This is a genomic window from Paraburkholderia sp. RL17-380-BIE-A, from assembly GCF_046028085.1.
GTDB lineage: Bacteria > Pseudomonadota > Gammaproteobacteria > Burkholderiales > Burkholderiaceae > Paraburkholderia.
This window is the reverse complement of the sequence record NZ_JARESQ010000021.1, coordinates 1-57,671: the sequence shown is the minus strand read 5'-3', so window position 1 is coordinate 57,671 and position 57,671 is coordinate 1. Positions and strand designations below refer to the sequence as shown.

Sequence of the window (57,671 nt, the reverse complement as noted above, 5' to 3'; positions counted from 1 at the left end):
TCGGGAATGTCGCGCAACTGATTGCGCGTCACGTCGCCCGAACCCGGCCGTTCCACCTTGATGACGTCCGCGCCGAACCAGGCGAGCAACTGGGTGCAGGCGGGACCGGCTTGAACATGGGTGAAGTCGATGATCCTGATGCCTTCGAGAGGTTTGGTCATGTTGAAATCTCCGTGGTTGCCCAGATTACTTTTTCATTGCCGCGCTTTGCGGATTCAGATTGGTCAGTCGACCGCTTTCGGTGCCGGCCGCTTCGTCGATGACGGCGTTGATCAGGCTCGGTTTGCCTGAGGCGATCGATTCGAGCAGTGCCTTCGTCAGTTCTTCCGGTGTGGTGGCGTGATAGCCGATGCCGCCGAATGCCTCGATCATCTTGTCGTAGCGCGCGTTCTTCACGAACACGGTCGGCGCGACATCCTTGCCGCCGGTCGGGTTCACGTCCGTGCCGCGATACACGCCGTTGTTGTTGAATACGATCGTGCAGACCGGCAACTCGTAACGGCAGATGGTTTCGAGCTCCATGCCGCTGAAGCCGAATGCGCTGTCGCCTTCGATCGCGACGACGGGTTTACCGCTCGTGACCGCCGCGCCGATCGCGAAGCCCATGCCGATACCCATGATTCCCCACGTGCCCGAATCGAAGCGTTTGCGCGGTTCATACATGTCGATGATGCTGCGCGCGTAGTCGAGCGTGTTCGCGCCTTCATTCACGACGTTGATGTCAGGGCGTGTTTTCAGCACATCGCGGATCGCGCGCAACGCGCTGTGGAAATTCATCGGCGACGGGTTCTTGTCGAGCGTCGCGGCCATCTTGGCGAGATTCTTGTTCTTGCGCTCCGCGATTGCACCGGTCCACTCCGTGGCCGGCTTCGTGAAACCCGCAGCGATACCGGCGCGCAGCGCCGCCACGCACGAACCGATATCGCCGATCACCGGCGCGGCAATCGCCACGTTGCTGTCGATTTCGGTCGGCGAGATATCCACCTGAACGAACTTCTTCGGTGCCGCGCCCCACGTTTTTCCCTTGCCATGCGACAGCAGCCAGTTCAGACGCGCGCCGATCAACACGACGACGTCGGCTTCCTGCAGCACGAACGATCGCGCCGCCGAGGCGGACTGCTCGTGCGTGTCCGGCAACAGGCCTTTGGCCATCGACATCGGCAGATACGGAATGCCGCTTTCTTCCACGAACGCGCGAATCTCCGCGTCAGCCTGGGCGTATGCGGCGCCCTTGCCGAGCAGAATCAGCGGCCGTTTGGCGCTCTTGAGGACATCGATTGCGCGCTTGACCGACTCCGGTGCCGGCAACTGGCGCGGCGCCGCGTCGACCACTCGTACCAGCGACTGCTGCGCCTTCACGGCATCCAGTGTTTGTGCGAGCAACTTGGCGGGCAAGTCCAGATACACACCGCCGGGTCGTCCTGACACGGCGGCTCGAATCGCCCGCGCTACGCCGATGCCGATATCCTCCGCGTGCAGCACGCGATAAGCGGCCTTCGCATAAGGCTTGGCCGCGTTCAACTGATCCATTTCTTCGTAATCGCCTTGCTGCAAGTCGACAATTTCGCGTTCACTGGAGCCGCTGATCAGGATCATCGGGAAGCAGTTGGTGGTCGCGTTGGCAAGCGCGGTCAGGCCGTTCAGAAAGCCCGGCGCCGAGACCGTCAGGCAAATCCCCGGCTTCTGCGTCATATAGCCGGAAATAGCCGCCGCGTTGCCCGCGTGCTGTTCATGGCGAAAGCCGATGAAACGCATTCCTTCCGCTTGTGCTAGCCGCGCCAGGTCGGTGATCGGAATGCCGACCAGGCCGAAGATCGTGTCGATGTCGTTCAGTTTCAGCGCATCGATGACGAGATGGAATCCGTCGGTCGTTTCGGTCGCCTGTTGTTTCAACGTTTCGTCTGTTGTGGGCTGGTCGGCTTCTGCCATGACATCTCTCCTTGTTGGCGGGGCGTTGTGGGGTGTGTCGCGAGCTGGATGCTCACGGTGTCGGTTATTCGGGGGAGCCGCCGGACGACGGCTGCAGCCGCGCTTCGGCGATGACCACGCCGGCTCGCGCACCCGAGTTTTCGATCCAGCGCTTTCTCATGGGGGCGAGGACGAACTTGGCGGACACGGCTGCCGCGATCGACACCACGGCAGCTGAGATGAACACCGTGCTCCACCCGCCGTTCGCCGACAACACCGAGGCAATCGGCACCAGCATCGAAGCGGTGCCTTTCGCGGTATAAAGCGTCCCGGCGTTGGCGGCGGCGTATTTGCTGCCGAACGTGTCGGCGCAGGTGGCGGGGAAGATCGAGAAGATCTCGCCCCAGCACAGGAACACGGCGGCTGCGAAGAACATGAATGCGTAGGGGTTATGGCCGAACTGCATCAATCCCAGCAACGCGACCCCTTCGCCGAGAAAGATCATGAACATCGTGTTCTCGCGGCCTATGCGGTCAGACAGAAAGCCGCACAGGGGACGGGTGAAGCCGTTGCAGAGGTTGTCGATCGAGAGCGTCATGGTGAGCAGCGGCAGCGTGATGCCCATGAGACTCACCGGCAGCTTGGCAAAGCCGAATTCTTTCGCAATCGGCCCGAGCTGCGCGGTCGCGATGATGCCGCCAGCGGCGACGAACACGAACATCAGATACAGCACCCAGAAGAGCGGCGAGCGGATCATTTCGCCAGGTGTGTAGTCGATCTTGCTTGCCACCACGCGCCTGGCGACGACCGCGGTCGCGGGCGGCTTCGGCCGAATCAGCATGGTGGCGAGCAACAGGATGCAAACACCCTGGAAAATGCCGAAGAACATGAACGTGTGCTCGTAGCCCGAACGCTGGATCATGTCGGCGATTGGAATCACGGTGACTGCCGCGCCTGCGCCGAAACCCGCCGCGGTCAAGCCTGCCGCGAGACCGCGTTTGTCCGGAAACCATTTGAGCGCCGTGCCGACGCACGTGCCGTACACGCAGCCCGCGCCGATGCCGGCAATGACCGCTGCAACGTACAGCGCGGTCAGACTGCTGGCATGTGCGTCGATGATCCAGCCGAGCGCCGCGCATACCGAACCGCCGATCACAACCGGGCGCGGCCCGAACTTGTCGACGAGCCAGCCTTCGACTGGCACGAGCCAGGTTTCGGTAACGATGAAGATCGTGAACGCGCTCTGGATCGCCGCTTGTCCCCAATGGTGGGCGTTGTCCATCGGCACGACGAACAGCGTCCACGCATACTGCAGATTCGCGACGAGCCCCATGCAGACAATGCCGATGGCGAGTTGCACCCAGCGGTGATGTGTGAACGCGGTACGGCCTCTGTCCGATACGTCGGAATGTCCCATGTCTCCGTCTCCTGTCTCTTCCGTCGCGCTCGAGCGGCACGCTGGACTTACATGATCGAATCGCTTCGCCGCCGGTTGGTTGTCAGGCAGTGAAGCGCCAATGGTCGGCCAGAAGGAACTGCACCAATGAAAACCCTAACCGTAGGTGCAGCACGTCTGAGAAGATGCTGCGCGAGAACAGGAATAAGGGAAAGTTAAAACATTTTATGGTTTGCATTAGGTATTCGTAATGGATGGGGCGCAGCCCTTATCCATAGGGCGATCTGGGGTGGGAATCCCTCTGCGGACGGACGGATTTCGATCGCTTTTTGCGGGTTGGGGTAAACCAAAATATAAACAATAGGTTATTGTTTTTCGAAATAACTTTAACTGTTGTTTATTCGTGCGTGCTTCTACTCTTCGTCCTGCTACCTGCCTGAAGGAGAAGACCGTGAATCCCGCCCAATCTAACGCTGGCGACAGCGCGCATGAAGCTGAAATCCAGGCGCAACTATGCGCTTACAACGCCGCCTTCGACGAACTCGGCCTGCGCTTCCGCTGGGATGCGCATACGCTCGCGTCGCTGGCTATGATCGACGGCGAACAGGCGCAGATCGCCGCGTATATCGAAGCGCACCATGGGCACTTGCTGAACGCCTATAGCGCCGAGTTTCTGAGTCAGGCCATTCTCGGAAAAAAACGCGCGCGCTATCCAGCGCCTTTGCCACGACGTATGGAGGACGCGCCGCGTTCGACGCAGGTGACACGTCCGCATGAGGTAAGCGGCCGACGCGACAGCGTTTCGTTCGAGATAGATCTGCCTGCGCTGGCGGGGGTATAGGCGCGGAGTGCGGCATGCACGCGTTCGTTGCCGGGACGCGGGCAGCGAGGGACGGTCGGACGTGCTGTCCGGACGCCTATTGCGTGCGGATTCCCGACCCTGTCGCGCGTTAGTCGTGCGCGTGCCGTGCGGCGTCTTCGATGACTGCCGCCACTTCCTTCGGACGCGACTCATACACTGAATGGCTCGCGCCGGGAATGACCGTCGTGTGGCTATGCGCTCGCGCGTAGTACCAGCGCTCGAGATCGGGATTGATGATCTTGTCGTCGGCGGCCACGATGCCCCAACTCGGCTTGGTCGTCCAGGCGGCGGCCGTCAGCGGGGTCGAGAACACCTTCGCCGCAGTCAGGATCTGAGCATTCGATTCGAATGTTGCTGTCTTGAGCGGCAGGTCGGCGGCGAAGTCCTTCGGAAAATCCGCGGGGTTCAAGTACGTGTAGCCATCGTCGGTTTTCCTGATCGCGCCGGCCTGTTGCGACGTGTAACTGGGCATGCCTTTGCCGAGCGCCGCTTCGTCTTCGCCAATGTTCGGCGCATGCGCGGCGACATAGACCAGTCCGACGACATTCGGATGAACGCCCGCCTCCGTAATGACAGAGCCGCCATAGCTGTGAGCCACGAGGATGGTCGGGCCGTTCTGCAAATCGAGAACGCGCTTCGTCGCGGCTACGTCGTCTTCAAGTGACGTCAGCGGTTCCTGCACCAGGCTGACGTGGTAGCCGTCTTTGGTCAGAATGTCGTACACCGGTTTCCAGCCGGATCCGTCCACCCACGCTCCGTGCACCAGAACGATATTCTTGATTGCAGCGGTTTTGGGCGGGGCGCTTTGTGCCATTGCGCCGCTCGACGCGAGAAGACCGGCTGACAATGACAAGGTTGAGGCTAAGAGAGGCATCAATCTCACGAGAGACTCCGTTTTCGACTAAAGCGAGTGAGTGGTGGTGAAAATCAAATGGCGAAGATCACATCAGGATCAAGTCAGGCCCCGTGCGCGCAGTGACGGCACGAGACCCGAAAGAGACCTGAGACTGCACCATTCAGCTGCCGAAGTACGGCGTACAGAAGCTGGCCGGACCGACGCAGTTGGTATGCGTCGCGGCGTACGAGCGCGAACCCGAGGACGAACTGCCGCTGTGCGCCAAACCGCCATAACCCTGCGTCGCCTGTTGCTGGCTGGTTTGCGCCACGACCTTCGCTTCTGCGGCCTGGATATCGGCCGGATAGGTAGCGTCATCACGTTCGGCCGGGTTGTAGCCTGCCTTTTCAATCTTCACGAGATCGCTGCGAACTTCGGCGCGTGTCACCGGCGCGTTTGATTGCGCGAGGGCGAGCATCGGTGCGGACAGGGCGCTTGCGGCGAGGGCGAGACAAACAAGAGCTTTCTTCATGATTTGATACTCCTAAATAAATGCGATGTTTAATTGGCGAGAATTTTGCGAGAATACTTGGGGCTGCATGTCGAACTATCATCGGAGAGAGGCGCTCCGGGCTCGCTTTCCGTGAACGTCTGGACACCATATTGCGACTTTGAAGGTGACGTGACGCCCACCGCTTGATTACAAGATTGACAGAAAGCGCCGAGGCCTTGTCCGGCTGGGGTTTTTGATCTCTGCGGCAGTCGAAGGAAACGCCGTTATGATGGTGGCTGCACCATCAAGCGCCTTCCATTGTTCGTCCCGTCCGCATTCCATTTATGCCAGCCACTGTGGTCGCGTCTGAAGAATCCAACCCGAACGGGCTGCATGACCTTGGCGTCAGAAAATATGGATTTCTGCTGCTAGACAATTTCTCCCTGATCGCGCTCGGCGCCGCAGTCGATCCTTTGCGAATCGCGAACATGATCGTTGGGCGCAGAGTCTACGACTATCAGTTGATCGGAACGGGCGGGGACTATGCGCAGTCCAGCGACGGCATCAAGGTCCTGCCCGATGCAACGATCGCCGACTCGGGGTCGTTCGACGCCGTGTTCGTGGTCGGCCCCAATCCGATTCCACGCAAAGGCATTGGCGCGGTGCTCGACTGGCTCCGTCTGCACGCACGCAGCGGCACGGCGTTAGGCGGTCTCGACACGGGCAGCTACTTTCTCGCCCGTGCGGGTTTGCTGAATGGCTACCGCTGCACGATTCACTGGGAAGATCAGGATGTATTGCTAGGGCAATTCCCGAAACTGATCGTCTCCAACCGTCTCTACGAGGTGGATCGTGACCGCTATACCTGCAGCGGCGGCGTCGCGCCACTGGACCTGATGGTGCATCTGCTCGGCATGCCGCCCGGCAGCCGGTCACTTGCTGCGCGTGTGCTCGAATTGCTGGTTGCCGAACGGCGCAGTCACGAGCAGCGGCAACGTACGTCGTTGCGGCAATACATGGGCGCCGAACATGTCAAGCTCGACGAGGCGCTGCAAATCATGGAGAGCAACGTGGAAGAGCCACTCTCCGTGGCGGAAGTCGCTTCTTATCTGGGCGTCTCGCAACGCCAGCTCGAACGCTGGTTCAGTGAGCGGCTCGGCAAGACACCGGCTCAGGCGTATCTGGAGATTCGGCTGCTGCGTGCCCGGCAGTTGCTCTATCGCACCGGCAAGCCGCTCGAAGAAGTGTGCGCGCGCACTGGCTTCGCTTCCATGACGCACTTCGCGACGCGCTACAAGGCGCAGTTCCAGATTTCGCCGATGGCGGACCGCCGGCGCTACCAGAGCGCACTCTAAAGCTGTAAAGCCCCCCGCCGTGGTAAACCCTCGATGTCGAAATCAATAAATGTAGTGTCGCTTTAGAAAACTTTCGAAACCACCGAACTCCTACCATTCGCTCACACCTACTGGCGTTTTCACCAAGGAGCGAGCGCATGAAACTGGAAAATCTGATTCGAATCGAGAATGGCGAAAAGGTAAAGCACACCTTCTCGGATGCGGAATATGCGAACCGCCAAGGCAAGCTGCGCGCGTTGATGGCCAACGAGAATATCGACGCCGTGCTATTCACGTCGTATCACAACATCAACTACTACGCGGACTTCCTGTATTGCTCGTTCGGCCGTAAGTACGGGCTCGTCGTGACGCCGGGGAAAGTGGTCTCCATCTCGGCGAATATCGACGGTGGCCAGCCATGGCGTCGAACGGTCGGCGACTACAACGTGGTCTATACAGACTGGCAGCGCGACAACTTCTTTCGCGGCGTGCAGCAGGAAATCGCTAACAGGGGGCGCGTGGGCATCGAGTTCGATCACGTGCCGGTGGAGGTGCTGGAAAAACTCAAAGCGGCGCTTCCGTCCGTGGAGTTCGTGGATATCAGCGCGCAGACCATGCGCATGCGCATGATCAAGTCGGCCGAAGAAATCGAAATCATCAAGCACGGTGCCAACGTTTGCGACGTGGGCGGCGCGGCCCTCGCGGCGGCCGTACACGAAGGCGTGCCCGAACATGAAGTCGCGTTGGCCTCGACTCAGGCGATGGTGCGTGAAATCGCCAAACGTTTCCCCGATTCCGAACTGATGGATACGTGGACATGGTTCCAGTCCGGAATCAACACGGACGGTGCCCACAATCCGGTCACTACGCGCAAAGTGCAGAAGGGCGACATTCTCAGCCTGAACTGCTTCTCGATGATTGCCGGGTACTACACGGCGCTCGAGCGCACCATGTTCTTCGATCACTGTTCCGATGCGCATTTGCGGTTGTGGAAGGTCAACGTCGAAGTGCATGAAGCGGGTCTGAAGCTGCTCAAACCCGGTGCCCGTTGCAGCGATATCGCTCACGAACTGAACAAGATTTACGCGGAGTACAACCTGCTGCAATACCGCACCTTTGGCTACGGCCATTCGTTCGGTGTGCTTTCGCACTACTACGGCCGCGAAGCGGGGCTCGAACTGCGTGAAGACATCGACACCGTACTCGAACCGAACATGGTCGTTTCAATGGAGCCGATGATCATGGTGCCGCAAGGCTTGCCCGGTGCGGGCGGTTACCGCGAGCACGACATCCTGGTGGTGGGCGAAAAAGAAGCGACCAACATCACCGGTTTCAAGTACGGCCCAGACCACAACATCATCAAAGCTCGCTAGGGGCTGAACCGGATCAGTCGCGACCTGGTCCTGCGGCTGGGGCCGCAGGCGTAAACATGATGTTGCAGGAGACGTTTCGATGTTTTCAAAAGAACAGACCATCGCCGGATTCGATCCGGAGTTGTCCGACGCAATGCGCCTCGAGCGCAAGCGTCAGGAAGCGCATATCGAGCTGATTGCGTCGGAAAACTACGCGAGCCCGCGTGTGCTGGAAGCGCAGGGTTCGGTGCTGACGAACAAGTATGCGGAGGGCTATCCGGGCAAGCGGTATTACGGCGGCTGCGAACACGTGGATGTAGTTGAGTCGCTGGCTATCGAGCGTGCCAAGCTTCTCTTCGGCGCGGATTATGCAAACGTACAGCCACATAGCGGCTCACAGGCGAACGCGGCGGTGTATCTGGCACTCCTCGCACCCGGCGACACGGTTCTCGGCATGAGTCTCGCGCATGGCGGCCACCTCACACACGGCGCGAAGGTGTCCTTCTCGGGCAAGCTCTACAACGCCGTGCAATACGGCGTGAATCCGCAAACCGGTCTGATCGACTACGACGAGATTGAACGTCTGGCCGTCGCACATCAGCCGAAAATGATCGTGGCCGGCTTCTCTGCTTACTCGCGTGTACTGGACTTTGCGCGTTTCCGGCAGATTGCGGGTCGCGTGGGCGCTTATCTTTTTGTCGATATGGCGCATGTGGCGGGACTGGTTGCCGCAGGCCTTTATCCGAACCCGCTGCCGTTTGCGGACGTGGTCACGACGACCACGCACAAGACACTGCGCGGGCCACGTGGCGGCCTGATTCTCACGAAGGCGAACGAGGCGATCGAGAAAAAGCTGAACTCGATGGTGTTTCCCGGCACGCAGGGTGGCCCATTGATGCACGTAATTGCGGCCAAGGCGGTGGCGTTCAAGGAAGCGTCGGGCCCAGAATTCAGGGTCTATCAACAGGCAACGCTGGCGAATGCACGTGCGATGGTGACCGTATTCAACGAGCGCGGCTACGACGTCGTGTCCGGCGGGACCGACGATCATCTGTTCCTGGTGAGCCTGATCGCAAACGGCATCACCGGCAAAGACGCGGACGCCGCGCTTGGGCGCGCGCATATCACGGTCAACAAGAATGCGGTGCCGAACGATCCGCAGTCGCCCTTCGTGACAAGCGGCATCCGCATCGGCACACCCGCGATCACGACGCGCGGATTCGGAGAGGCGGAAGCGGCACTGACCGCGACGCTGATCTGCGACCTGCTCGACAACCTTAATGACGCAGAAACCGAAAACCGTGTGCGCGAACAGGTGTCGCAATTGTGCGCACGCTTTCCCGTGTATGCGGGTTTCTGAGCTTAAGCCGTGAACGGCAGCACTTTTGAATTTGCTCCTGCCCGGATTCAATGACGCCAACCCTACCAACCGATGCGGGCGCTCGGCGTCAAGCTGACCGGCGCCACAGCGCACTTCGCTGCCGATGATTGGCGCAAGCGGCCTACGCGTGTGTCGAGCAAACGAGACCCGCAGAGACCGTCGCAAGAGTCGTCAACATAACCAGGCAGTTTCATGCTTTCACGTTTGGAGATCGTAGATGAGTACCAGAAAGGCGGTTTCAGGTCATTCAGCAGGTGCCGGCGTGATGGCGCCGGGTGGCGTCGCTCCATTGCAAGGATCGGGCGCCGCGCAGGGGCGTAACCATGCCGACGGACGTCTGCTTAAACGCGCGGCGACGGCGAGCTTTATCGGCAACTTTGTCGAGTGGTTCGATTACGCGTCGTACGGCTATCTTGCGACGATCATTGCGGTCGTCTTTTTCCCGAAGACGGATTCGGCGACAGGACTGCTTGCCGCGTACGGCGTGTTCGCGATTTCATTTATCGTCAGGCCGATTGGCGGCATAGTCTGGGGCCATTTCGGCGACAAGATCGGGCGTAGAACGGCACTTTCGCTTTCTATCCTGATCATGTCCTGCTCGACATTCGTCATCGCGTTTCTGCCTACGTATGCGCAAGTCGGCGTGCTCGCGCCGGTCCTGCTTTTGCTGGTTCGCGTGGTGCAGGGCTTTTCGGCTTCCGGAGAATATGCCGGCGCGTCCGCCTTCCTCGCCGAGTACGCGCCCGAGGGCAAACGCGGCGTCTATACGAGCATCGTGCCGGCGAGCACCGCGGCGGGACTGCTGTTCGGTTCGGTGTTCGTGGCGGTGTTGCACGGCGTGCTGACGACAGAACAACTGCACTCATTCGGCTGGCGTTTGCCGTTCCTCCTTGCCGCGCCATTCGGACTGATTGGGCGATATATTCGCGTGCGTCTCGAAGACACGCCAAAGTTCAAGGCCATGGAAGCGTCGCATCACGTTCCGCGCGCACCGGTAAAAGAGTTGATGAGCGTACATCGCGGCAAGATGCTGGTCGCTTTCGGCGTGACCTGCCTGAATGCGGTGGCGTTTTATCTGGTGCTCAGCTATATGCCGACGTATCTGTCGACGGAAATGGGCGTGGGCGAAACGGAGTCGTTCATCGCCGCAACGATTTCGCTTGCCGCATACATCGGGCTCATCTTCCTGATGGGGGCGCTATCCGATCGCGTCGGCCGCAAGACTATGTTGATTGGCGCGTCGATTCTGTTCGCGGTGCTGACCGTGCCGCTTTTCAAGAGCCTGGTTGGCGCGAACTTCGTGACGATTGTGATGATTCAGATTGCCTTCGGCGCGTTGCTAACGATGAACGACGGTACGCTGCCGTGCTTTCTGTCCGAGATCTTTCCGACGCGCGTGCGCTACAGCGGCTTTGCGTTCTGCTTCAATGCGGCGAATGCGCTATTCGGCGGCACGGCGCCGCTGGTCGCCACGTGGTTGATCGGCGTGACGGGCAACAAGCTCGCGCCGGCGTGGTATCTGGTTGGCGCGGCAGGCGTTGCACTGGTGGCCATGCTCGCGAGTAAGGAGACGTCGCGCAGTCCGCTGGCAGATGATTGAGTAGCGGTAGCGTGGGGGCAACCTTACTGGCATCTCGTCGCCGATGAGCAGGAGAAGAACAGTCGACTCGCTCAGGTTGAGCGTCCTGGCCGGGTCGATAGCGGTTCATTAGCCTTTGACATACGATTCGTTCGAGACGTGTTTGCAACACATCACGGACAAAGCTGTGACGTTCTAAACCATAAGTACCCAGTTCCAGGCACTCACAGGTGAAATCCGCTCTCTGCAAGAAACAAACCGGAAGGTCCAGACAGTTACAAAATAGCGTTCGACATGCGCAGTCAACGGAACATGATGAAAGGGCAATCTCGCTCCCTTTCCATGAGAGTTTCCATGATCAAGGTGGCAATATCTGATGCGCACGGCGTCGTGCGGGAGGGTTTACGCGCGATTCTCCGTTGCGCGGGGGACTTCAGCATCGTTGGCGAGGCCTTTGATGGCGCAAGCACGCTCTTGCTTGCGGGAACAACTGATGCGGCCGTTTTGACGCTCGGCTTGCTCATGCCTGGCGTCCACGGACTCGATCTCATTTCCCTGATCAAGAGCGAAAATCCCGCGCTGCGCATTCTCGTTGTCACCATGCGCGCCGAGGAATCGTTTGCGGCCCGTGCATTCAAAGCGGGAGCATCCGGGTACATCACCAAAAATTGCTCGGCCGCGGAATTCCTCGACGCCGCGAGAAAGGTTGGGACAGGCGGTATATATGTGAGTGTTGCAATGGCCGATCAATTCGCCCACGGCCTCGCCGATACGGGTTCCGCATTGCCTCACCAGCGTTTGTCGGCGAGGGAATTCGAAGTATTTCTTCTGATCGCGGCAGGCGAATCCGTGACTGCTATCGCCGAGAAACTAGGGTTGAGCGCGAAAACGGTCAGCACCCACAGGACGAAGATTCTGGAAAAATCGAGCCTTCCTAACGACGCGGCCCTTGTGCGATACGCGGTGCACCACAACCTCTTTGAGGATGGCGGTCTCGAAGCAATCTGAGCCATCCAGACAATTCAGGAGGCCAGTCCACCACGCACTATCACTCCTGCTTACGCAGTGCGTCGCGAAACTGCGCAAGATGTGCCTGATACTGCTCCGCTTCGCCGTAAGTCAGAAATCGCTCATACCTTGCATGAGTGCCTAACACTTTGCGAGCGTGTTTGATGGGACACCAGTACTGCTCAGTGCGCGCGGCGATTTCTGTAGCGTAAGCGATGAGGCCGTTGGCATATTCACAATATGCGCAATGGAATCGCTCCATAAAGTTCAGATAGCGCAGTTGCCAGCGATCCATCACGATATAGTCCGCACGTTTGACTTTGACGATGCCGTAGATCGGGAAGCAGATTGCCTGGTAAGCCGAAATGCAAACATCGAGAAATAGCAAAGGGAAAACGAGCCCATAGACGAACGGAGCCGCGAGGAAGTTCTGTGGACGGCTGGAAAGAATCCAGCTAACAATGCCCACTTTCAATTCCCGGTGGACCTTGCCCACCGCTTCGTCGAATTCGACACGTTTGCCGGTGATTCGATAGAAAAGCTTGATTTCGCGTTGATGCAGCTCCGTTTGCAGTTCGGACTCCAGTACACTGATCTGGTTCAAGAGATGCTGTATCCGCTCTTCCACAGGAACTCCGTTGGCTTGGACGAGAAGTGGCGCAAGGAAACAGCCGACTGCGAGCCGACTGCGAGCCGACTGCGAGCCGACTGTGGCCTACGCTAGAGTCGGCTTCCGGCCACTTCAGCTACTACCTCCTCCCGAGTGGGCGGCCTCGATGGCTTTGGTCCGCTCGGCTTGCGCCTTGGCAACTTCGCGATCCCGGACTTTGTTCGCCGCGCGTACTTTCGCACGGTAAGTCTCATTTGCGGCACGGATTTCACTTCTCATTTGCACAATGGTGTCGCTGGATTCAGCGCCCGGTGCACCGGACGGTGCGGCGTTTTGAGCCCAAGCCTGCGTCGTGCCGACAGACGCGAGCGCAATCAATAGGGCCGGGAGAATTCTTTTCATGCTGGTACCTCCAGAAGGTCAAGGCGTCAAAGAAAAGTTTCTATCCGCTAGTAGCGCGGATTGACGGCCATTGGCGACCAATCTCCGGCCCCGATCTTCGAAAGAGACATGGCAGACAGTGCAATGGGGTCATCAACATCTATTTGGCGCCTTGGGCGCTGGAGGCGGTTGACCAGGATCAACTGGTTTGACATGGCTAATGCGATCGGGCTGTGAATCGGGCTGTAAATCGGGCTGTAAATCGGGCACGGCTGAACGTCAGCATCGACCTTGGCCGTTCCCGAAACCCGTTCGCACAAGTGCGCATCCATCACATGCTGCTACGTGGCGCGATTCGCCAGACGGTGTTACCTACGTCGTCCGCCACGAGCAACGCCCCGTGCGCATCCAGTGCGACGCCAACGGGCCGTCCTACCGCGTGGCCATCCGCGGTCAGAAAGCCGCTCAGGAAATCCTCAGGAGCGCCAGCAGGTTTTCCGTCGACGAAAGGCACGAACACGACCTTGTAACCAGCGTGCGGCTTGCGGTTCCACGAGCCGTGCTGGCCGACAAATGCGCCGCCTCGATAGTGCGCGGGGAACAGCGTTCTGTCGTAAAAGACGAGACCTAGCGAAGCCGTATGATTGCCGAGCGCATAGTCCGGTGCAATCGCCGCAGCGACCCGGTCGGGACGTTGAGGTTTGACTCGCAGGTCGACGTGCTGCCCGTAGTAGCTGTAGGGAAAGCCATAAAACGCGCCGTCTTTTACCGCGGTCATGTAGTCCGGTACGAGGTTGTTGCCCAGATCGTCCCGCTCGTTGACCGCCGTCCACAATGCGCCGCTGTCGGGTTGCCACGAGAGGCCATTGGGATTGCGCAGTCCCGTCGCATACGGACGCAAACCGCCGGTTTTCACGTCGAACTCGAGTATCCGTGCGCGGTCCTGCTCGGCGTCGATGCCATTTTCGCCCGCGTTGCTATTCGATCCCACCGTGATATAGAGGTGCTTGCCCGAGCGGTCGGCGAGAATATTCTTGGTCCAGTGGTGGTTGATCGGACCGGCGGGCAAATCGGCGACCTTGACCCCGGGGCCGGTGATCTGTGTGGCGCCTTCGGCATAGTCGAAACGCAGGAGTGCGTCCGTATCGGCCACGTAGAGTTCATTGCCAATCAGCGCCATTCCGAACGGCGAATGCAGGCCGCCAATAAATACGGTTTGCATCTGGGCAACGCCCGTGTTGTTCGCGTCGCGTAGTAGCACGATACGATCGGGACTGCTCACGCCCGCGCCCGCGCGCTTCATCACCTGCCGTCTGACCCAGCCGAACAGGCCGCTCCCTTCGTCGTGTTCTTTCGGTGCATCGCTTTCCGCCACGAGCACGTCACCGTTGGGCAGCGTGTAAATCCAGCGTGGGTGCGCGAGGCCGCCGGCGAACCGGGTGACGGAAAAACCGTCGGGGGCGCTCGGCATAGAGCCATCTGGGCGCGCCTGAACAGGTGCGATGTTGACCATCGGAAGCAGCGTCGATTGCGGAGCCGGCATGGCGGGCGAGGCGCCGAAACCGTTATCAGCAGAACTCGATGGGCCGATCGCGCACGCGGTCAGCGGCAAGATCAGTAAAACTACCAGACGTTTGAATAGGCGCATTTTTTCTCTTGGCGATCGGCTTTGGGGATGCTGCTCAAAGCTGTGCAGCAAGAAGCCTGCCTATCAGGTGGCAGGACGCGGCATTGGCCAATTTCCCGGTTCCATGCGCGGCATCAGATTCCCTTAAGATAAGGTCGTTAGCATTGTTTAGAATGGGCATCTGTTTGTCGGCAGTCGATCTGGGTTGCCGCCACGCGTTTTATCAATTCAATGCGGTACGGGAAACATCGAGGAGAAGGAGTGGCTAAAGTTCTGCAAGGTACGCGTCCGGCCTATGACGCAGTCGCACGCACGCTACATTGGCTAACTGTCCTGTTGATCGCGGTGCAGTTCGTGATCGGCTGGACGATGCCGGACATACACAAGGACACACAGCCCGTTGGCCTGATTGCCTGGCATCTCGGCGTCGGCTCGGCGCTGATCGCCGTCATGGTGATTAGAGTGATCTGGCGTTTGACTCACTGGCCGACGCCGGACGAGTTGCCGCCGCTATTGAGCGTCGTCTCGCGCATCACGCATTTTCTGCTTTACGCTGCGCTGGTGGTGGTGCCGCTGCTTGGCTGGATCAACGCGTCTTCACGCGGCTGGACAGTCAGTTTGCTGGGCCTTGTGCCATATCCGGCACTCAGCGAACAGGGCTCGGCTTTTGGCCACGAAATGGGTGATGTGCACGGCGTTCTCGCATGGGTGCTCTTCGCACTGATTGCGCTGCATGTGGCCGCGGCGGTGTTCCATCGCGTTGTTCTGAAAGACCACGTACTGCAACGCATGCTGCCCCAGGCGGGGCCGTCGAATAATTCGCCGCGAAACCGGTGAGGTCTGGCCCCGACGATCAGTCAGCCCGGCACCAGCGGCCGGAATCGGGGCACACAATGGCCTGTTCGCCGTTCACCCGGATTTGTTCCGCATCCAGGTGCAATGAGGTCGAAGGGGCCGTGTCGAAGGTGACACCCAGTGCATGCGCCACATGGGTATTTTCGATGGGGAGCTCCCAGGTCAGGAAGATCTGGATGCAATCCCGATCAGGCGCGAACTCGGCCGCATCAAAACCGCTGCTGTGGCGCTGAATGACGCCATGAGGCTGGCCCGTGTCGAATATCACGACCGTTCCTCGCGAGAGAGGAATGCGCCGGCCCAAAGACGGGAAATGCAGGTCCAGCCCCTTGTCCTCACTCATGAAGAGATTGCAGAAGGCCGCACTGCCATATTGCTCGGCGTCATGGTGGTACCGCGCGCCGCGGCAGGCCATCAGGGCGACGTCGCTGGCGGCAAGCACCGCGGGTATTCCTAGCGCGGAGGTCCAGTCGGACACGGCCTGCACGCAGCGCGAATAGTCGGGCCAGCGCATCCGCGCTCGCGCAAGAGGCATGGCTTCCACGTCTCCGGGTTCGAGGACCATGCGCGACGCTATCTCCCGTTCCCAATCCGCAAGCAGGCGTACAGGTGGGACAGGCACTTCGAGCGAGCCTGAGAGCACGATGTCGCTCACGCGTCGACTGCGCATGGCGTCGCCACTCCAGAAATGGGAAGTCAGTATGTCCGGCACTTGATGCTGTTAGGGGAGGTCATCTGGCCATTGTAACGATTCGACAGGGCCGCTTCGGCACATTGGCCGGGAACGGTCTCTCTCGGCCTGCGGCTTCCCCCAGGCATCGGCGAAAAGGGCTGCGCGGCGGCCTTCTCCGCGCTCATCAGATCGACAGCTTCCGGGCGCTGCGTCAATGACCCAGGCCGGTGCTGGCGATCTGGTGCTCCACGTACTGCGCAAATAGCGCGTGCAGGTGCGTGGTCGGATGAAGGTCGTCGGCGAACATGTACGTCTGGTCTGCGTTGGCGCTCACGTAGGTTGGCGGCGAGCACAGCAGTGCCGTGTCGTCGGGCGTTTTCTTGGGGTCGCAAGCAACGCCGGTGTTCGACACGGCGAAGCCGTTGGCCTGAAAATTCGCCATGATTCCGTTCAGCCAGGTATAGGAATCGATCTGGATGACCTTGCCCTGCAGGCCATCGGTCTGCAAAGCGGCGTTAAGGCTGCTGTTGAACAGCTGCGATAACTGGGTCAAGTTAGCCCCGCCATCGGACGAGGCAATGCCGTGCGGCGACAGTCCGATATTCGGCACATTGACCACCACGACATGCGTGGCGCCGTTCTGGACGATCTGACCGACAACCTGAGCGAGGGTGGCAGCCGCCGTGTTGACCGTCTGTGCAGCCGCTGGCAGAGCCCCGGCGCGTAGCACATCGTTCGCGCCCGCCCAGACGAGCACTAGTTGATTCGAGTTGAAACTCCCGTGAGCGGCCAGATAGCTCGAAACCTGCTGATTCACCGGCATTTCGATGTTGCCGATCACGCTGGTCAGAAAATCGGACTGGTTTGCCGGCGTCGCCACCGTGGCGCCACCCTCCGCATAGCCGAGGCCGCCTTGCGCGCTGAGCTTATGCGTGATGTCGATGGTGTACGCGACATTTAGCGTGTCGCCGTAGTATTGCGCGATATTCTGAGTCCACACCTGTCCGGGATTGGTCGTGAAACGCCCTCCGCCAACCGCGCCGGCGATTGGCGCGTAGGTTCCGACATCCGAAAGGCTGTCTCCGAACGAGACAATTTGCAGATGGACGCCGCCTGCCGGCGTCGCCGTGCTGCCATTATTCGAACTGCCATCGTGCCCACCGCACGCCGAAAGCAGTGAGACCGCGACGGCAAAAATTGCAGCGCGTACCGTGTCATTCATTCCTCGCATAACGACTCTCCCTGAACTGGCGGGGAGGTGCGGCCACGTTGCGGGATGATCGCGCGTCGCCTTCCCGACAAGCACACTGCCGAAGCAAGAAGCATGCGCTATTGCGCCTGCGGCGGCGGGTGGCTGGCTCACTGAGCGCGGCACAAGTGACCCACGGCTTCCATAGAGTCGAACCCTCCCTGCGCCTTTTACCCACCCGAATCGGGTAGGTGGGCGCTAAATTGCCCGACGGGTGGCGTCGCACTCCTATACTCGGCAAAGCGCGTTCCGGCGTGACGGTACGCGTCGCGAGACTTCTCTCACGTTATCCGGTCTCTCAGCTTTCCCCGTATGCCCGAATCCAATGAACACTCAGGAGACGTGCGCGTCTCCCCCAGACTCGCTATCGAGCCCGTCACCGGTACGAGATTGATTCCGCCTCGGGCGGCGCGCCAGCTCATGCCGCGCGAAGCCTTGATGGCGCGCCTGCTCGAAGCGCGGCGGCAGCGTTGCGTGGTGATTCAGGGGCCGGCCGGCAGCGCCAAAACCAGCACGATGCTGGCCCTGCGGCAAGCCATGCTGACGCTGGATTTCGACGTGGCCTGGCTGTCGCTCGCGCCTGAGAACGACGACCTGACCGCGTTCTTTCACGGTCTGCTCGCGAGCCTTGCCAGCGTGGATCCGACGATCGCGCGCGAAGCGGAACTGCTGGTCGGCCGTGAAAGCGACGAGACGGCGGTCGAGCATTGGGTGATCACGCTCGTTCGCGGGATTGCGCGCCGCAAGCGCGAGCTCGTGCTGATGCTCGACGACGTTCATTACCTTCAGAACGCCCGCATTCTCGAAGCGATGCGCTGGCTGCTCGATTACGCGCCACCACAGCTTCATGTCGTGCTGGCTTCGCGGCGGGCGTTGCCCGTTTCGCTGGCGCGCTTGCGCTCGCAGGGTCTCGCGACCGAACTAGATCGACGGGATCTGCGCTTTTCGGCCGAAGAATCAGAGCGGTTCTTGCGCGAGCAACTCGGCGACATCGCCAAACGGGACGCGCAGGTCGTGCATGAACTGACCGACGGCTGGGCGGCGGGCCTGCAATTGTTCGCGATCGACCTGAAAACCCGCAAAGGCGCGGCCTTCGCGCCTGCAACGGTGCGCGACGCCGAGACGTTCGCGCGCTACTTCGAACGCGAAGTGCTGGTGCGCCTCGCGCCGGACGATCTGCTTCTGCTCACTCGCGCGGCGTTGTGCGAACGATTTTGCGCACGCCTTTGCGCAAGCTTGATGCAGCATGCAGATGCGGTTGCAGACGTCGCCTCCCGACTCAGTCGCCTGGAGGGCGACAATCTGTTCATCAGCCAGATTGGTGTCGGGCAGGACGGCGAAACCTGGTATCGCCTGCATCCTCTGCTGCGCGAGGTGCTGCAGCGCCGGGTCGCCGGGCTGCCGGCCGCGGAACTGCGCGAACTGCATGCGGCGGCCTGGCAGTGGCTCAGTGAGCAAGGTTATGTCGACGAAGCCGTGCATCACGCCGTGCTGGCCGACAACGCACAGGCTGCCGCCGACCTCGTGGAGGGCTGCGCGCACGATCTGCTCGCGCGCGGCGAACTCCGGCAGCTGGCGGGCCTGGTGCGCCGGTTGCCTCCGGCGCAGATCACGGCGCGTTTCGATCTGCGCGTGATCACCGCCTATCTGCAAATGTATGCGGGGGAAACCGATGCGCTCATGCAGAGCATCCAGCAGATAGCGTCGCGCAGCGAACGGCCGGACCCGCGTCAGCGCTACGCGCTCGCGCTGCTTCGCGGTGGCCTCGCGCTACAGCGCGACGACACGGATTCGGTCGTCGCGCTATTGCCTGAACTGCAGCGCGTCCCCGCGGACGCGGACGATTTCACCCGTGCGGGTCGCGGCAATATCCTCTCGTGGATGTTCATCCATCGTGGTGAATATGAACAGGCGCGCAAGGTGTTGGAGGAGGGTGCGCCGCATGGCGGCGCGCCGCGCGGCATCCTGCTTGGCCGGTGCATGAGCGGTATGACGCACGCCGCCGAGGGGCAGGTGCTGCTCGCCGAGCGGGTCTTTTGCGACGTGCTGGCGGAAGCGGAAAAACAGGGGCCGGCCTACGTCGGCATTGCGTGTATGGCCGCGGCGCTGCTTGGCGAAGCGCTCTACGAACTGAACGATGTCGATGCCGCACTCGGTCTGTTGGACGAACGCATCGACGTGCTAGAGCGTGTGTCGATTCCGGACACCGTGTTGCGGGCGCTGGTGGTGCTCGCCGGCGCGCACTGGTTCGCGGGCCGTCGGCTCGAGGCGCGCGACTATCTCGATCGACTCGAAGACTACGCGAAGCGTCATGGTGTGGATCGTCTACTCGCCAACGCACTCTGCTTGCGCTCCCGCTGGCTGCTGGAAGAAGGCAGTCTCGATGAAGCCGAGGCGGCGCTGCTGCGCTGCGAAGCGCTCGCGGCGCGTTATGCCGGCGCGGCACGCAGCACGGCATGGGAAATCAGCGTCTGCGCCGATCTTGCGCGCATTCGCATGTGCCTGCATCTGAACGATTTCGACGGCGCGATGAACCGGCTGAAGCCCCTCAGCGCGCTGTCCGAAGCGGGAGGGCGGTGGTGCCGCGTAGCCGGGTTGCGGTTGCAGATGTCGATTGCCGAGATGGGGCGCCACAACGAGAGAGCGGCGCGTGAGCATCTGGTCGAGGCGCTGCGTCTCGGGCATCGGCTGGGGCTGATGCGCAGCCTGCTGGACGAGCTTGGACCCTGCCGGCAGATTCTTGACCCGCTGCCGTCGGAACAGGGCTTCGACCCCGTTCTCGCTTTCTATGCCCAACGGCTGATCGAAGCCGGGCAGGCAACGGCGCCTGCCGCGCCACAGACGGCTGCGATGCACGTGCCGATCCAGTCGCTCAGCGAACGCGAAAACGAGGTACTGGGTCTGCTTGCTCTTGCATTGCCCAACAAGAAGATTGCGCGGGTCATGGACGTTTCGCTCGATACGGTGAAGTGGCACCTGAAGAACATCTACAGAAAGCTCGAAGTGTCGGGCCGCGACGGCGCCGTCGCCAGGATGCGCGACGCGGGCGCGCGATAACCGCCGTCTCACCCGCAACCCTCCATCCTCCTACCCCCACTCTACGGGGGTAGGCTCGCTCCCCACCCCCACCACGCACAATGCGTTTATGGAAGCAGCCGGCCGGCAAACCCGGTCAGCGCTGCCAACGCATTCAATCGATAAGGAGCGTGCGGTGGAAGTCAAACGTAATGTCTATCGCGAGGATCACGAGATGCTGCGTGAAACCGCGCGGCGTTTCTTCGAACGGGAATGCCTGCCGCGTCAGGCGCAGTGGGACGAGGCCGGCTGTGTCGATCGCGAGACGTGGTTGAAGGCGGGGCGGGAAGGTCTGCTTTGTGTGACCGTCCCGGAAGAATACGGCGGTGGCGGCGGCGATTTCGGTCATTCGGCGATCGTCGCGGAAGAGTTGCATCGTGCGGGCGTGTCGGGTTTCAGCTATTCCGTGCACTCCGATATCACCGCGCCGTACATCGTGCGCCTCGGCACCGAAGAGCAGAAACGCAACTGGTTGCCGCCCATTTGCCGCGGCGAAAAGATTCTCGCCATCGCGATGACCGAGCCCGGCACGGGCTCTGATCTGAAGTCGATCCGTACCACCGCGGTGCGCGATGGCGACGACTACGTGATCAACGGCAGCAAGACGTTCATCTCCAACGGCCTGAACTGCGACATGGTGGTGGTGGTCTGCAAGACCGACCCGTCGGCGGGTGCGAAGGGCGTGAGCCTGATCATGGTCGAAACCGACCGTGCCGGCTTTCGCCGTGGCCGCAAGCTCGAGAAAGTCGGGCAGGCCGCGGCTGACACTGCCGAACTCTTTTTCGACAACGTGCGCGTACCGGCAAGCAACCTGATCGGTAACGAGAACGGCGGCTTCATCCACCTGATGGAAGAGTTGCCGCAAGAGCGCCTGATCATCGCGGTGTATTGCGCCGCGAAGCTGGAGCGGCAACTCGAACTGACGTTGCAATACGTGAAGGACCGTCGCGCTTTCAATCAGACCGTGTGGGACTTCCAGAACACCAAATTCAAGCTGGCCGATGTGAAGGCGCAAGCCGTCGCGGTCCGCACGCTGGTCGATTACTACATCCGCGAGCACATGGAGCGCAAGCTCACGCTGCAGGAAGCGGCCATCGCCAAGCTCTTCGCGACCGAAGCGATGTGGAAGTGCATCGACGAAATGGTCCAGTTGCATGGCGGTTACGGCTACATGCTGGAGTATCCGATTGCCCGTGCCTTTGCCGACATGCGCGTCACGCGCATTTTCGGTGGGACCAGCGAGGTTCTGCGGGATCTGATTTCGCGCAAGCTTTAAGTCTCCTTACCTTTTGAGGCAGCATCATGAGCGAAAAAGTACTGGTGGCGGGCGTCGGCATGATCCAGTTCGCCAAGCCCGGCGCGAGCCAGAGCTACACCGAAATGGGCGCTGAAGCGACCCGCCGCGCGCTGGCCGATGCGGGCATTGCGTACGACCTCGTAGAGCAGGCATTCGCGGGCTACGTCTACGGGGACTCCACGTGCGGCCAGACCGCGCTGTACGAAGTGGGCATGACGGGCATTCCGATCGTCAACGTCAATAACAATTGCTCGACGGGTTCGACCGCGCTTTATCTCGCGCGCCAGGCAATCGCGACCGGCGACGCCGACTGCGTGCTCGCGCTCGGTTTCGAGCAGATGCAGGCCGGTGCATTGAAATCGCATTGGGACGACCGGCCGGTGACGCGTGCGCGTTTCGTGCCGATCATGCACGGCCTCACCGCCGACCTCGCGCATCTTCCGCAGGCACTGCGCACGTTCGGCGGCGCGGGCCGCGAGCATATGCAGCGTTACGGCACGCGCATGGAAACCTTCGCCGCGGTGCGCGCGAAGGCGAGCCGCCACGCGGCCAACAACCCGCTCGCACTGTTCCGCAAACAGGTGACGACCGAAGACGTGATGAACGACACGGTGCTGATACCCGGCGTGATGACGCGTCTGATGGCCTGCCCGCCGACATGCGGCGGCGCGGCGGCGATCCTCGTCTCCGAGAAGTTTGCGAAGAAGCATGGCTTGCGCACCGGTGTGCAGATCGTTGCGCAATCCCTCACGACGGATCCGCCGGCTTCGTTCGATCCGCCGTCGATGCTGAACTACGTCGGCACGCACATGACGCGTTCGGCCGCGAACAAGGTCTACGAACAGGCCGGTATCGGACCGGAAGACATCGACGTGTGCGAGCTGCACGACTGTTTCGCGCACAACGAAGTCATCTGCTACGAATCGCTTGGGTTCTGCCCGGAAGGCGGCGCCGAGAAGTTCGTCAACGACGGTGACAACACGTACGGCGGCAAGGTGGTGGTCAATCCGTCAGGCGGTCTGCTTTCCAAGGGGCATCCGTTGGGCGCGACCGGCCTCGCGCAGTGTTATGAGTTGACCCACCAGTTGCGCGGCACCGCCGACCAGCGTCAGGTGCAAGGCGCGAAGCTCGCGCTTCAACACAACCTGGGCCTGGGCGGCGCGTGTGTCGTGACGCTGTACGGCAAGCACTGAACGCGTGAGCGCAGGCCGGCGGCAAGTCGTCTCCTGCGCAAACGTCTGGATAGCAAACAGCACTGAGGATTTCCCATGCAGCAACTTTGCAAGAATCGCGTTGTGGTCGTCACCGGCGCCGGTCGAGGCCTCGGACGTGAATACGCTCTGGAGTTCGCCCGTCAGGGGGCGAAAGTCGTCGTCAACGATCTCGGCGGCAAGGGAGATGGTTCGGGCGCGGCGAGCGGCCCCGCGCTTGATGTGGTCGCCGAAATCGAAGCGCTCGGCGGCGAAGCTGTCGCGAACTTCGACGACGTGGCCGACTGGCAGGGCGCGAAGAACATGATCGACACGGCCATTTCCGTTTTCGGCGGACTCGACGTGCTGGTCAACAACGCGGGCATTCTGCGCGATCGCACGCTGGTCAACATGAGCGAGGAAGACTGGGACTCGGTGATTCGCGTACACATGCGCGGCACTTTTGCGCCGTCGCGCCACGCTGCCGCATACTGGCGCGAGGAGGCCAAGGCGGGTCGCGAGCGGGTGGCGCGGCTCATCAACACCAGTTCGTCGTCGGGTCTGTACTGCAATCCTGGCCAGGCCAACTATGGCGCGGCGAAGGCGGGTATCGCCGCCATGTCGGTGATTGCGGCTCGCGAACTGGAGCGCTATGGTGTGACCGTGAATGCGATCTATCCGACCGCAATGAGCCGGCTCACTGAGGACATCTTCGCGAAGCGGCGCGACGAATTCACCGCGGGCGCCGCACCGGGCTTCGATCCGCTGGATGCCGGCAATGTCGCGCCCCTCGTGGCATGGCTGGGCAGCAGTGCGTCGGGCGGTATCACCGGGCGTGTGTTTGGCGTGCGCGGTGGCCGTATCACGGTGGCCGAAGGCTGGCATGCCGGCCCGCGCATCGAGAAGGACGGGCGTTGGGATGCGGCGGAACTCGGTGCTTTGATACCGGGGTTGGTGGAGCAGGCCGCGCCGAATGCGCTGACCTCCGGCGAAATTCCGGAGACGGTAGCGTAAGCGCCCGAAACCTTCACGCATCGCAGGAGAGTCTGCATGAGCGGAACCCCGAAATACCTCGGCGACCATGCCGAACTGACACCGGATAAGGCCGCCGCGATCAACAGCACGAGCGGCGAGGTGTTGACCTATCGCGAACTCGACGAGCGTTCGAATCGCTTCGCGCAGTGTCTGTACGCAGCGGGGCTGCGGCGCGGCGACCATATCGCGATGGTGCTCGAGAACAACATGCGCTGCTTCGAGGTGTGTTGGGCGGCGCTGCGTTCCGGCTTGATGATCACGCCGGTCAACCGCTACCTGACCGCGGCGGAAGCAGCCGGCATCATCGAGGACAGCAACGCGCAAGTGGTGGTCAGTTCGTATGCAATGCGCGAGCTCGCGGCCGGACTGACCAGCATGATGCCGACGTGCCGTCTGCGGCTGATGGTCGACGGCACCATTGCCGGCTGGGAAAGCTATGAAGCCATGACCGGCCGCTATCCCGCCAGTCGTCTTGACGATGAATGGCTGGGCGCCATGATGATCTATAGCTCGGGCACGACCGGCCGTCCGAAGGGCATTATTCGCGCGCAGCCTCAGGGCCGGGTGACCGAAGGTTCCGGTTCCGCGCGCCGCCCGCAGTTCGAGCGCTATGGTTTTGACGCGCAAACGGTGTATCTGTCGCCGGCGCCGCTCTATCACACCGCGCCGCTCGGCTACGGAATCGAGACGCAGTTCGGCGGCGGCACCGTGGTCTTCATGGAGAAGTTCGATCCGCTCGAAGCGCTGCGGGCGATCGAGCGCTATCGCGTCACGCACAGCCAGTGGGTGCCGACCATGCTGATCCGCCTGCTCAAGCTCGGCCCCTCGCTGCGCGATGCATTCGACCTGTCGAGCCACCGGGTGGCGATTCATGCGGCCGCACCGTGCCCACAGGAGGTCAAGCGGCAGATGATCGACTGGTGGGGGCCGATCATCGAGGAGTATTACTCGTCGACTGAGGGCAATGGCGTGACCACGCTCAGCACCGAGGAGTGGCTCGCGCATCCCGGTTCGGTGGGCCGCCCGCTGCTCGGCGTCATTCATATCTGCGATGACGACGGCAACGAGTTGCCGGTCGGCGAAACCGGCACCGTTTATTTCGAGCGGGACCAGTTGCCGTTCCACTACCACAACGATCCCGACAAGACCCGTGCCGCACAACATCCCCGCTATCCGGCGTGGACGGCGGTCGGCGACATAGGTCATGTGGATAGCGACGGCTATCTGTATCTGACCGATCGCAAGGCGTTCATGATCATCTCCGGCGGAGTCAACATCTATCCGCAAGCGATCGAAGACGCGCTGGCCGTGCATCCCGATGTGCAGGATGCGGCGGTGATCGGCGTGCCCGACGCCGAGATGGGCGAGCAGGTCAAAGCGATTGTCGAACCGATGCCCGGCGTGGTGCCGTCGGACGCGCTCGCGGAACGGCTATTGGCCTACCTGCGCACGCGAGTGGCGCGCTACATGGTGCCGCGCTCGATCGATTTCATCGACGCGATGCCGCGCCTGCCAACCGGCAAGCTGTACAAGCAGGCACTGCGTGAGCGCTATGACGCACGAGCGGAGCGTGCGGATTCATAACCCGCACACGCGCAGCGGCGAGGCGACTACAAAAATCTGGAGTGAGACGTGAACAACCTGTTGGATGCTTTCCACCTGACGGCGCTGCCCGCCGCGGCCGAAGCGTTCCGTGCGGACGTGAAGCACTTTCTTGACGAGCACCTGCCAGCGGCGCCGGACGATGTTCGTGCCCGTTCCTGGATGGGCTTCGACGCGGAGTTCAGCCGACGTCTCGCGGCGCGCGGCTGGATCGGGTTGACCCTGCCGGCGAGTTACGGCGGCGCGGGCATGGACGCGTTTCGTCGCTTCGTGCTGGTCGAGGAACTGCTGGCCGCGGGTGCACCGGTCGCGGCACACTGGATCGCCGACCGTCAAAGCGGCCCATTGATTCTGCGCTACGGCACCGAGGCGCAGAAGGACTTCTACCTGCCGCGCATCTGTGCCGCGAGCGCGTTCTTCTGCATCGGCATGAGCGAGCCCGACTCGGGTTCCGATCTCGCGAGCGTGCGAACCCGTGCGGTGCGCTGCGACGGCGGCTGGCGTCTGACCGGGCGCAAGATCTGGACGACCAACGCGCAGCATTGCCAGTACATGATCGCGCTGGTGCGATCGTCGGGCGTGCCGGAGGATCGGCAGAAGGGGCTGTCGCAGTTCATCGTCGATCTGTCGCTGTCCGGCGTCGACGTGCGGCCGATCGTGGATCTCACTGGCGACGCCCACTTCTCCGAAGTGACGTTCGACAACGTATTCCTAGCCGACGACGCGTTGATCGGCGACGAAGGCGCCGGCTGGCAGCAGGTCACGGCCGAACTGGCTTTCGAACGCAGCGGTCCCGAGCGGCTTTATTCGAGCGTGGTGCTGCTCGACTGCTGGCGCGCGCAACTGCGCCGCCACGGCGCGAATGATGCCGACCTCCCCTTGCTCGGCGGCTTCGCAACGCAACTGGCCACGCTGCGCTGCCTGTCGATCGCGGTGACCGCGAGACTCGCGCATGGCGAAAGCCCGGTGGTCGAGGCTGCGCTCGTCAAGGACATCGGCACCGAGTTCGAACAGGCCATTCCCGCGCAACTGGAAGCGGCGATCAGCGCGGACCCTGCCCAGACCATCGATCCCGAGTTGTATCGCACGGTGGCCTACCTCAGCCAGATCTCGCCGACCTTCTCGCTGCGCGGCGGCACGCGCGAAGTGCTGCGCGGCATGATCGCGCGCGGTCTTGGTTTGCGCTAACCCATCTGGACGAGGAAGAGACCTGCATGTTCACCGAAGCCATTGAAGCTATTCTGCGCGACCGCGCCACCCCCGAAGCGATCCGCGCGATCGAGAACGGCGGCGCGCCCGCGTCTATCTGGAACGCAGTGGAGGAGGCCGGCTTTCTGGAGTTGCTGACGCCGGAAAGCGACGGCGGCGCCGGACTGTCCTTGCCGGCAAGCGCGCCGGTTTTCACGGCCCTTGGACGCTATGCGGTCCCCGTGCCGCTCGCACAGAGCATCGCGGCGCGCGCGCTTCTGCGCGGCACCGGAGTCGCGGCGCCTGCCGGCATGACGACGCTCGCGGGCGCTTGCCGCCGTCGCGAGAATGGCGCGTTGGAGGCGCCTCAGGTGCCGTTCGGCATGACCTGTGACCACGTACTGGCCAATGTCGACGGTGATTTGCTGCTGCTCGACGCCGCCCGAGCCGAACGCAAACCCTGCGGCGTGCACGGCAGCTTTAGCGGCACGCTGAGTTGGGGCATCGATGCCGTGCCCACGCCGCTCGGCGCGAACGGCGAAGAGGTGCTGCGGTTCAGTGCTGCGATCCATGCGGCCGCTATCGCCGGCGCGATGGATCGCGTGTTCGCCATGACGCTGCAGTACTGCAACGATCGCTCGCAATTCGGCAAGTCGATTGGCAAATTTCAGGCGGTGCAGCATCAGTTGAGCGTGATGGCCCAGCACGTGGCGTCGGCCGGGATGGCATCCGAACTGGCGTTCTCAGGCGCGGGCGCCGTGCCCGAGCGGCTCGCGACAGCGATCGCCAAAGCGCGCACGAGCATGGCGGTGCCGCTGGTGGCGTCGACGGCGCATGCGTTGCATGGCGCAATCGGCGTCACCGCCGAATACGATCTCCAGCTCTATACGCGCAGGCTGCATGAATGGCGCATGGCGGACGGCTCGGAGGCATTCTGGAATCGCATGGTGGGGAACGCGGTGCTCGCGCAGCAGCACGGCACGTTCGCGGACTTCGCGCGAACCGCGCCATGCGCCGCCGCATGAAGAGGCGAACGGCAGAGAGCGCATCTGCTCACGCCGCTCCGGCGTCAGCGGAAAACCTATACAGCAGCGGAGACGATTAGACATCCTATGAGCCAATTTCTGAAGTACGAACAGGACGGACACATCGTCACGTTGACGATGAACGAACCGGAACGGCGCAATCCGCTCACCGGCAACACAGCGGTGGAGGAGTTTCTGACGGCGATCGCGCGCATCGAAGCCGACCGTTCCGTGCGGGCCGTCATCCTGACGGGCGCCGGCACGGCGTTCTCGTCGGGCGGCAATATCCACGACATGGAACGGCATGCGTCGGGCACGCTGCCCGGCATGGAGATTCGCCAGGACTACCGGCGCGGCATTCAGCAACTGCCGCTGGCGTTGTTCAATCTGGAGGTGCCGGTCATTGCCGCCGTGAATGGCGCGGCGATCGGCGCGGGACTCGACCTTGCCTGCATGTGCGATATCCGCATTGCGTCCGAGCTTGCAAAATTCGCCGAGAGCTTCGTCAAGCTCGGCATCATTCCCGGCGACGGCGGCGCGTGGCTGCTGCCGCGCATCATCGGTTTGTCGCGCGCCGCCGAGTTGACCTTCACGGGCCAGATGATCGACGCCCAACAGGCGCTCGAATGGAATCTGGTGTCCCGCGTCGTGCCGCACGGCGAACTCCTCACCGTCGCGCAAGGCCTCGCGCGTTCGATCGCCGCCAATCCGCCTCACGCAGTGCGGCTGGCCAAGCGCTTACTGCGCGAAGGCATGCATTGCCGGCTGGATACGCTACTGGAAATGTCGGCGGCTTATCAGGCGCTCTCGCATCAAACGGCAGACCATCGCGAGGCGGTTGCGGCGTTCATCGAGAAACGGTCGCCGTCGTTCAATGGATAGAGCGGCCGCCGATCGTCTGGCATGCGACGGCGCTCGCGAGCCGGCAACCACGCAGCGCTTTCGCACACGCATTACCGATTGCTTCGGCATTCGCCATCCGATCCTGCTCGGCGGCATGCATCACCTCGGCCAGTCGGGCATTGTCGCGGCGGTGGTGAACGCGGGTGCGATGGGCTTTATCACCGCGCGCTCGTTCAGCAGTGCGGATGCATTGCGCAGCGATCTGCGCCGTTGCAGAACGCTGACCGAGGGCCGGCCCTTCGGCGTGAATCTGACGTTGTCGCGCCGCGCCGCACTGAATCGCGACGTCGCCGACTGGATCAGGATCGCGCTCGAAGAAGGCGTGCGTCACTTCGAAAGCGCGGGCGCGTCGCCCGAGCAACTGGTAGAGCCGATTCGAAGGGGCGGCGGTGTGTTGATCCACAAATGCCCGAGCGTGCGCCATGCAGTGAGCGCGCAGCGCCTCGGTGTGGATGCACTCGCATTGGTGGGCCTTGAAGAAGGCGGCCATCCCGGCGCCAATCAGCTTTCCGCATTCGTGAACGGGGCTTATGCGCTAGAGAAGATTCATGTTCCGCTCGTGATCGGCGGCGGTATCGGCAACGGTCGTCAGATTGCCGCCGCGCTTGCGCTAGGCGCCGACGGCGTGGTGATGGGCAGCCGCTTCATGGTCGCCTCGGAAATCGCCGCACACGATGCGTTGAAGCAGCGCATTGTCGCCGCCGACGCGCATTGCTCGACCGCGATCCTCGCATCGCTCGGCGACACCTGGCGCGTGCTGGATAACGAGGCGGCGCGCGAGGTCCAGCGGCTCGAAGCCGCGGGTGCTCGCCAGCACAGCGACTTCGGCGATCTGATCCTGTCGTCGCGGACGCGGCAATGCGTCTATCAGGACGGCGACGTGGAGGCCGGCATCGTATCGCTCGGACCGGCAGGCGGCTTCGCGGACGCGATTGTTCCGGCCGCGCAGATCGTCGAGCAATTGATCGGCGACGCGGCGCAGGCAGCACACGCGTTCGCGCAGCGCGTTGTCGGCGCGGACGCGCGCTCGTGTCCTGCGTCCATGTCCGTGGCCTGAACACCTCTTGCCTCGCGTGCGTGCGCGAGATCCGGTGAGGTTCGCAGCACGGCGGCCTTAAACGCTCATACACAGCCAAGGAGACCAGCATGTATCTGACCCAGGGCCTGCATCGCTCGCTTCAGCAGAACCCGGACCGGGTGGCGACTTCGTTCAAGGGACGTCGGCGGACGTTTCGCGAGTTCGCGGATCGGACCGCGCGTCTGGCGGCCGCGTTGCGTGGAATCGGCATGACAGCGGATGATCGCATCGGCATGCTCGCGCTCAATTCCGACCGCTACCTCGAATACGTAATGGGCGTGTGGTGGGGCGGTGGCGTGCTGAACCCGGTCAACATTCGTTGGAGCGTGGCGGAGATCGCCTATTCGCTGAACGATTGCGACACGCGCATCCTGATCGTCGACGACCACTTCGCCGATATCGCGCCGGAAGTGTGCGCGCTCGCCCGGACCGCGCCGATCCTGATTCATGCCGGCGACGGCGCGGCGCCGCCCGGCATGCTCTCGTTCGACGCGTTGATCGCGGCCGCTGCGCCGATGCCGGACGCCGGCCGTGGTGGCGCCGATCTCGCGTGCATCATGTACACCGGCGGCACGACCGGTTTTCCGAAGGGCGTGATGCAGACGCATCTGAACGTCTGGTCGTCGTGCATCATGCGGATTGCCGAGTCCGCGCCCTTGCCCGATAGCGCGGTTTTGCATGCGGCGCCGTTCTTCCATGTCGCCGGGCTCGGACGCGCGCTCGTGCAGTTCATCGCCGGCGAGGCGCACGTCGTCATTCCGGCCTTCGACGCGGGCGAGTTGCTCAAGGCGATCGGCGAGGAGCGCGTAAGCGACACGCTGCTCGTGCCGACCATGATCCAGACGGTGCTCAATCATCCCGACTTTGCCCGCACCGATCTGACCAGCCTGAAGCGCCTCACCTACGGCGCGTCGCCGATCCCGGAAACGCTATTGGACCGGCTGATCGAAGCCCTGCCTGGTCTGCAGCTCGCGCATTCTTACGGGATGACCGAGGCGTGTCCGAGCATTTCGGCGAACTCGCCTTCCAACCACGATGAAGCGGGCCGCAAAAGCGGCCTGTACCGCTCGATCGGTCGCGGCTTGCCGGGACTGATGGTGAAGGTGGTCGATAGCAGCGGCGAGGAAGTGCCGCGCGGCACGGTCGGCGAGATCGTCGTGCGCGGGCCGAACGTCATGGCCGGCTACTGGAAGAAGCCCGAGGAGACCGCGCAGGCCGTTCGCGACGGCTGGCTGCATACCGGCGACGGCGCGTACATGGACGCGCAGGGTTATCTCTACATTGTCGACCGCATCAAGGACATGATCGTCAGCGGTGGCGAGAACGTTTACTCCGCCGAAGTGGAGAGCGTGATCGCGCGGCATCCCGCGGTCGCCGCCTGCGCGGTCATCGGAATTCCGCACGACACGTGGGGCGAGGCCGTGCATGCCGTGGTGGTCTGCAAGCCTGGCGAGACGCTCAGCGAAGACGATATTCGCGGACATTGCCGCCTGTTCATCGCCGCCTATAAGTGCCCGAAGACCGTCGAGTTCCGGGAGCAACTGCCGTTGTCGGCTGCCGGCAAGGTTCTGAAGCGGGACATCCGTGCGCCGTACTGGGCGGGCAGGCAACGCAACATTAATTAACCAGCCTCGCCATCGCGCGCCATGGCGTTCGATGTGGTTGAGGACACCAGTACTACCCATACCGAATGGATTGAGTTGTTATTTTTTAAATAAGTATAACTAATACAAAAGGAGACAAATCTGTGAGGAAGTCGCTCTGGCAATGACGCTGATGGACATGGCAAGCGGAGCGACGGGTGTGGATCTAAGGATACGACAAACCTTCCAGGCGGAATCGAATTGCCTGCTTGATGTTCCCAGTAGCAGTCGAATGAGGTCGGCGGTTCACTCATTCCGCGTGCCATGAATGACGATATTTCTATAACTCCGTGAACGTTGCGGACCGGTAAGAATAGGAGACGGGCATGCATTTGCCATCGCAGACAATAGACGTAAAGCAGTTCATCGACAACCGAAGCTTCTCGCACTATCAATGGCTCGTCATCGCGTTGTGTTTTCTGATTCTCACAGTCGACGCGTATGACATTGCCGCCATCGGCTATGCGGCGCCATCACTCATTGGCGAGTGGCATATCACGAAAGCCCAATTGGGCACTGCAATGAGCGCTGGCGTGCTGGGAATGACGGCTGGCGCGCTGCTCGGGGGGGCGCTGTCAGACTGGAGCAGCCCTAAACGGGTGTTGATCATAATGATGATGACGTCCGCAATCGGGAGCATCCTGACCGCGTTGGCCGGCAGCGTTGCCGCACTCGCTTCGCTGCGCTTTATCACCGGCCTGGGGTTGGGGGCGGCGATGCCGGTGGCTTTAACGGTTGTGTACGAATACACCCCGACTCGCCGCGGTCCGCTTCTCGTCAATTTTGTGAATTGTGGCGTCATGCTGGGCGCGGCGGCGTGTGGACTGATTGCGGCGGTCCTGGTCCCCGCGTTTGGCTGGGCGAGCATTTTTGTCGTCGGCGGCGTGGTGCCGCTCGTCCTCGCCGTAGTGTCGATATTCGTGCTGTCAGAGCCGCTGCGATTCATGGTATCGCGAGGCTTGCCGTCAGAGCGCGTGGCAGCTGTGCTGCGACGCATCGCCCCCGATACATCTTTCGACGGGGCTCACTTCGTGATTTCAGAGGACGTGGAAACCCGGGGAAAGCAGGGCGTGTCAGTGATTTTGTCGCGCGGTTTCCGGTTCGGTACGCTGATGCTGTGGTGCGCCTACTTCTGTGCTGCGTTTGTGTATTACCTGTTGAACGGCTGGATGCCGCTGTTGCTGCGGGGCAGCGGCGTTACCACCAGTCAGGCTTCCTTCATTACCGGGCTGTTCTCGCTAGGCGGTATGGCAGGCACCCTTTGCCTGGGGTGGTTGATGGGGCGCTTCGAGAAGAACAGCGTCGTGGCGATTGCCGTTGCCGGCGGGGCGCTGGCCATCTGGCTACTCGGCGAGCAAAAGGGCAGTCTCATGCTTCTCGCGGTCAGTACGTTTGCTGCCGGCGTGTGCGTGAATGGCGCGGTGATGTCGATGGCGGCTTTGGCTGCGTCGTTCTATCCAACCAGCGGCCGCGCGACCGGCGTGTCGTGGATGACCGGCATGGGCCGGTTCGGCGGTATGTTGGGTCCGGTTGCAGGCGGGTTGATGCTGAAATTCAACCTCGACGTGAGCACGGTGTTTTCGCTGCTGGCGATTCCACTGCTGATCCAGGCGGTGGCGCTGTGGCTGAAACGTTCCGCAACCGACGGCTCCGCACCGGTCGAATACCCGTCGAACCTCGCGTGAACCTCGCGTGAACCGTCGCGCGCTCAGGCGTGGATCGATTGTATAAGCTGCCTCGCGCGAGGCAGCGCAACGATCCCGGGCACCGGTCAGCTCCCGTGTGCCCGAGCACTACAGCAAAAAGGACGTTGAAATGCCCAGCAAGATTGCCCCCCATGAAGGCGCCACGGTAGGCGCGCTGTACCGTTCGGCCTTTAAGGCCTTTGCGTCGCGCGAAGCCCTCGTGGGTGATGGCGTGCGGCTAAGTTATGAAGAGCTTGCTTGCCGTTGCAAGCGTATGGTGGCTTATTTCGAGTCCGTCGGAGTTCGCCCCCAGGATGGCATCGGGCTATTGTCAGGCAACAGTCCTGATGCGGTGGTCGTGCTGATCGCCGCGCAACTGTTCGGACTGCGTCTTATCCCGTTGCATCCGCTTGGCTCTGAGGATGATCATGCGTATGTGCTGCGCGATAGCGGAATGAAAGTGCTGGTGGTGGACACCGCCCGCTATGCCGAGCGCGGGGCCGCATTGGCACGCCTCGGTATCGTCGGGCACGTGCTCACGCTGGGTCCGTCTGCGTTTGGCACAGATATCCAGGTGGCCTCGGCCAGCATGGGCCCTTCCGAAGCGGAATATGACGCCCAGCCCGACGACATTGCCAAGATCTCCTATACCGGAGGCACAACTGGGCAATCCAAGGGCGTGCTTCAACGGCATCGCGCAATCGTAACGATGACACTGCAGCAACTGGCGTGCTGGGAATGGCCGGCGCAGCCTCGTTTCCTCGCGGCAACGCCGATCTCCCACGCAGCGGGCGCGTTCATCCTGCCCACCTTTCTACGCGGCGGCACGGTCTTCTTTATGGACAAGTACCACCCGGAGCGATTCCTCGAGACTATTCAGACCCACGGCATTAATTGCACGTTTCTTGTGCCCAGCCAGATCTACGGGCTGCTCGAATCGCCGGTCCTCGGCGACTACAACCTGGCGAGTCTGCAACGCCTCTGGTACGGGGCGTCTCCCATCACGCCCGCGCGTCTGCAGGAGGGACTGCAGAAGTTCGGTCAGATCTTTGGGCAGATTTATGGTCAGGTGGAAGCCCCCATGACGGTGAGCTATCTGCGCTCGGACGAGCACGATCCTGCGAGGCCGCATCTGCTGGCTTCTTGTGGCCGTGTACTTCCCGGCAACGAAGTCAAACTGCTCGACGCCGATCACGCGGAAGTGCCGGCCGGCGACGTCGGCGAGCTTTGCGTGCGTGGATCGCTGGTCATGTCGGGTTACCTGAACCGGCCTGACGAAACCGATAAAGCCTTCGCGGGTGGCTGGCTGCACACGGGCGACATGGCACGTAGGGATGCCGAGGGCTATGTGTATCTGGTCGACCGGGCCAAGGACATGATTATTTCCGGCGGTTTCAACGTCTATTCCAGCGAAGTGGAGAACTGTCTCGCGCTCCATCCGGCGGTGGCCATGTCTGCCGTGATTGGCGTGCCCGACCCGAAGTGGGGCGAAGCGGTGACCGCCGTGGTCGTGCTGAAACCACAGGCGACGGTGAGCGCAAGCGCGTTGATCGAGTTCGTTGCTGCGCGCAAGGGCGTTGTGTCGGCGCCGAAGACTCTATTCTTCGAAACTGCTTTGCCTCTGACGGCGATCGGCAAGGTCGACAAGAAAGCCATTCGCGCAAAGTACTGGGTGGGTCAGGATCGCCAGGTCAGCTAGTGATAGCGGCGGTTCAGCGTTTTGTCAAAAGAGCTCGCGCTATATCAGTGGCCGTTAGATTGACCCGCCCTGCTACCCGACCGGGGTGGTGCCGGTTTGCGCGCATTCTGGCTTACTTCTACTCAGGCAGGGCCGACTTCAACGGTGGGTGCCAACCAATAACGGTGCGCGCGGCGCACCGTCATGCAAAACGCAGAGTGGAGGGACGATGGGTGTTTTGAGCGGTATTCGCGTGCTGGAATTCGAGGCGATCGGTCCGGGGCCCTTCGGCGCCATGTTGCTAGCCGATATGGGCGCAGATGTCTTGCGTATCGACCGGCCGCTTCCACCTGCCGATCTGGGTCCGAAGACCAACGGCAAGCGTGCGGACGTCACAGGGCGCGGCCGTCGCTCGGTCACGCTCGATCTGAAGCAGCCGCAGGCGATCGAGGCCGCGCTGGATCTGATGTCGCGCGCCGACGTCGTGATCGAAGGGTTTCGCCCCGGCACGATGGAGCGTCTCGGGCTTGGACCGCAAGCCGCACTGGCTCGCAATCCGCGGCTCGTGTACGGGCGCATGACGGGGTGGGGGCAAACCGGGCCACTCGCCGAGCGGGCAGGCCACGATCTGAACTACATCGCACTGTCCGGCGTGTTGTCGGGCATTGGCCGCGCCGGTGAGCCGCCCGTGCCGCCGTTGAACCTCGTGGGCGACTACGGCGGTGGCGGCATGCTGCTGGCGTTGGGTGTGGTGGCGGCATTGTTCAACGTGCAGCGCGGCGGCGCGGGCCAGGTCGTCGACGCCGCGATGATCGAAGGCGCGGCGCAGTTGGGCTCGGTGATCTGGGGTCTGCTCGCCTCGGGTAACTGGCGGGAAGAGCGCGCCAGCAATCTGCTGGATGGCGGCACGCCCTGGTACGACAGTTATCGCACGAAAGACGGCGGCTACATGGCGGTTGGCGCGGTCGAAGCGCGCTTTTACGCGGAGCTTCTGTCGAAGCTCGGCCTCGCGCAAGCGGGCCTGCCGGCGCAGCACGATCGCAGCGGCTGGCCCGTGCTGCGCGAACGCTTCACAGCGGCCTTTCTCACGCGCACGCGCGACGAATGGTGTGCGGTGTTCGAAGGCAGCGATGCATGTGTTGCGCCTGTGTTGAGCTTCTCGGAAGCGCCGGCGCATCCGCAACACCGTGCGCGCGGCAGCTTCGTCGAAGTGGCGGGCGTCGTGCAGCCGGCGCCTGCGCCGCGCTTTTCCGCGACGCCTTCGAAGATCGCGCAGCCGGCCCCGCAGCGCGGTGAACACGGCCTGGCCGCATTACGCGATTGGGGCTTCGACGAAGCCGCTGTTGCACGCATGCGCGATCACGGCTTGGGCTACCGGCCTGAAGCGTAAAGCGCCATCAGAAAAGACAAGTTGGGTTTGGAGACAAAAGATGAAAGTACTGGTCGCGGTGAAACGCGTGGTGGACTTCAACGTCAAGGTTCGAGTCAAGTCGGACGGCTCTGGCGTCGAGTTGGCGAACGTCAAGATGAGCATCAATCCGTTCGATGAAATCGCCGTCGAAGAAGCGGTGCGTCTGCGGGAAAAAGGCGTGGTCAGCGAAGTGATCGCGGTGTCGTGCGGCACGGGCGCCTCTCAGGAGACTTTGCGCACGGCGATGGCGATCGGCGCCGATCGCGGCATTCTGGTCGAGACGGATGCAGAGTTGCAGCCGCTCGCCGTCGCCAAGCTGCTGAAGGCGCTGGTCGACAAGGAGCAACCGCAGCTGGTGATCCTCGGCAAACAGGCGATCGATAACGACTGCAACCAGACCGGGCAGATGCTGGCGGCGCTCGCTGGTTTTCCGCAGGCTACATTTGCAAGCCGGGTGGAGGTGTCGAACGATTGCGCGACGGTGACGCGCGAAATCGATGGGGGGCTCGAGACGTTGCGGCTCAAGCTGCCGGCGGTGGTTACGAGCGACTTGCGCCTGAACGAACCGCGCTATGCGACGCTGCCCAACATCATGAAGGCGAAGAAAAAGCCGCTCGATGTCGTCACGCCGGAACAACTCGGCGTGGATGTCGCGCCGCGTCTGAAGGCGCTCAGCACGACGGAGCCGGCCGCGCGCAGTGCGGGCGTGAAGGTGCCCGATGTCGCGGCGCTGGTCGCGAAGCTCAAGAACGAAGCGAAAGTCATCTGAGGGAATCGACATGACTGCATCCAATCAAGTGCTGGTCGTGGCTGAACACGACCAGGTTTCGATCAGGACCGCCACGCTGAACACGGTTGCGGCCGCCCTGCAATGCGGCGCCGAGGTTCATGTGCTCGTAGCCGGGCATGAAGCAACCGGTGCGGCAAAAGCCGCCGCTGCGATCACAGGCGTGAAGCGCGTGCTGCACGCAGACGCGCCGCATCTCGGCGACGGTCTCGCCGAGAATATCGCGGCTCAGGTTCTCGCGCTCGCCGCGGGTTACGGCCATATCCTGTTTCCGTCCACTAGCGCTGGCAAGAACGTCGCGCCGCGCGTCGCGGCGCTGCTCGACGTGGCGCAGGTCTCGGATATCGTTCGGGTGGTGAGTCCGGACACGTTCCAGCGTCCCATCTACGCGGGCAATGCGCTGGTGACGGTGCAAAGCAGCGACCCGGTGAAGGTGCTGACCGTGCGCGTGACGGGATTCGATGCCGTGCCGGCCGAAGGCGGCGCGGCGCACATTGAAACGGTCGACGCGGCTGCGGACAGTGGTTTGTCCACCTTCGTCGAACGCGTGGTCGCGAAAAGCGACCGGCCCGAACTTGCCGGTGCACAGATCGTCGTGAGCGGCGGGCGTGCGCTTGGCAGCAGAGATCGATTCAACGAAGTCCTCACACCGCTCGCCGACAAGCTCGGTGCCGCGCTGGGCGCGAGCCGCGCGGCGGTGGACGCGGGATTTGCGCCGAACGACTGGCAAGTCGGCCAGACGGGCAAGATCGTCGCGCCGCAACTGTATGTGGCGTGCGGAATCTCGGGGGCGATTCAGCATCTGGCGGGCATGAAGGATTCGAAGGTCATTGTCGCAATCAACAAGGATCCGGAGGCGCCGATCTTCAGCATCGCCGATTACGGCCTGGAAGCCGATCTGTTCGATGCCGTGCCGCAACTGGTCAACGCGATCTGAGGCTTCTCAACGCAGCATGGAAGGCAAGAAGGGGGCATCGCCGCGTCGCGCGGCGATGCCCCCTTTGCACTGTTACGACACCAGCGAATACCAGTTGGTCCCGTCATCACGAAGTTCGCGCCGAACTTCGCCACGCCCGATCAGGTAGTTCAGGCACGCGAGGCTTTCGCCTGTCGCGAGGCTCATTTGCGACATATCCTCTTCGCCGACCCTGCGCGCAAACAGCGCGCCGAACACGTCGACGGCGCGCCGCGGTTCGCTGAGCGCTTGCCGCAACCGATCGAGGCTGCGGTCCTGGCTGCGTCGCAGATGATCCAGCCGCGCATGCAGGCCGCGGAAACAGTCGTTATGAGCGGGTAGCACGAGCACGTCGTCCGGGACCTGCTCCTTCAGTTTTGCGATCGACGCATACCAGTCCGCCATCGGATTGGCGTCCGGTTCGAGCGGATACACCGAGACATTCGATGAGATTCGCGGCAGCACCTGATCGCCGGAAATCAACACCTTCAACTCCGGGCAATACAGACACGCGTGCTCCGGCGCATGGCCGGTGCCGACGATCACCCGCCACGTGTGCCGGCCAATCACGATTTCCTCCGCGTCATGCAGGCGCCGAAAACTGTCCGGCAGCGCATGAATATGCTGCCCGAAGCGGCCGAAGCGTGCGCGATAGAGTTCGATCGCCGCCGCGCTCCAGCCGGCGCGGCGGTAGAACGCCACGCCGTCGTCGGGCGCCTCGCGGCCGGTGTCCGACGCGGCGACGCGGCAATTGAGGTATTCGAGGCGCGTCATCCACAGACGGCAGTCGAAAGTCCGCGTGAGCCAGCCTGCCATTCCCACGTGATCGGGGTGCATGTGCGTGACGAACACGCGCGTGACAGGGCGGCTCGCGGAAGACTCGGTGAAAAGGCGACGCCATAAGGCCGTGGCGGCATCCGTGCGTGCTCCCGTGTCGACGATAGCCCAGCCGTCGCCGTCCGCGATCGTCCACACGTTGATGTGATCGAGCGAGTAGGGCAGCGGCATGCGAATCCATTGCACACCTGGCGCAACCTCCAACACGTTGCCGGACGTTGGCGGCGACTCGAAGGGATAGCTCACGGAAGGAAGCGCGCTGCCGGTCGGCGCGACGCGGGTGTCATCGGTCATGATTGGGTTGGCTCCGGAAGACGTCGGCCAATCGACAGGGCGAGTCAGCAGACGGCGCGAAGTCCGTTCACCCGGTCGTTGAAATGCAAACGCCGGCATGCGTGACGACACATGCCAGCGCAGACGAGGCCCGGTCGAATGCCGGGACCGTGTGGGATTACTGCAGATTGCCCGCGACCGCGATGGTCTGACCGGTGATGTAGTTCGACTCGGGCGAGCAGAACAGGTAGACACCGCCGGCCGCTTCTTCGGGCGTGCCGCCGCGACCGAGCGGATTGCGCTGCGCGTGCGACTTGAGCAATTCCGGATTCAGGCCGACGCGGATATCCCGGCCTTCGATCGAGACCGTCGCCCCGGCCTTCGCATCGGCCGAGGTCATGCGGGTGTGGATCAGACCGAATGCCACGCAATTCACGTTGACGTTGAAGCGCCCCCATTCGCGGCTCAGCGCGCGGGTCATGCCGATCACGCCGGCCTTGGCCGACGAGTAATTCATCTGCCCGGCATTACCGTTAAGCGCGGACGTCGACGAGATGTTGACGATCTTGCGGTACACGTCGCGGCCGGCTTCCTTGTCGGCGGCATGCAGCGCCTTGATGTGCGGGTACGCCGCACGCAGGATGCGAAAGGGTGCCGTCATGTGGCAGTCGATGATCGCGTACCACTGCTCGTCGGTCATCTTCTGGACCACGTCGTCCCACGTATAGCCCGCATTGTTGACGATGATGTCAATGCTCTTGAACGTGCTCATCGCCGTGTTGACGAAACGCTCAGCGAAATCCGGTGCGCTTACGTTGCCAGGGCACGCTACTGCTTCCGCGCCCATCTTCTTCAGCACTTCGACCGTTTCGTGCGCCGGATCGGCGTCGAGGTCGTTGATCACGAGGCGTGCGCCTTCGCTCGCCAGTTTCTCGGCGATCGCGCGGCCGATGCCGCGACCCGAACCGGTGACCAGCGCCACCTTGCCGTCAAGCTTTCCCATGTGTTGTCTCCTTGATTGATGCAGGTTACAGGGCGATCACGGCGTCGCCGAGGACGCGCGGTTCGCCATATTGATTGGCCGTCCGAATCTCTACTTTCACGCGGCGCTCGCCGTCGGCTTCGAACTTCTCGACGACCCGGCCACTGCACGTGATCCGGTGTCCGAGATGCGTGATGCCGACAAAGCGCACGCCGAATTGCCGCAGTTGCCGCTGATCGACCCAGGCGTTCAGCAAGCGCCCGAGATACGCCATCGACAGCATGCCGTGCGCGAAGACGTCGGGCATGCCGCTGCGGCGCGCGAAGTCGAGGTCGATGTGGACCGCGTTGTGATCGCCCGAAGCGCCGGCAAAGAGCGCCAGCGTGGTGCGGTCGATCGGCGCGAGCGTCAGCGGCGGCAGCGTGTCGCCCACCTTGACGTCGTCGAAGCTCAATGTGCTCATTCGTGTCTCCTCTCAGCCGTTGCGGTGGACCAGCACGCTGCGCATGTCGGCCACATGCTCGCCTTTCTGGTTGGTCACGCGCGTTTCGCGCACCACGAAATCGAGCGCGCCACCTTTCTTGTCGTAGATGTCGGCGATGTGGCATTCGAAGAGCAGCACGTCGCCGGCGTAGGCCATCCGGTGATAGGTGAACGACTGTTCGCCATGCAGGATGCGCGCAACCTGGATGCCGATCTCGTCGCGCCAGCTTTTGTCCGGCTGCTCCAGTTCGAGCGAGAACAGAAACGTGGGCGGCAAGGGCAGACCCGGGTGACCCGCGTCGCGGGCAGCGGATTCGTCGAAGTAGACCGGGTTGGTTTCGCCGGTTGCCTTGGCGAAGAACCGCAGCCGGGCCGTGTCGGTCACGGTGCGAAACGCGGGAATGACTTTGCCGATGTGTTTTTTATCGATCATGTCGGACACTCCGATAGAGGTGGCGCACTACGCGGCCTTGTACACGGTCGTGACGCACGCTCCGCCGAGCCCCAGATTGTGCGCAAGCGCGACCTTCGCGCCTTCCACCTGCCGTTGCTCGGCCGTGCCGCGCAACTGATGTGTCAGTTCGTAGCACTGCGCAAGACCGGTCGCGCCCAACGGATGCCCTTTCGACAGCAAACCGCCCGACGGGTTGACCACCCACTTGCCGCCATACGTGTTGTCGCCATCGTTGACGAGTTTTTCCGCTTCGCCTTCTCCGCACAGACCCAGACCTTCGTAGGTCAGCAGCTCGTTTTGCGCGAAGCAGTCGTGCAGTTCGATCACGTCGATATCTTCCGGGCCGACACCGGCCTGCTCATAAGCGAGCTTCGCGCCGGCGCGCGTCATGTCGAAGCCGACCACGCGGATCATGTCGCGCGAGTCGTAGGTGCTGGGCAGATCGGTGGTGAGGGACTGGCCCGCAATCAGCACGTCGGTGCGCAGGCCGCGTTTGCGGGCGAATTCCTCCGACACCACGATGGCCGCGGCCGCGCCGCAGGTCGGCGGGCAGGCCATCAGACGCGTGAGCACGCCTTCCCAGATCATCGGCGAGGCGAGCACTTCTTCCGGCGTTACGACGGTGCGGAACACGGCGAGCGGGTTGCGCGCCGCGTGCCGGCTCGCCTTCGCGCGAATCTTCGCGAACGTCTCCAGCTTCGTGCCGTACTTTTCCATGTGAGCCCGGCCCGCGCCGCTGAACTGACGGATCGCGCTCGGCAGATCGGTGCGATCCACCAGTTCGTTGACCAGATTCAGCGCACGTTCGAGCGCCGGCGCACGGTCGCTCCACTTCGACGACAGCGCGCCCGGCTGCATGAATTCGAATCCGACGGCGAGCGCGCAATCGACCACGCCGCTTTGCACCGCCTGACGCGCGAGGAACAGCGCCGACGAACCCGTCGCGCAGTTGTTGTTCACGTTGATGACGGGAATGCCGCTCATGCCGACGTGATAAAGCGCTTTCTGACCGCAGGTCGAGTCGCCGTACACATAGCCGGCGTAGGCCTGCTGCACATCCGCGTAGTCGATTCCGGCATCGGCCAGTGCTTCGCGCACGGCGCCCGCGCCCATCACGTCGTACGGGTCGCTGGTGCCGGGCTTCTTGAACGGAATCATGCCGACGCCGGCGACGAACACGTTACGAGTCATATCACTGCTCCTTGGAAATGGAATGTTCGAATTACAGCTTGCGGGAGATGAGGTCGCGCATGACCTCGCTCGTGCCGCCATAGATACGGTTGACGCGTGCGTCGGCGAACGCGCGGGCCACGGGGTACTCCAGCATGTAGCCGTAACCGCCGTGCAGTTGCACCATGTCGTCGAGTGCCTTGCCGAGCGATTCCGTGGCGAACAGCTTGGCGATCGCGGCTTCCTCCAGCGTCAGGCGCCGGCGCACGTGTTCAGCGAGGTAGTGGTCGACCAGCACGCGCACCGCGGTTGCCTGCGCCTTGATGTCGGCCAGCTTGAACTTGGTGTTCTGGAAGTCCCACACGGTCTGATTGAAGGCCCTGCGGTCCTTGACGTAATTGATCGTGTGCTCGAGACAGGCTTCGAGTTTTGCGGCGGCGCCGATCGCGATCGAAAGACGCTCCTGCGGCAGTTCGCCCATCAGATAAGCGAAGCCTTTGCCCTCTTCACCGAGACGATTGCCAACCGGCACGCGCACGTTGTCGAAGAACAGCTCAGCGGTGTCCTGCGAGTGCATGCCAACCTTGTCGAGCTTGCGGCCACGGCGGAATCCCTCACGGGTCGCCTCGACGACGATCAGGCTGACGCCCTTGGAGCCCGCGCTAGGATCGGTCTTGCACACCAGAATGATGAGGTCGGCGTTCAGGCCATTGCTGATGAAGGTCTTGCTGCCGTTGATCACATACTCGTCGCCGTCGCGCAAGGCGGTGGTGCGGATCGCCTTCAGGTCGCTGCCGGTGCCGGGCTCGGTCATGCCAATCGCGAGAATGGATTCGCCGGTACACGTTTTCGGCAGCCATTTCTGCTTCTGCTCTTCATTGCCGATGCGCGCGATATACGGGGCAATCACGTCCGAGTGCACGCCAAAGCCGAGGCCACTCAGCCCTGCGCGATTCGTTTCCTCATTGAGGATCGCCGCGTGACCGAAGTCGCCGCCGCCACCACCGTATTCGGTCGGCAGCGTCAGGCACAGCAGACCCTCGCGGCCTGCCTTCAGCCACGTCTCGCGGTCGACGCGCCCGGCTTTGTCCCACTCGGCCTGTTTGGGAGCGCACTCCCGTTCCAGGAAGCGACGCACCGTGGTGCGCAGCATTTCATGATCATCACGAAAAACAGTACGGGTAATTTGCATCACTAAATTCCTGAGGATGAGTGCGGCATGAGCGGATAGATGGCGTTATCGCGCGCAGGCGATATGTGCCGCAGGTTCGGTGTGGTAGAGCTGTTCGATCAGATGAGCGCGGCGCGCGCGGGTCACGGCCTGGTTCACGTAGCCTTTCTCGGCGATCTCATTGGCGTCGATCGACGGGGGCTCGGCCATCAGCATCAGGCGTTCGATCGTGCGGCTCGCGCCGCCGCCTTTGTGGCCGGCGAGGCGTTCGCGCAGCGCGGCGACCACGAGCGGATGCTCGACCAGCGCAGCCGCGTCGAGCTCGGCGAGTTCGGGCGCGAGGCGCCGGCAGGCGGCCACGTTAGGCCAGGCGAGCGCGGCGAGAAATTCGTGGTCATGGCCGCAGATCACGGCATCTGAAATGAGCGGGGCGCATTGATCGAGCAAACCGAGCCGCACCGCGCCGGTTCGAACCCAGGTGCCGTTCGTCAGCTTGAAGTCCTCGACCACCCGCCCGGCGAACAGTAGGCCTTGCGCCGGATCGTCCGGATTCGCAAGGCGCACGGCGTCGCCGAGCCGGAAGTAACCTTCTTCGTCGAAAGCGGCGGCGGTGAGCGCCGCATTGCCGATGTAGCCGCCGAACACGTTCGCGCCGCGCATGCGGATTTCGTAGCGGCCGTCGCCGCCTTCGAGCGGCAGCAGCTTCACTTCCGAACCCGGCACAGGGCCGCCGATGTTGCCGAGATCGGTCGCGGGCCAGCCGCAGTAGGTGCCCATTCCGCTCGTCTCGGTGCAGGCAAGGCCTGTCGAAAAGACGATGCGCTTGCCGATCGTGTCCACCGCCACGCGCTGGATGCGATGCCACACGTCCGTCGGCAAGCTTGCGCCGCCATAGCCGAAGTACTGCACATTGGCGAACAGGCTGCGGGCGAGCACGGGGTCGCGCTCGAGTTCGCCGGCCAGCACGGCCCATGCGGAGGGGACGCTGGTAAAGACCGTGGGCGACACTTCACGCAGGTTGCGCACGGTGCGCTCGATCATGCCAGGCAGCGGGCGTCCGTCGTCGATATAGTGCGTCGCGCCGAACTGGACGGAGCGGCCGATGTTCAGCACGCCGCCAAGGCCGTGGTGCCACGGCAGCCAGTCGAGGAACACCGGCTGCGATTCGCCCAGCCAGCCGAGATTGTCGGCGTAATAGGCGGCGACTGCCTTGAAGTTGCTGTAAGCGAGCGGCACGCCTTTCGGCGTTCCGGTCGAACCCGACGTGAAGAGGACGCGCACGGTATCGTCCTTGCGGATCGCCGCGTGCGCTGCGGCAACGGCGGCGGCGCGCGCCGGCGTCATGTCGACGGCAAGCAGGTCGGCCCATGCGTGTTGCGAAGGCTGGGCGTTGCGTACCGCGATAACCGACGTTGCCGCCAGTTCGGTGATCGCGAGCGCGCGTTCGAACGACGCCGCGTCCTGCACGAACACCGCCGCCGGCGGCACCAGTTCGAGCACGCCCTTCAGACGTGCGAAGTTTTTGCTGAGCGTGGAATAGGCGGGCGAAACCGGTGCAGCAGGAATGCCTACATACTCGGCTGCGAGCAGAAGCACGGCCTGCTCGATCGAATTGCCCGAGAGCAGAACCAGCGGGTGCTGCTGGCCGAGGCCCATTTCCAGCAGGCAGGCAGCGACCGTTTGCACCTGATGCCACAGGTCGCGCCAACTGATCGTGCGCCAGGCGCCGCTGCTATCGCGTTCGCAGAATGCAGGACTATCGCCGCGGCGCTCGGCCCATTCGGGGATGAAATCGGCAAAGCTGTTGTGTGCGATGTCGGGGGGCGGACTGGCGGAACTCAGCATCAACGTGCCGTCGGCGCGGCGTTCGACGAGCGGACGCCGTTCCGGAAAGCGTACGGGACGGTAAGGGGCTGCCGTGTATTCACTAGCCATGAGCGTACTCATTACGCTTGTCTCCTGAGCTTCAGCGCGCGACAGGGTGCGCACCGGCGTTTGTTGTGTGAGGCGCGCACGCCGTGAACGGCTGCGCGCGACCCCTTGACTTAGAGCATAGTGGCTCGTGGCGACGAGCGAACCACCCGAGGTGGGTGGCGAGGAGGGATGGAGCCGAACGAGGAAGGACGAGCCGGCGGGGCACGTCAGGACGCGGGTGCGTCAGTCGGTCTCTTCGCCGGCAACGGGCGTCGAGCCCAGTTCGAGGTCGCGGACGCGTGCGACCGCTTCGTCACGGCTGGTCACGCCGAGTTTGCCGTAGATGTTCTTTAGATGCCACTTGACGGTCTCAGGCGAAATGCCGAGCGTGCGAGCGATTTTCTTGTTGGGCAACGCCTGCGCAAGCAGGCCGACAACCCGGGCTTCGCGCTCGCTCAGCGTTTCGGCGGCGGTGGGCTGCGAGTTACGGTTGGCGGGTTTGACAGCCGGCTCCGCGTCGCTTGCCGAGGTGGCCTTGTGCGCGGTCTGGAGCCGGCTCACATAGAAGGACAAGACCGGATCGTGCGCTTCGCCTTGCACCACGGCGGTAATGAGGTCCAGCGCGCCGGGATCGGCGTCGAGCAGGCTGCGGACGAGACCCAGCCGGTGGCCCCGGCGCAACGCGGCGAGCACGGCTTCGCGCGCGGCTTCGGCCCGGCCTCGACGGGCGTCGACCACCGCAGCTTGCATCTGGAAGTGCGCAAGGTGCCGTTGCCAGCCGCGCGCCTCGCAGAACGGAATCAGCGCCTGAAGACGGCTCGCGGCGCCTTCGAAATCCTCGTGAGCGATACACCAGTTGATGTGCGAGCTTTCCGCCATCGCGTGGATTTCCGCAGCGGTGCCCGCCGTGCTGGCCACCGGTGTGCTCACCACGCGCGCCACGATCATGTCGAGCCGCGCGAGCCCGGCTTCCGCTGCGTCGAACTGACCGCTCAGCAGATGGCGATGAATCTGCTCGGCCACACTATGCGCGATGAGCCGCTGCAAACCGTATTGGGTCGCGTATTCTTCGAGACGTTCGAGATAGGCGAAGGCATCGAGCCGGTGTCCCGCGGCCCAATGGACCGCTGACAGCACGGTCAGGACGCGCAATACGGAGTCCGGAATGGACACGCGTTCGAGCACGTCGACGCGGTCCTCCAGAAGTTTGCGGGCCGCGTCCAGTTCGTTGAATTCGTACAGCACTTCGCCGAGCAGCGCTGCCGCGAAACATGCCGCTTCGGCGGTGGCGCTGCCGTGTTGATCCGCCTCGAACAGCACATCGCGACTGATGCGCTCGACCTGGATGAACTTGCCCTCCAATGCATAGCTGAACCCCGCAATGCAGCGGCCGTTCAGCGTGCCGGCCGAGGTGCCCATGAGCGGCGCGCCGTCCACGAGAAGTTGCGGCGCCTCGCTCTGAACACGCCGCGCTTCGTCGTACTCGCCGCGGCGCATGTGAATCCACGAGAGCAGGTTGTTGCGGCCGCCCACGGTGAGGCTGTCGGCGTGAGCGGGAATTTGCCGCATGTCCGGCAAGACAGATATCGCCTCGTCCGTGTCGTCGCGCTGGACGGCGAGCGCTGCGCGTAACAGGATGAGGCGATAGCGCGAATTCGCATCGCTTTCGGGGATATCGTTTTGCAGGCGCGCGATAGCCGCGGCGCACGCGTCGAATTCGCGTGCATACAGTTGCAGGTGCACCATCCACAGCCGCAATCCGATGCGCGCCTGGACTTCGGCGAGCGGGAGCAGGCGGATCAGCCCGACGAGCTTACGCAGGTCGCCTTCAATCTGCATGGTCCGCGCGACGCGTAGCACGAGATCGGCGGCCGCCGCCGACTCGCCCGCGAGTAAGGCGTGCCGCACGGCGTCGTCGTGCTGGCGGTGGTCGCGAAACCAGATCCATGCCGCCAGATGCACCTCGCGTTGATGCAGTTCGCTGCGCGCGCGAAAACGCTCGAGCAGTGTCTCGCGAAAAAGCGGGTTCAGCCGATACCACGTCTCGCTGCCCGAACTCTCGATCGGGGCGATGAACAGGTTGTCGTTTTCCAGTCTCGTCAGCAACGCACGCACTTCGGCAGGCGACTGCTCGTCGCCGATCAAGGCGATGCACAGCGGCGCGCAGACGCGCGTGCAGCTCGCCATGCGGACCAGCATTTCCACTTCGGAGGGCGCAAGGCGCGACAACACCTCGCGTTCGAAATACGTTGCAAAACCGCGGGCGTCCAGCGGTTGTGCGTTCGCGAGCGGGTCTGACGGCGCGAGGTCCGTTGCGCCCTGTTTTCTTCTCTTCAGACGCATGGCGAAGAGTTGCAGTCCCGCCACCCAGCCGTCGGTCAGTTCATGCATGTGCCGCGCTTCGCGCTGGCCGATCTCGCCCAACTGCGCTTTGAGAAACGCCTCGGATTCGGCGGCCGTGAAGCGCAGATCGCGCATGTCCAGTTCCAGGACGAGGCCCTGGTCGCGCGGGCGCCCCAGCGAAAGCGGCACGGTGCCACGCGAGACGAGCACGAGATGGAGATTCGCCGGCGCGTAGTCGAGCAGCCATTGCAATGCTTCGTGATTGCGCGCATTGGCAACGTGATGCAGGTCGTCCAGCACCAGCATGACGTCGTTCGAATGGGCGGCGATACCGCGCACGAGCGCGATGATCGTGCGCTCGACCGCTTCGTCGTCCATACCGCGGCCGCCTAGCAAGGCCGCTTCATGGCACATCGCCGGGTCGACCTGGGCGAGACTTGCGACGAGGTAGTCGAGAAAGTGCGCGAGTTCGTTGTCCTCAGGTGCGAGTGTCAGCCAGGCGATGTCGAACCCGAGCGAAAGCAATGCTTCGCGCCACGCGATCAGCAGGCTCGTCTTGCCGCAGCCGGCCGGCCCCTGAAGCACGACGCAACGGTTGCGCCGGGCGTCGAGTAATTGGGCCAGCAGACGTTCGCGCGCGACGACGCGGGCGGTATTACGTGGCGGAATCAATCGGGGATCAGCTCGGGAGTCCGCGGAGCCGCCTTGGGAGCGGCGTGGGTCCACGGGAGGGGAATTCTGCGACATCGTGACCTGCGCCTTGCGCGCCCTGGCTTCGCGCCGGGTCGGCGAGGGCCAAAGGACGAAATGATAATCGGCACATTGTAGCGCAGCGCTCGCAGCGTTTTCACGTTGGACAGGGGAGTGTCTTCCCGGATCAGCCTGGGTCCGGCAGGTGGGTCGCGCCGGCGGTGTGTGCTGTATCGCGCACGGATTCCTGCTTGCGCCGCGACACGAATTGCACGACGTCGCCACCCGCGCGCCACGCATAACAGGTGTCGACCATGGGATGAGGCTGAACGTTGTTTGCCCCGTCGGCGGACTCGCCGTTGGCGGGGGCGCTTTTGCGCCAACCCATCAACGTCTGGATAGCCGTCGTGGCGATGGGGCCGAGCAACTCGGTCAGATGCGTGCAGCCTTTCGGACCGGTAAGGCGGCTCTTGACCTCCTTCATGAAGCCCGCGCCGATGGTCACGCCCTGTAAGCCGGCATAAGCCTCGTTGATTTCCGTGCAATAGCGGCTCGGTGACGAGTCGGTATGCGCCTCGATGCGATGGATCAGGAGATTTGAATCGATCGTGACCACGATGCGCATGTCGTGAATCGGTGAGCCGGCCGGCACGGTCTTGAAGAGCAGATCGGCATCTTCCGCCTTCGTATCGCGGATGCGACCTTCGATATCGAACAGGCCGTCGCTTCGTTCGAAGCCCATGCACTCGACCCGGCGGGTGTGAACGAGCCGCCGCGTTGAAGGATTCAATGGGATGGCAGGCATAGGTACCTCGTTGACAGAAGCAGTCATTCGATTGATGGAAGACGAATCAGGCCGGGTGTCGATCGAAACACACGGACATCTCGTGGTTTAGCGCGAGGAGCACGTCGGCCCTTGAGCGATCGATATCACCGAGCCTATTTGAGCGCAGAACGCCAGCCGCCCCCTGCATCGGGGGGGCGGGTTCGATGCATGTCGCTACATCTTTCACCGCTCGGGGTATTCCCGTCCCCCCTCTGTTTGGGTAGGTCATCTGCCCGGACGTCCCTGCAATATGGGCTCGCGACGACCGGCCGGGCTGGTGCCGGCCGTCGTCCCGTCGGACATCTGCATGAGTTTGCTTTACCCGTGTCCGTGGGGCACGGCAAACACAAAGAGGAGACATGCATGCGTTTCATGAGTCAGAGCATTTGCGGAGCTACATTGATTCTCGCCGCCGGAGGAGCGGCGGCCCAGTCGAGCGTGACGCTATATGGGGTGGCGGACGTATTCGTCCAGTACCTGGATAACGGCGGAAAACATTCGTTTTCCGAACGAAGTGGCGGCTCCACGGGTTCCCTGTTCGGCCTGAAGGGATCCGAAGACCTCGGTAACGGTCTGAAGGCGGTGTTCGACGTCGAAACCGGCTTCAACATCAACAACGGAGGCTTCTTCGCGGACAGCACGGCAATGTTCTACCGGCAATCGTGGGTGGGAGTGAAGCACGATTCGTATGGCCAACTGAGTTTCGGGCGTCAGTATCAACCGAGCTTCTGGGCTGTCTACTTCACCGACCCGTTCCGCGGTAACGAAGTCATGTCGCCGCTGGCAGCGGCCGACCTCGCCGGCGCAACCGACCGCTCCACGCTCGCAACGCAGTACGTGTCCGGGCGAACCAGCAATTCGATCTTCTATTCGTCACCCGACATGCGAGGCGTGCACGTCTACGCCATGTACGCGATGCCAGGCACTGTCACGCAACCCGTGCCCGTGCGCTCCGGCGCGATGGTCGACGTGGCCGCGAACTATTCGGGCTACGGCTTCTATGCGGGCGTTGGCTACCAGTATCAGCATGGATCGCAGGAGAGTGCGCCGCTGGTGCCCACCGCGCCGACGCTGCTGACCACATTCGATCTGATGGGAACGGAGCACTTCACCGGCGCGCTGGCATACCGGCTGGGCATCGTGAATTTTCAGTTCAACTATTCGTATAACCGGCCGAAGGATGCACCTGCCGGCTCGCTCGTCACCATCACGCCGGCAGTCAAGTTGCCGCTCGCTTCGCTGGTTCACTCGTACAGCATTATCGAGCTGGGCGCGACGATCCAGGCCACACCCGCGGACGTGATCGAAATCGCCGGCATCGAACGGGATGTGCGTGGCGTTCACGACAATACGCCGGGTATCGAAGTCGGCGTCGACCACAGTCTGTCAAAGCGTACGAGTCTCTACATGCGCGCGGGCTACCTGAAGAACAACGGCAGTGCGAACATGAGCTGGCCTGGTGTGACGGGCGTCGCCAGCGGTTCGAAGCAGGTTCTTGCGGTGCTCGGCATGACACATCGTTTCTGACGACAGCATGCGTTCACGAAAGACGCCGCGAGGCGGCGTCGTTCGTGAGCACTGTGTCACGGTTTTAAGCGGGTCCGATATCACAACAGGAAAACATCGATGAAACAAAACAAGGTATTCACGCTGGTAGGCAGCGCGCTGCTCGTTCTGGCATCACTCGACGTGCACGCGCAGAGCAGCGCTGCGGCCCCTGCATCCGGCCGCTCATATGCGTCGGACGCGAAAGCCGTTAAGGCCGCCGACCGCGCGCTTCAGAAGAACGTGGTTCGCGCGCTGAGCAAAACGAAAGGGCTGAGGGCCACCACGATTACGGTGCGGGCGCATAACGGCGTGGTGATCCTGGAAGGAACAGTGCCGGAACAGTCGCAGGTCGGACTGGCGACTCAGGCTGCTGAAGGGGTTGAAGGCGTGGACTCAGTCACGAACGCATTGACGTTATCCACGTTGTAAAGCGTTGAATCTGGCGTTCCTGCAGCGAGGTCGGGGCCCGCTCACGGTGTGTGAGCGGGCCCTTTGTTCAGGGGTTTAGCCTGTCACCGATTTGCATTCGAGAAACTCGGCCAACCCTTCTCGACCATACTCGCGTCCGTTCCCGGATGTCTTATAGCCGCCGAAGGGAACCGTAATGTCCAGCATCGCGCCGTTGATCCGCACCGAGCCCACGCGCAGGCGCGCGGCCACACGGCGGGCGCGTTCGGGGTTGCTGGTGGCGATATAGGCGGCGAGCCCGTATTCCGTGTCGTTGGCCATCGTAATGGCGTGTTCCTCGCTGTCGTATGGAATCGTCACCAGCACCGGTCCGAAAATTTCCTCGCGCGCGATCTTCATGTCGTTGCGGACATCCGCGAAAACAGTAGGGCGCGCGTAGAAGCCCCGCGCAATTCCTTCGGGCCTGCCGGGGCCGCCGGCAATGACCCTCGCGCCTTCCTCGATGCCGGCCCGGATCATGTGCTGCACCTTCTCGTATTGCGCCCGGTTCGAGATCGGGCCCATCTTGGTGGCCGGGTCCGCGGGATCGCCGACAACGATCCCATTGGCGACCGCCGCGGCAATCGCCATGGCCTCGTCGTATCGTTCGCGTGGCACCAGCATGCGGGTCGGCGCAACACAGGTCTGTCCTGAATTGACCATGCACTGGGCCACGCCGCTCGTCACTGCGGCCTGCAGATCGGCGTCGTCGAGAATCAGCAGAGGCGACTTGCCGCCGAGTTCCTGCGCCACGCGCTTGACCGTGGGCGCGGCGCTTACCGCCACTTCCACGCCGGCACGCGTCGAGCCGGTAATCGACACCATGTCCACGTCGGGATGCGACGAGAGCCGTGCGCCGACGACGCGCCCTTCGCCAAAGATCATATTGAAGACGCCGGGCGGCGTGCCCGCTTCGTGCATGATTTCCGCGAAGATCACAGCGTCGAGCGGAGCGATTTCGGAAGGCTTCAGCACGACGGTGCAGCCCGCTGCCAAGGCCGGCGCGACTTTGGCGGCGATCTGGTTCAACGGCCAGTTCCACGGCGTGATCAGCGCCGCGACGCCGACCGCTTCGCGGCGCACGTAGCTCTTGTCGTGTTGAGTCTCGAACTCGAAATGGCGCAACGTCTCCACTGCGGCCTGAAGCTGCGAGAGGCCGATCGCGGCCTGCAGATGCTTGCATAGCGTAATGGGCGCGCCGATCTCGATGCGGACCGCCTCGGCAATGTCGTCGAGCCGCGCGCGGTAGCATTCGATGATCCGCTCGAGCAGCGCGACCCGCTCGGCGCGGCTCGATTCCGACCAGACCGGAAAGGCGGATCGCGCCGCGGCGACGGCGCGATCCGCGTCTTGCGCGGTTCCCATCGTGAGCTGGCCGGTCAGCGTCTCGGTGGCCGGATTGATGATGTCCGTCTGCGTGCTGCCGGCGGACGGTTCGACCCATTGGCCGCCGATATAGAAGATGTTCAGCGTTTTCATTTCGTTTCCTGGGATTCTGTGGGGCGCGTCGAACTCAGGCTGCCACCGGACGATCGCCGATCACCGTCGCACGCATCATGTGGCGCGGCGCCGGGAAGTAGTCCTGGACCGCATAGTGCTGGCACGAGCGGTTATCCCAGAAGGCGATCGTGTTCGGGCGCCACTTGAGGCGGACCTGATATTCCGGCGCCTGAGCCTGGCGGAACAGATACTGCAGCAGTTCCATTTCGGCGAGCTTGTAGTCGAAGCCGACGCGATACTCCTTCGCGGTCAAATGGCCGTAATTCGACAGATGCGTGGTAAATGCTTCGTTGACGTAGAGGATCTTCTCGCCAGTTTCGGGGTGGACTCGCACGACCGGGTGCTCGACGGGCGGAAACTTCGCGCGCATCGTTGCGTGCTGGTCCACGGGCACCGCAATGCCGAATAGCGGAAGGAAGTCGTGGACCGCCTTGAGGCCGGCGATTTTCGCCTTCACGTCGCCGGGCAAATTCTCGTAGGCCGCGACCATGTTGATCCACATGGTGTCGCCGCCGACCTCGGGGCATTGCACGCATCGCAACATGGAGCCCATGGAGGGAATCTCGCGCCACGATACGTCGGAGTGGTACAGGTTCTCCCGGCCGCGCTTGGTATCGTTGCGGCCGAGAATCACCAGTTCCGGATGCTCCGGGTGATGCGGAAACGCGGGATGGATCTCCAGTTCACCGAATCGCTTTGCCACGGCGACGTGCTGGGCCGGGCTGATATCCTGGTCGCGAAAGAACAGAACCTTGAACTTCAGCAGTGCGCGGCGCAATGCGGCGTAAGTGTCGTCGTCGAGCGGATCGCGCAGATCGACGCCGCGAATCTCCGCGCCGATAGTCGGTGTATAGCGTTCGACGGCGAACGGCCAGGCGTCGTTGGAATTGGCGTGCACCGCTGTCGAATCGGGCGCGATCTCTGTTGCTTGCATGTCATGTCTCCATTTGTCAGGGCCCGCATGTGCCGCGGCGCGTGGGGCTCGCGGCAGTTGGGGCGGTTTCACAGGCGCACGCGGTGCGCGTATGCCGGGTTCTGGTTTCGTGCGACGCCGTTTGCGCGCCGCTTCAGCGCGCGGGGCGGCCGTCTAGCGGTTGTCGGCGCGGATCAGATCAGCGGCTTTTTCGCCGATCATGATGGCCGGTGCATTCGTGTTGCCGCCAATCAGCGTCGGCATGATCGACGCGTCGGCCACGCGCAGCCCTTCAATGCCGCGCACGCGCAGGCTCGGGTCGACCACGGCCATTGCGTCGATTCCCATCTTGCAGGTGCCCACCGGGTGAAAGACGCTGTCGGCATGGCTGCGCACGAACGCCCGGATCGCTTCTTCGTTCGAATCGTCCGGTCCGAAATCGTCCGTCAACAGTTCCTTTCCGCCCGCTTCGGCCAGTGCCGGCTGCGCGAAAATACGGCGGACGATTCTGACACCGGCGACCAGCGCTTCCATGTCGGCTTCCGCTGACAGAAAGCGTGGATCGATCGACGGCGCGTCGCGCATGTCCGCGCTACGTAGGCGCACGTGACCGCGGCTCTGCGGGCGCAGAATATAAGCGTGGCAGGAATAGCCATGTCCGAGTTTGCGGCGTTTCGCCACGTTACGATTGCCGAGCAGGGCGAGAACGAAAGCTAACTGCACGTCCGGGATGGCGAGGTCGGGGCGGCTTTTCACAAAGGCGCCTGCCTCCGCGAAATTGGAACTGACCATGCCGCTGCGATCGCGCCGGTAACGCCACATGCCGGACGCGAGCCGCAGAAAGCCGCCTGCGGAGTAGCCATAGAGGTCGTTGGATTTGACCTGTTTGTTGACGATCACGTCGAGGTGGTCCTGCAGATTCTCGCCCACGCCGGGCAGATCCTGCACGACCTCGATACCGTGGCTGCGCAGATGCCCGGCTGGACCGATACCCGAGGCCATCAGCAACTGCGGCGAATTGAAGGCGCCGCAACTGAGCACGACTTCGCGCCGCGCCCGCAAGGTTTGCTCGACGCCTGCCCGCACCACGCTGACGCCGCGCGCACGTTTGTTCTCGATGACAAGACGCAACACCTGCGTGTCCGGGAGCACGTGCAGGTTCGGGCGGCCGCCGTTCAGGTCCGGATCTTTCGCATTGCCGTTGTGCAGGTAGGCACGCGCGGCATTCCAGCGTTCGCCATTGAACTGCGTGACCTGATAAAGGCCGGCGCCTTCCTGCTCCGCGCCGTTGAAGTCCGTGTTCAGCGGCAATCCGGCTTGCAGCGCGGCATTGACGAAACGATGCGAGAACGGGTTGGGCGTGCGCAGGTCGCTCACGTGCAGCGGACCGTCGCCACCGTGCCACGGATCGTCAGTACGTCCGGCGTGGCGCTGGTTGCATTCACTGCGGCGGAAGTAGGGCAGGACGTCGTCGTAGCCCCAACCCGTACAACCCAGAGCGGCCCATTCGTCGTAATCGTTGCGATGTCCACGAATGTAGACCATGCCGTTGATTGACGAACTGCCGCCCAGTCCGCGTCCGCGTGGCTGAAAGGACGGGCGTTCGTTAAGGCCGGGCTGACGTTCGGTGAGGTAAGCATAGTTGCGCGGACCGGCCTTTTGCACGGTCGATGCCAGACCGATCGGCACCCATACGCTCATGTGATGGTCATGCGGGCCGGCCTCGAGCAGGGCGACCGTGACCGATGTGTCCTCCGCCAGTCTGGCGGCCACCGCGCAGCCTGCGGAGCCTGCGCCGACGACGATATAGTCGTACTCGGCCGCGATCATGCTGTTGCGAGCGTTGTTACCAGTTCTGATCATGGCGCCTCTGTTCGTTGGAAGGGATGTGTGCACGCGCAGCGGCCGTTGTCTTTGTCGCCGCAGCCATAGCCAGATCAATCAAGTGGCGGCTTGCGTGGCGAAGTGATTGAGGGTTCTGTGCGAGCGATCAGGATGAAGCCAGCGCACGGCGGCGAGGGAGGCCGCGATTAGCAGGACGGCGCTGACCGTGAAGCCGAGTTCATAGGCATGGCTGTTGCCGCCGCCATAGACCTGTACGATCCGTCCCATCACGGCCGGTGCGAATGCGGCGCCAAGACTTGCGAGTGCCGTGTGGATGGCGACGAGCGCCCCGCGCTGAATGTCCGGGACCATTTCGGCGAGCAGCGCGGGAGCCAGCGTGAAGCTCAACGTCGGCAATGCGCCGGCCACCGCGAGTAGCGCCACTTTCTGCAACGGCGGCAGGTGAAGCAGCATGAGGGTGATATACAGCAGAGCCCCGGCAACCGCCGACAAACAGATCAGATGGACACGCGCCTTGCGCGTGGACACGCCGCGTCCGAGCATGCGTTGGGATAACCAGCTCAGGCCCACGTTGACCGGAGTCGCTGTCGCGACCACCACGGCGAAGCAACGACCCGCATCGACACCGCTGAATCCGAGCCCTTTTTCGAGGTAGGTGGGGATCCAGGTCAGGCTCAGGCCCAAGGTCCAGTAGGCGGTGAATCCGAGTGCGAACACCGAGAGGACCGAACGGTCCGTGAGGATTCTCCGATAAGGTAGCCGCGACGCGCGGTTTCGCGCGATCGGCGCGGCTTGCTGCTTACCGAGGCCGCCCTCGCGCCCGAAACATGCCCACAGTACGCTCCACGTCGCGCCTATCGCGCCGAGGAGCAGAAAGTTCATACGCCATCCCCACTGTCTCGTGACGAGCGGAATCAGCAGGCCGGCCAGCAGCATGCCGAAAGCCGCGCCCTGGTTGATGATGGCGACGGGCAGATTGCGTTTCCGGTCGGGGAACCACTTGTACAACGCATGCACGGAAACCGGAAACGCCGGGCCTTCGGCGGCGCCCAGGATCACGCGGCAGATGAGCAGCCCCAGCGCGCTCGTCGCCATGGCCTGCGGCAATTGAAGTACCGCCCAACTGAGACCCATTGCCAGCAATAGCCAGCGGGTCTGGACGCGGTTCGAAAGAAACCCTACCAGAACAGTCGAAATGGAAAAGAGCCAGAAGAAGCTGCCGGCGACAAGTCCGAATCTTTCCGGAGACAGGTGCAGTTCGGCCGTCAACGGCACGGCCACGAGACCGAGCACGATCTTGTCCAGGAAATTGATGAGGGCGAGCCCCGTCAGCAGGAAGGTCATCGTCCACGCGGACTTTGCCTGGAAATCAGGGGAAGCGGTCATAGGTTGTCTCCGGTAGTCCTGCTCCCGGCGGACTTCGCTGTCCCGGCCGGTAATGCGGACTTTGTAGCGCCACGGTAATGGGTGCGCGAGGGTGGGCAACCACCCGGAACAGGTAGGCTAGGGAAAACCTTGTTGCCCTGGATGGGGAAATGTCCCGTTATTCATGCGGTGTTGCCGCGGAGGAACGGCGTTCTACCCCACCGGGGTGGTGGCATGGGAAGCGCATTGCCTTACTGTGAGTCCATGAAGTATCGAGCGGGATCGCGGTTCCGATCCGTGTCAGCCTTCATGAGAGGAGAGGCAGTGAATACCCGGGAAACATCGTTGCGCGGTCTCGTGGAAAAGTGGTTTGGACCTGAATCGCAAATGCGGGCGCGGGTGACGCTTTTCAGTCACTCCCGGGCCGGCCGTTGGCGTTATGTGTGCGTGGCGTCGAGGCGGGCGACCGGTGAGCTGTCGATTTTTTTCTTCCGCCACGACGATGGTTCGTGGTCGGTATTTCCCCCGGAAACAAAGCGGCCGTCTATGAACGTGGCGCGCATGCCGGTATTGCCCGGCGCGGCAGGACCGGTTGCGTTGCCAGGTTGAGCGCCGTCCGCTTCGAGGTGGAACCCGGAGATCGACGCGTTCGAATCGTTTGCTCAGGCGCGGCATGTTGTTGTGTTATCAACTAGAAAATATTGGAGATCGGTGCTGTGTCAATCCCGACATTCCTGGGTGACGATGAGTTCGCCCGCGAAGCAATCGAATACGACGTCGTGATCGTCGGCGGCGGCCCGGCTGGGCTGTCCGCA

General features: G+C 62.7%; 48 protein-coding genes (1 of these 48 running past the window's edge). 25 read left to right on the top strand and 23 right to left on the bottom strand.

The genetic code is table 11. The features are described from left to right. From frc to oxlT, 3 genes are all read right to left on the bottom strand, one after another. Positions 1 to 161, bottom strand: the beginning of a protein-coding gene (gene frc, locus P0D68_RS29200; RefSeq protein ID WP_091804609.1) for a formyl-CoA transferase. The gene continues 1,090 nt to the left of window position 1, outside the view; the window shows 161 of its 1,251 coding nt (coding positions 1–161); its start codon is at positions 159 to 161; its stop codon lies off the left edge, out of view. A 25-nt stretch (positions 162 to 186) separates the two neighbouring features. Then, positions 187 to 1,929 carry an oxalyl-CoA decarboxylase gene (gene oxc, locus P0D68_RS29195; protein ID WP_408301549.1) on the bottom strand — a complete coding sequence of 581 codons (1,743 nt, stop codon included), beginning with the start codon at positions 1,927 to 1,929 and terminating at the stop codon, positions 187 to 189. 64 nt (positions 1,930 to 1,993) lie between these two features. Then, positions 1,994 to 3,325, bottom strand: a complete 1,332-nt coding sequence (gene oxlT / locus P0D68_RS29190; protein ID WP_408183740.1) for an oxalate/formate MFS antiporter — start codon at positions 3,323 to 3,325, stop codon at positions 1,994 to 1,996. 430 nt (positions 3,326 to 3,755) lie between these two features. Between oxlT and P0D68_RS29185 the strand changes: the two genes are divergently transcribed. Beyond that, positions 3,756 to 4,145, top strand: a complete 390-nt coding sequence (locus P0D68_RS29185) for a hypothetical protein (RefSeq protein ID WP_408301548.1) — start codon at positions 3,756 to 3,758, stop codon at positions 4,143 to 4,145. Between the two features lie 109 nt (positions 4,146 to 4,254). On the opposite strand, the gene P0D68_RS29180 is transcribed toward P0D68_RS29185, so the two are convergent. After that, the gene (locus P0D68_RS29180) at positions 4,255 to 5,040 is read right to left on the bottom strand and encodes an alpha/beta hydrolase (RefSeq protein ID WP_408301546.1); all 786 of its coding nucleotides are present in this window, start codon (positions 5,038 to 5,040) and stop codon (positions 4,255 to 4,257) included. Between the two features lie 142 nt (positions 5,041 to 5,182). After that, positions 5,183 to 5,533, bottom strand: a complete 351-nt coding sequence (locus P0D68_RS29175) for a DUF4148 domain-containing protein (RefSeq protein WP_091804595.1) — start codon at positions 5,531 to 5,533, stop codon at positions 5,183 to 5,185. 305 nt (positions 5,534 to 5,838) lie between these two features. On the opposite strand from P0D68_RS29175, the gene P0D68_RS29170 reads away from it, so the two are divergent. From P0D68_RS29170 to P0D68_RS29150, 5 genes are all read left to right on the top strand, one after another. Further along, positions 5,839 to 6,849 (top strand): GlxA family transcriptional regulator, encoded by a 1,011-nt coding sequence (locus P0D68_RS29170; protein ID WP_408301544.1) that lies wholly within the window; start codon positions 5,839 to 5,841, stop codon positions 6,847 to 6,849. A 137-nt stretch (positions 6,850 to 6,986) separates the two neighbouring features. Beyond that, on the top strand, positions 6,987 to 8,201 hold the full coding sequence (locus tag P0D68_RS29165; RefSeq protein ID WP_408301542.1) for a M24 family metallopeptidase: 1,215 nt from the start codon (positions 6,987 to 6,989) through the stop codon (positions 8,199 to 8,201). 79 nt (positions 8,202 to 8,280) lie between these two features. After that, complete coding sequence (gene glyA, locus P0D68_RS29160) at positions 8,281 to 9,540, top strand: serine hydroxymethyltransferase (RefSeq protein WP_408301540.1); 1,260 nt, start codon at positions 8,281 to 8,283, stop codon at positions 9,538 to 9,540. A gap of 238 nt (positions 9,541 to 9,778) precedes the next feature. Then, positions 9,779 to 11,161, top strand: coding sequence for an MFS transporter (locus tag P0D68_RS29155; protein ID WP_408301538.1), 1,383 nt, complete (start codon positions 9,779 to 9,781; stop codon positions 11,159 to 11,161). Between the two features lie 333 nt (positions 11,162 to 11,494). Further along, positions 11,495 to 12,148, top strand: a complete 654-nt coding sequence (locus P0D68_RS29150; RefSeq protein WP_091804579.1) for a response regulator — start codon at positions 11,495 to 11,497, stop codon at positions 12,146 to 12,148. A gap of 40 nt (positions 12,149 to 12,188) precedes the next feature. Here P0D68_RS29150 and P0D68_RS29145 read toward each other — a convergent pair whose 3' ends face one another. The 3 genes from P0D68_RS29145 to P0D68_RS29135 all read right to left on the bottom strand — a co-directional run bounded on the left by P0D68_RS29145 (position 12,189) and on the right by P0D68_RS29135 (position 14,610). After that, positions 12,189 to 12,752 (bottom strand): hypothetical protein, encoded by a 564-nt coding sequence (locus tag P0D68_RS29145; RefSeq protein WP_408301536.1) that lies wholly within the window; start codon positions 12,750 to 12,752, stop codon positions 12,189 to 12,191. 138 nt (positions 12,753 to 12,890) lie between these two features. Beyond that, on the bottom strand, positions 12,891 to 13,160 hold the full coding sequence (locus P0D68_RS29140) for a hypothetical protein (protein WP_408301534.1): 270 nt from the start codon (positions 13,158 to 13,160) through the stop codon (positions 12,891 to 12,893). A 310-nt stretch (positions 13,161 to 13,470) separates the two neighbouring features. Beyond that, entirely contained in the window at positions 13,471 to 14,610 is a 1,140-nt protein-coding gene (locus tag P0D68_RS29135) for a PQQ-dependent sugar dehydrogenase (protein ID WP_408468781.1), read from the bottom strand. Between the two features lie 31 nt (positions 14,611 to 14,641). Here P0D68_RS29135 and P0D68_RS29130 point away from each other — a divergent pair, with 31 nt between their 5' ends. Together P0D68_RS29130 and P0D68_RS29125 are read left to right on the top strand one after the other, a co-directional pair. Further along, positions 14,642 to 14,914 carry a hypothetical protein gene (locus P0D68_RS29130; protein WP_408468780.1) on the top strand — a complete coding sequence of 91 codons (273 nt, stop codon included), beginning with the start codon at positions 14,642 to 14,644 and terminating at the stop codon, positions 14,912 to 14,914. 113 nt (positions 14,915 to 15,027) lie between these two features. Then, positions 15,028 to 15,603 (top strand): cytochrome b, encoded by a 576-nt coding sequence (locus P0D68_RS29125; protein WP_177205130.1) that lies wholly within the window; start codon positions 15,028 to 15,030, stop codon positions 15,601 to 15,603. A 16-nt stretch (positions 15,604 to 15,619) separates the two neighbouring features. On the opposite strand, the gene P0D68_RS29120 is transcribed toward P0D68_RS29125, so the two are convergent. Both P0D68_RS29120 and P0D68_RS29115 read right to left on the bottom strand, forming a co-directional pair. Next, complete coding sequence (locus tag P0D68_RS29120) at positions 15,620 to 16,291, bottom strand: hypothetical protein (RefSeq protein WP_408301530.1); 672 nt, start codon at positions 16,289 to 16,291, stop codon at positions 15,620 to 15,622. A gap of 214 nt (positions 16,292 to 16,505) precedes the next feature. Further along, positions 16,506 to 17,525 (bottom strand): SGNH/GDSL hydrolase family protein, encoded by a 1,020-nt coding sequence (locus P0D68_RS29115; protein WP_408301528.1) that lies wholly within the window; start codon positions 17,523 to 17,525, stop codon positions 16,506 to 16,508. Positions 17,526 to 17,855: 330 nt separating this feature from the next. Here P0D68_RS29115 and P0D68_RS29110 point away from each other — a divergent pair, with 330 nt between their 5' ends. The 15 genes from P0D68_RS29110 (at position 17,856) to P0D68_RS29040 (ending at position 38,077) form a co-directional block, all read left to right on the top strand. Next, the gene (locus P0D68_RS29110) at positions 17,856 to 20,600 is read left to right on the top strand and encodes a winged helix-turn-helix domain-containing protein (protein WP_408301526.1); all 2,745 of its coding nucleotides are present in this window, start codon (positions 17,856 to 17,858) and stop codon (positions 20,598 to 20,600) included. A gap of 154 nt (positions 20,601 to 20,754) precedes the next feature. After that, positions 20,755 to 21,894: an acyl-CoA dehydrogenase family protein gene (locus P0D68_RS29105; RefSeq protein ID WP_091808985.1), complete on the top strand. Its 1,140-nt coding sequence runs from the start codon at positions 20,755 to 20,757 to the stop codon at positions 21,892 to 21,894. A gap of 26 nt (positions 21,895 to 21,920) precedes the next feature. Beyond that, positions 21,921 to 23,108 carry a lipid-transfer protein gene (locus P0D68_RS29100; protein ID WP_408183771.1) on the top strand — a complete coding sequence of 396 codons (1,188 nt, stop codon included), beginning with the start codon at positions 21,921 to 21,923 and terminating at the stop codon, positions 23,106 to 23,108. 75 nt (positions 23,109 to 23,183) lie between these two features. After that, complete coding sequence (locus P0D68_RS29095) at positions 23,184 to 24,119, top strand: SDR family oxidoreductase (protein WP_408301523.1); 936 nt, start codon at positions 23,184 to 23,186, stop codon at positions 24,117 to 24,119. Positions 24,120 to 24,155: 36 nt separating this feature from the next. Continuing rightward, the gene (locus P0D68_RS29090) at positions 24,156 to 25,724 is read left to right on the top strand and encodes an acyl-CoA synthetase (protein ID WP_408183775.1); all 1,569 of its coding nucleotides are present in this window, start codon (positions 24,156 to 24,158) and stop codon (positions 25,722 to 25,724) included. 48 nt (positions 25,725 to 25,772) lie between these two features. Beyond that, complete coding sequence (locus P0D68_RS29085; RefSeq protein WP_408301521.1) at positions 25,773 to 26,930, top strand: acyl-CoA dehydrogenase family protein; 1,158 nt, start codon at positions 25,773 to 25,775, stop codon at positions 26,928 to 26,930. 26 nt (positions 26,931 to 26,956) lie between these two features. Further along, positions 26,957 to 27,955: an acyl-CoA dehydrogenase family protein gene (locus tag P0D68_RS29080; protein ID WP_408301519.1), complete on the top strand. Its 999-nt coding sequence runs from the start codon at positions 26,957 to 26,959 to the stop codon at positions 27,953 to 27,955. 87 nt (positions 27,956 to 28,042) lie between these two features. Then, positions 28,043 to 28,837: a crotonase/enoyl-CoA hydratase family protein gene (locus P0D68_RS29075; protein WP_091804540.1), complete on the top strand. Its 795-nt coding sequence runs from the start codon at positions 28,043 to 28,045 to the stop codon at positions 28,835 to 28,837. Continuing rightward, the gene (locus P0D68_RS29070) at positions 28,830 to 29,915 is read left to right on the top strand and encodes an NAD(P)H-dependent flavin oxidoreductase (RefSeq protein WP_408301517.1); all 1,086 of its coding nucleotides are present in this window, start codon (positions 28,830 to 28,832) and stop codon (positions 29,913 to 29,915) included. Before P0D68_RS29075 ends, P0D68_RS29070 begins: the two co-directional genes overlap by 8 nt. A gap of 89 nt (positions 29,916 to 30,004) precedes the next feature. Beyond that, positions 30,005 to 31,561 carry an acyl-CoA synthetase gene (locus P0D68_RS29065; RefSeq protein WP_408301515.1) on the top strand — a complete coding sequence of 519 codons (1,557 nt, stop codon included), beginning with the start codon at positions 30,005 to 30,007 and terminating at the stop codon, positions 31,559 to 31,561. 344 nt (positions 31,562 to 31,905) lie between these two features. Next, positions 31,906 to 33,264 carry an MFS transporter gene (locus P0D68_RS29060; protein ID WP_408301513.1) on the top strand — a complete coding sequence of 453 codons (1,359 nt, stop codon included), beginning with the start codon at positions 31,906 to 31,908 and terminating at the stop codon, positions 33,262 to 33,264. Between the two features lie 130 nt (positions 33,265 to 33,394). Then, a complete protein-coding gene (locus P0D68_RS29055; protein WP_408301511.1) occupies positions 33,395 to 34,963 on the top strand; it encodes an AMP-binding protein in 1,569 nt (522 codons plus the stop codon). A gap of 208 nt (positions 34,964 to 35,171) precedes the next feature. Beyond that, the gene (locus P0D68_RS29050) at positions 35,172 to 36,332 is read left to right on the top strand and encodes a CaiB/BaiF CoA transferase family protein (RefSeq protein WP_408301509.1); all 1,161 of its coding nucleotides are present in this window, start codon (positions 35,172 to 35,174) and stop codon (positions 36,330 to 36,332) included. Positions 36,333 to 36,372: 40 nt separating this feature from the next. Then, a complete protein-coding gene (locus P0D68_RS29045) occupies positions 36,373 to 37,122 on the top strand; it encodes an electron transfer flavoprotein subunit beta/FixA family protein (protein WP_091804525.1) in 750 nt (249 codons plus the stop codon). Between the two features lie 10 nt (positions 37,123 to 37,132). Next, entirely contained in the window at positions 37,133 to 38,077 is a 945-nt protein-coding gene (locus tag P0D68_RS29040) for an electron transfer flavoprotein subunit alpha/FixB family protein (RefSeq protein ID WP_408301507.1), read from the top strand. Positions 38,078 to 38,149: 72 nt separating this feature from the next. Here P0D68_RS29040 and P0D68_RS29035 read toward each other — a convergent pair whose 3' ends face one another. From P0D68_RS29035 to P0D68_RS28995, 9 genes are all read right to left on the bottom strand, one after another. Then, positions 38,150 to 39,226 (bottom strand): MBL fold metallo-hydrolase, encoded by a 1,077-nt coding sequence (locus tag P0D68_RS29035; RefSeq protein ID WP_408301505.1) that lies wholly within the window; start codon positions 39,224 to 39,226, stop codon positions 38,150 to 38,152. Between the two features lie 157 nt (positions 39,227 to 39,383). Next, on the bottom strand, positions 39,384 to 40,208 hold the full coding sequence (locus P0D68_RS29030) for an SDR family NAD(P)-dependent oxidoreductase (protein ID WP_091804514.1): 825 nt from the start codon (positions 40,206 to 40,208) through the stop codon (positions 39,384 to 39,386). 25 nt (positions 40,209 to 40,233) lie between these two features. Then, entirely contained in the window at positions 40,234 to 40,650 is a 417-nt protein-coding gene (locus P0D68_RS29025) for a MaoC family dehydratase (protein WP_408301503.1), read from the bottom strand. A 12-nt stretch (positions 40,651 to 40,662) separates the two neighbouring features. Further along, on the bottom strand, positions 40,663 to 41,103 hold the full coding sequence (locus P0D68_RS29020) for a MaoC family dehydratase N-terminal domain-containing protein (RefSeq protein ID WP_408301501.1): 441 nt from the start codon (positions 41,101 to 41,103) through the stop codon (positions 40,663 to 40,665). A 27-nt stretch (positions 41,104 to 41,130) separates the two neighbouring features. After that, positions 41,131 to 42,315, bottom strand: coding sequence for a lipid-transfer protein (locus tag P0D68_RS29015; protein ID WP_091804505.1), 1,185 nt, complete (start codon positions 42,313 to 42,315; stop codon positions 41,131 to 41,133). A 31-nt stretch (positions 42,316 to 42,346) separates the two neighbouring features. Next, positions 42,347 to 43,486 (bottom strand): acyl-CoA dehydrogenase family protein, encoded by a 1,140-nt coding sequence (locus P0D68_RS29010; RefSeq protein ID WP_091804502.1) that lies wholly within the window; start codon positions 43,484 to 43,486, stop codon positions 42,347 to 42,349. A gap of 45 nt (positions 43,487 to 43,531) precedes the next feature. Beyond that, positions 43,532 to 45,412 carry a feruloyl-CoA synthase gene (locus tag P0D68_RS29005; protein ID WP_408301499.1) on the bottom strand — a complete coding sequence of 627 codons (1,881 nt, stop codon included), beginning with the start codon at positions 45,410 to 45,412 and terminating at the stop codon, positions 43,532 to 43,534. Between the two features lie 210 nt (positions 45,413 to 45,622). After that, on the bottom strand, positions 45,623 to 48,469 hold the full coding sequence (locus P0D68_RS29000) for a winged helix-turn-helix domain-containing protein (RefSeq protein ID WP_408301497.1): 2,847 nt from the start codon (positions 48,467 to 48,469) through the stop codon (positions 45,623 to 45,625). Between the two features lie 130 nt (positions 48,470 to 48,599). Beyond that, complete coding sequence (locus P0D68_RS28995; protein WP_091804494.1) at positions 48,600 to 49,217, bottom strand: DUF2889 domain-containing protein; 618 nt, start codon at positions 49,215 to 49,217, stop codon at positions 48,600 to 48,602. Between the two features lie 384 nt (positions 49,218 to 49,601). Here P0D68_RS28995 and P0D68_RS28990 point away from each other — a divergent pair, with 384 nt between their 5' ends. After that, positions 49,602 to 50,765, top strand: a complete 1,164-nt coding sequence (locus P0D68_RS28990) for a porin (protein WP_091804492.1) — start codon at positions 49,602 to 49,604, stop codon at positions 50,763 to 50,765. Positions 50,766 to 50,864: 99 nt separating this feature from the next. Further along, positions 50,865 to 51,215, top strand: coding sequence for a BON domain-containing protein (locus P0D68_RS28985; RefSeq protein ID WP_091804489.1), 351 nt, complete (start codon positions 50,865 to 50,867; stop codon positions 51,213 to 51,215). 75 nt (positions 51,216 to 51,290) lie between these two features. Here P0D68_RS28985 and P0D68_RS28980 read toward each other — a convergent pair whose 3' ends face one another. From P0D68_RS28980 to P0D68_RS28965, 4 genes are all read right to left on the bottom strand, one after another. Next, positions 51,291 to 52,712, bottom strand: coding sequence for an aldehyde dehydrogenase family protein (locus P0D68_RS28980; protein ID WP_408301494.1), 1,422 nt, complete (start codon positions 52,710 to 52,712; stop codon positions 51,291 to 51,293). Between the two features lie 34 nt (positions 52,713 to 52,746). Then, positions 52,747 to 53,667, bottom strand: coding sequence for a TauD/TfdA dioxygenase family protein (locus P0D68_RS28975; protein WP_408301492.1), 921 nt, complete (start codon positions 53,665 to 53,667; stop codon positions 52,747 to 52,749). A gap of 153 nt (positions 53,668 to 53,820) precedes the next feature. Then, entirely contained in the window at positions 53,821 to 55,509 is a 1,689-nt protein-coding gene (locus tag P0D68_RS28970; RefSeq protein WP_408301490.1) for a GMC family oxidoreductase, read from the bottom strand. A gap of 78 nt (positions 55,510 to 55,587) precedes the next feature. Then, positions 55,588 to 56,877 (bottom strand): MFS transporter, encoded by a 1,290-nt coding sequence (locus tag P0D68_RS28965; RefSeq protein WP_408301488.1) that lies wholly within the window; start codon positions 56,875 to 56,877, stop codon positions 55,588 to 55,590. Positions 56,878 to 57,671 lie beyond the last annotated feature (794 nt).

What these genes read in the sequence shown, in the direction of transcription:
- P0D68_RS29180 (WP_408301546.1), bottom strand. Translation starts at nt 5,040, where the DNA reads ATGCCTCTCTTAGCCTCAACCTTGTCATTGTCAGCCGGTCTTCTCGCG.
- oxlT (WP_408183740.1), bottom strand. Translation starts at nt 3,325, where the DNA reads ATGGGACATTCCGACGTATCGGACAGAGGCCGTACCGCGTTCACACAT.
- P0D68_RS29015 (WP_091804505.1), bottom strand. Translation starts at nt 42,315, where the DNA reads ATGACTCGTAACGTGTTCGTCGCCGGCGTCGGCATGATTCCGTTCAAG.
- P0D68_RS29050 (WP_408301509.1), top strand. Translation starts at nt 35,172, where the DNA reads ATGGGTGTTTTGAGCGGTATTCGCGTGCTGGAATTCGAGGCGATCGGT.
- P0D68_RS29175 (WP_091804595.1), bottom strand. Translation starts at nt 5,533, where the DNA reads ATGAAGAAAGCTCTTGTTTGTCTCGCCCTCGCCGCAAGCGCCCTGTCC.
- P0D68_RS28975 (WP_408301492.1), bottom strand. Translation starts at nt 53,667, where the DNA reads ATGCAAGCAACAGAGATCGCGCCCGATTCGACAGCGGTGCACGCCAAT.
- P0D68_RS28965 (WP_408301488.1), bottom strand. Translation starts at nt 56,877, where the DNA reads ATGACCGCTTCCCCTGATTTCCAGGCAAAGTCCGCGTGGACGATGACC.
- glyA (WP_408301540.1), top strand. Translation starts at nt 8,281, where the DNA reads ATGTTTTCAAAAGAACAGACCATCGCCGGATTCGATCCGGAGTTGTCC.
- P0D68_RS29155 (WP_408301538.1), top strand. Translation starts at nt 9,779, where the DNA reads ATGAGTACCAGAAAGGCGGTTTCAGGTCATTCAGCAGGTGCCGGCGTG.
- P0D68_RS29005 (WP_408301499.1), bottom strand. Translation starts at nt 45,412, where the DNA reads ATGAGTACGCTCATGGCTAGTGAATACACGGCAGCCCCTTACCGTCCC.
- P0D68_RS29070 (WP_408301517.1), top strand. Translation starts at nt 28,830, where the DNA reads ATGGATAGAGCGGCCGCCGATCGTCTGGCATGCGACGGCGCTCGCGAG.
- P0D68_RS29010 (WP_091804502.1), bottom strand. Translation starts at nt 43,486, where the DNA reads ATGCAAATTACCCGTACTGTTTTTCGTGATGATCATGAAATGCTGCGC.
- P0D68_RS29150 (WP_091804579.1), top strand. Translation starts at nt 11,495, where the DNA reads ATGATCAAGGTGGCAATATCTGATGCGCACGGCGTCGTGCGGGAGGGT.
- P0D68_RS29000 (WP_408301497.1), bottom strand. Translation starts at nt 48,469, where the DNA reads ATGTCGCAGAATTCCCCTCCCGTGGACCCACGCCGCTCCCAAGGCGGC.
- P0D68_RS29060 (WP_408301513.1), top strand. Translation starts at nt 31,906, where the DNA reads ATGCATTTGCCATCGCAGACAATAGACGTAAAGCAGTTCATCGACAAC.
- P0D68_RS29075 (WP_091804540.1), top strand. Translation starts at nt 28,043, where the DNA reads ATGAGCCAATTTCTGAAGTACGAACAGGACGGACACATCGTCACGTTG.
- P0D68_RS29035 (WP_408301505.1), bottom strand. Translation starts at nt 39,226, where the DNA reads ATGACCGATGACACCCGCGTCGCGCCGACCGGCAGCGCGCTTCCTTCC.
- P0D68_RS29140 (WP_408301534.1), bottom strand. Translation starts at nt 13,160, where the DNA reads ATGAAAAGAATTCTCCCGGCCCTATTGATTGCGCTCGCGTCTGTCGGC.
- P0D68_RS29095 (WP_408301523.1), top strand. Translation starts at nt 23,184, where the DNA reads ATGCAGCAACTTTGCAAGAATCGCGTTGTGGTCGTCACCGGCGCCGGT.
- P0D68_RS29055 (WP_408301511.1), top strand. Translation starts at nt 33,395, where the DNA reads ATGCCCAGCAAGATTGCCCCCCATGAAGGCGCCACGGTAGGCGCGCTG.
- P0D68_RS29170 (WP_408301544.1), top strand. Translation starts at nt 5,839, where the DNA reads ATGCCAGCCACTGTGGTCGCGTCTGAAGAATCCAACCCGAACGGGCTG.
- oxc (WP_408301549.1), bottom strand. Translation starts at nt 1,929, where the DNA reads ATGGCAGAAGCCGACCAGCCCACAACAGACGAAACGTTGAAACAACAG.
- P0D68_RS29120 (WP_408301530.1), bottom strand. Translation starts at nt 16,291, where the DNA reads ATGCGCAGTCGACGCGTGAGCGACATCGTGCTCTCAGGCTCGCTCGAA.
- P0D68_RS29165 (WP_408301542.1), top strand. Translation starts at nt 6,987, where the DNA reads ATGAAACTGGAAAATCTGATTCGAATCGAGAATGGCGAAAAGGTAAAG.
- P0D68_RS29025 (WP_408301503.1), bottom strand. Translation starts at nt 40,650, where the DNA reads ATGAGCACATTGAGCTTCGACGACGTCAAGGTGGGCGACACGCTGCCG.
- P0D68_RS28970 (WP_408301490.1), bottom strand. Translation starts at nt 55,509, where the DNA reads ATGATCAGAACTGGTAACAACGCTCGCAACAGCATGATCGCGGCCGAG.
- P0D68_RS29115 (WP_408301528.1), bottom strand. Translation starts at nt 17,525, where the DNA reads ATGCGAGGAATGAATGACACGGTACGCGCTGCAATTTTTGCCGTCGCG.
- P0D68_RS29020 (WP_408301501.1), bottom strand. Translation starts at nt 41,103, where the DNA reads ATGATCGATAAAAAACACATCGGCAAAGTCATTCCCGCGTTTCGCACC.
- P0D68_RS28980 (WP_408301494.1), bottom strand. Translation starts at nt 52,712, where the DNA reads ATGAAAACGCTGAACATCTTCTATATCGGCGGCCAATGGGTCGAACCG.
- P0D68_RS29080 (WP_408301519.1), top strand. Translation starts at nt 26,957, where the DNA reads ATGTTCACCGAAGCCATTGAAGCTATTCTGCGCGACCGCGCCACCCCC.
- P0D68_RS29090 (WP_408183775.1), top strand. Translation starts at nt 24,156, where the DNA reads ATGAGCGGAACCCCGAAATACCTCGGCGACCATGCCGAACTGACACCG.
- P0D68_RS28990 (WP_091804492.1), top strand. Translation starts at nt 49,602, where the DNA reads ATGCGTTTCATGAGTCAGAGCATTTGCGGAGCTACATTGATTCTCGCC.
- P0D68_RS29135 (WP_408468781.1), bottom strand. Translation starts at nt 14,610, where the DNA reads ATGCCGAGCGCCCCCGACGGTTTTTCCGTCACCCGGTTCGCCGGCGGC.
- P0D68_RS29110 (WP_408301526.1), top strand. Translation starts at nt 17,856, where the DNA reads ATGCCCGAATCCAATGAACACTCAGGAGACGTGCGCGTCTCCCCCAGA.
- P0D68_RS29100 (WP_408183771.1), top strand. Translation starts at nt 21,921, where the DNA reads ATGAGCGAAAAAGTACTGGTGGCGGGCGTCGGCATGATCCAGTTCGCC.
- P0D68_RS29040 (WP_408301507.1), top strand. Translation starts at nt 37,133, where the DNA reads ATGACTGCATCCAATCAAGTGCTGGTCGTGGCTGAACACGACCAGGTT.
- P0D68_RS29065 (WP_408301515.1), top strand. Translation starts at nt 30,005, where the DNA reads ATGTATCTGACCCAGGGCCTGCATCGCTCGCTTCAGCAGAACCCGGAC.
- P0D68_RS28985 (WP_091804489.1), top strand. Translation starts at nt 50,865, where the DNA reads ATGAAACAAAACAAGGTATTCACGCTGGTAGGCAGCGCGCTGCTCGTT.
- P0D68_RS29045 (WP_091804525.1), top strand. Translation starts at nt 36,373, where the DNA reads ATGAAAGTACTGGTCGCGGTGAAACGCGTGGTGGACTTCAACGTCAAG.
- P0D68_RS29030 (WP_091804514.1), bottom strand. Translation starts at nt 40,208, where the DNA reads ATGGGAAAGCTTGACGGCAAGGTGGCGCTGGTCACCGGTTCGGGTCGC.
- P0D68_RS29130 (WP_408468780.1), top strand. Translation starts at nt 14,642, where the DNA reads ATGTTGACCATCGGAAGCAGCGTCGATTGCGGAGCCGGCATGGCGGGC.
- P0D68_RS28995 (WP_091804494.1), bottom strand. Translation starts at nt 49,217, where the DNA reads ATGCCTGCCATCCCATTGAATCCTTCAACGCGGCGGCTCGTTCACACC.